The sequence below is a fragment of the Flavobacterium psychroterrae genome, from assembly GCF_018380615.1.
Classification (GTDB): domain Bacteria; phylum Bacteroidota; class Bacteroidia; order Flavobacteriales; family Flavobacteriaceae; genus Flavobacterium; species Flavobacterium psychroterrae.
In genome coordinates this window covers 57,672-115,342 of record NZ_JAGYVZ010000006.1, presented here as the reverse complement: position 1 = coordinate 115,342, position 57,671 = coordinate 57,672, and the positions used below count along the sequence as shown (strand labels likewise).

General features: G+C 33.0%; 49 protein-coding genes (2 of these 49 cut by a window edge). 19 read left to right on the top strand and 30 right to left on the bottom strand.

What is annotated here, in order from left to right; genetic code table 11:
- Together azu and KHA90_RS08605 are read right to left on the bottom strand one after the other, a co-directional pair.
- Positions 1-140, bottom strand: partial view of an azurin gene (azu, locus tag KHA90_RS08610; protein WP_213297894.1) — the 5' end (the start) only. The gene continues 379 nt to the left of window position 1, outside the view; only the first 140 of its 519 coding nucleotides appear in the window; its start codon is at positions 138-140; the stop codon falls past the left edge of the window.
- Between the two features lie 21 nt (positions 141-161).
- On the bottom strand, positions 162-611 hold the full coding sequence (locus KHA90_RS08605; RefSeq protein ID WP_213297891.1) for an RrF2 family transcriptional regulator: 450 nt from the start codon (positions 609-611) through the stop codon (positions 162-164).
- A 200-nt stretch (positions 612-811) separates the two neighbouring features.
- Here KHA90_RS08605 and KHA90_RS08600 point away from each other — a divergent pair, with 200 nt between their 5' ends.
- Together KHA90_RS08600 and KHA90_RS08595 are read left to right on the top strand one after the other, a co-directional pair.
- A complete protein-coding gene (locus KHA90_RS08600; protein WP_213297876.1) occupies positions 812-1,594 on the top strand; it encodes an NYN domain-containing protein in 783 nt (260 codons plus the stop codon).
- Between the two features lie 33 nt (positions 1,595-1,627).
- Positions 1,628-3,139, top strand: coding sequence for an FMN-binding glutamate synthase family protein (locus KHA90_RS08595; protein WP_213297872.1), 1,512 nt, complete (start codon positions 1,628-1,630; stop codon positions 3,137-3,139).
- 63 nt (positions 3,140-3,202) lie between these two features.
- Here KHA90_RS08595 and KHA90_RS08590 read toward each other — a convergent pair whose 3' ends face one another.
- From KHA90_RS08590 to KHA90_RS08570, 5 genes are all read right to left on the bottom strand, one after another.
- On the bottom strand, positions 3,203-3,637 hold the full coding sequence (locus KHA90_RS08590) for a hypothetical protein (RefSeq protein WP_213297869.1): 435 nt from the start codon (positions 3,635-3,637) through the stop codon (positions 3,203-3,205).
- Between the two features lie 231 nt (positions 3,638-3,868).
- Positions 3,869-4,273, bottom strand: a complete 405-nt coding sequence (locus tag KHA90_RS08585) for a hypothetical protein (RefSeq protein ID WP_213297866.1) — start codon at positions 4,271-4,273, stop codon at positions 3,869-3,871.
- Between the two features lie 19 nt (positions 4,274-4,292).
- Positions 4,293-5,474, bottom strand: coding sequence for a glycoside hydrolase family 88 protein (locus KHA90_RS08580; RefSeq protein WP_213297863.1), 1,182 nt, complete (start codon positions 5,472-5,474; stop codon positions 4,293-4,295).
- A 351-nt stretch (positions 5,475-5,825) separates the two neighbouring features.
- Positions 5,826-6,341 (bottom strand): transposase, encoded by a 516-nt coding sequence (locus tag KHA90_RS08575; protein WP_244860275.1) that lies wholly within the window; start codon positions 6,339-6,341, stop codon positions 5,826-5,828.
- 193 nt (positions 6,342-6,534) lie between these two features.
- The gene (locus tag KHA90_RS08570; RefSeq protein WP_213297860.1) at positions 6,535-8,313 is read right to left on the bottom strand and encodes an ABC transporter ATP-binding protein; all 1,779 of its coding nucleotides are present in this window, start codon (positions 8,311-8,313) and stop codon (positions 6,535-6,537) included.
- Positions 8,314-8,386: 73 nt separating this feature from the next.
- Here KHA90_RS08570 and KHA90_RS08565 point away from each other — a divergent pair, with 73 nt between their 5' ends.
- The 4 genes from KHA90_RS08565 to KHA90_RS08550 all read left to right on the top strand — a co-directional run bounded on the left by KHA90_RS08565 (position 8,387) and on the right by KHA90_RS08550 (position 12,557).
- Entirely contained in the window at positions 8,387-8,965 is a 579-nt protein-coding gene (locus KHA90_RS08565; RefSeq protein ID WP_213297857.1) for a non-canonical purine NTP diphosphatase, read from the top strand.
- Positions 8,966-9,169: 204 nt separating this feature from the next.
- Complete coding sequence (locus KHA90_RS08560) at positions 9,170-11,092, top strand: DEAD/DEAH box helicase (RefSeq protein ID WP_213297855.1); 1,923 nt, start codon at positions 9,170-9,172, stop codon at positions 11,090-11,092.
- A 253-nt stretch (positions 11,093-11,345) separates the two neighbouring features.
- Positions 11,346-12,119, top strand: coding sequence for a carboxypeptidase-like regulatory domain-containing protein (locus KHA90_RS08555; protein WP_213297851.1), 774 nt, complete (start codon positions 11,346-11,348; stop codon positions 12,117-12,119).
- A 99-nt stretch (positions 12,120-12,218) separates the two neighbouring features.
- Positions 12,219-12,557, top strand: coding sequence for a DHCW motif cupin fold protein (locus KHA90_RS08550; RefSeq protein WP_213297848.1), 339 nt, complete (start codon positions 12,219-12,221; stop codon positions 12,555-12,557).
- 327 nt (positions 12,558-12,884) lie between these two features.
- On the opposite strand, the gene KHA90_RS08545 is transcribed toward KHA90_RS08550, so the two are convergent.
- A complete protein-coding gene (locus KHA90_RS08545) occupies positions 12,885-14,345 on the bottom strand; it encodes an aminoacyl-histidine dipeptidase (protein WP_213297845.1) in 1,461 nt (486 codons plus the stop codon).
- Positions 14,346-14,536: 191 nt separating this feature from the next.
- On the opposite strand from KHA90_RS08545, the gene KHA90_RS08540 reads away from it, so the two are divergent.
- The 4 genes from KHA90_RS08540 to KHA90_RS08525 all read left to right on the top strand — a co-directional run bounded on the left by KHA90_RS08540 (position 14,537) and on the right by KHA90_RS08525 (position 17,677).
- Positions 14,537-15,073 (top strand): hypothetical protein, encoded by a 537-nt coding sequence (locus KHA90_RS08540; protein WP_213297838.1) that lies wholly within the window; start codon positions 14,537-14,539, stop codon positions 15,071-15,073.
- A 201-nt stretch (positions 15,074-15,274) separates the two neighbouring features.
- Positions 15,275-16,336, top strand: a complete 1,062-nt coding sequence (locus tag KHA90_RS08535; protein ID WP_213297835.1) for a DUF3810 domain-containing protein — start codon at positions 15,275-15,277, stop codon at positions 16,334-16,336.
- A gap of 205 nt (positions 16,337-16,541) precedes the next feature.
- Positions 16,542-17,036, top strand: coding sequence for an RNA polymerase sigma factor (locus tag KHA90_RS08530; protein ID WP_213297834.1), 495 nt, complete (start codon positions 16,542-16,544; stop codon positions 17,034-17,036).
- Between the two features lie 8 nt (positions 17,037-17,044).
- Positions 17,045-17,677, top strand: coding sequence for a hypothetical protein (locus KHA90_RS08525; RefSeq protein WP_213297833.1), 633 nt, complete (start codon positions 17,045-17,047; stop codon positions 17,675-17,677).
- Between the two features lie 135 nt (positions 17,678-17,812).
- Here KHA90_RS08525 and KHA90_RS08520 read toward each other — a convergent pair whose 3' ends face one another.
- Together KHA90_RS08520 and KHA90_RS08515 are read right to left on the bottom strand one after the other, a co-directional pair.
- The gene (locus KHA90_RS08520; RefSeq protein WP_213297832.1) at positions 17,813-18,622 is read right to left on the bottom strand and encodes a lysophospholipid acyltransferase family protein; all 810 of its coding nucleotides are present in this window, start codon (positions 18,620-18,622) and stop codon (positions 17,813-17,815) included.
- Positions 18,623-18,746: 124 nt separating this feature from the next.
- Positions 18,747-19,397 (bottom strand): NUDIX hydrolase, encoded by a 651-nt coding sequence (locus tag KHA90_RS08515; protein WP_213297828.1) that lies wholly within the window; start codon positions 19,395-19,397, stop codon positions 18,747-18,749.
- 103 nt (positions 19,398-19,500) lie between these two features.
- On the opposite strand from KHA90_RS08515, the gene KHA90_RS08510 reads away from it, so the two are divergent.
- Complete coding sequence (locus KHA90_RS08510) at positions 19,501-19,935, top strand: DUF4268 domain-containing protein (RefSeq protein ID WP_213297827.1); 435 nt, start codon at positions 19,501-19,503, stop codon at positions 19,933-19,935.
- 105 nt (positions 19,936-20,040) lie between these two features.
- Here the strand turns inward: KHA90_RS08510 and KHA90_RS08505 are convergent, their stop codons facing one another.
- The 13 genes from KHA90_RS08505 to KHA90_RS25720 all read right to left on the bottom strand — a co-directional run bounded on the left by KHA90_RS08505 (position 20,041) and on the right by KHA90_RS25720 (position 34,765).
- The gene (locus KHA90_RS08505; protein WP_213297816.1) at positions 20,041-20,451 is read right to left on the bottom strand and encodes a hypothetical protein; all 411 of its coding nucleotides are present in this window, start codon (positions 20,449-20,451) and stop codon (positions 20,041-20,043) included.
- Between the two features lie 20 nt (positions 20,452-20,471).
- Positions 20,472-21,416 (bottom strand): NAD(P)H-dependent flavin oxidoreductase, encoded by a 945-nt coding sequence (locus KHA90_RS08500; RefSeq protein ID WP_213297814.1) that lies wholly within the window; start codon positions 21,414-21,416, stop codon positions 20,472-20,474.
- Between the two features lie 12 nt (positions 21,417-21,428).
- Complete coding sequence (locus KHA90_RS08495; protein WP_213297812.1) at positions 21,429-23,030, bottom strand: S8 family serine peptidase; 1,602 nt, start codon at positions 23,028-23,030, stop codon at positions 21,429-21,431.
- Between the two features lie 44 nt (positions 23,031-23,074).
- Positions 23,075-24,262 (bottom strand): tRNA 2-thiouridine(34) synthase MnmA, encoded by a 1,188-nt coding sequence (mnmA, locus tag KHA90_RS08490; protein WP_213297809.1) that lies wholly within the window; start codon positions 24,260-24,262, stop codon positions 23,075-23,077.
- Positions 24,263-24,401: 139 nt separating this feature from the next.
- Positions 24,402-25,118, bottom strand: coding sequence for a toxin-antitoxin system YwqK family antitoxin (locus tag KHA90_RS08485; protein WP_213297807.1), 717 nt, complete (start codon positions 25,116-25,118; stop codon positions 24,402-24,404).
- 139 nt (positions 25,119-25,257) lie between these two features.
- Positions 25,258-27,159 carry a membrane protein insertase YidC gene (gene yidC, locus KHA90_RS08480; RefSeq protein ID WP_213297804.1) on the bottom strand — a complete coding sequence of 634 codons (1,902 nt, stop codon included), beginning with the start codon at positions 27,157-27,159 and terminating at the stop codon, positions 25,258-25,260.
- 81 nt (positions 27,160-27,240) lie between these two features.
- A complete protein-coding gene (locus KHA90_RS08475; RefSeq protein WP_213297801.1) occupies positions 27,241-28,866 on the bottom strand; it encodes a CTP synthase in 1,626 nt (541 codons plus the stop codon).
- A gap of 624 nt (positions 28,867-29,490) precedes the next feature.
- A complete protein-coding gene (locus KHA90_RS08465; RefSeq protein ID WP_213297796.1) occupies positions 29,491-29,865 on the bottom strand; it encodes a DUF4190 domain-containing protein in 375 nt (124 codons plus the stop codon).
- Between the two features lie 26 nt (positions 29,866-29,891).
- The gene (locus tag KHA90_RS08460; protein ID WP_213297793.1) at positions 29,892-30,149 is read right to left on the bottom strand and encodes a hypothetical protein; all 258 of its coding nucleotides are present in this window, start codon (positions 30,147-30,149) and stop codon (positions 29,892-29,894) included.
- A 53-nt stretch (positions 30,150-30,202) separates the two neighbouring features.
- A complete protein-coding gene (locus KHA90_RS08455; protein WP_213297790.1) occupies positions 30,203-30,439 on the bottom strand; it encodes a DUF3820 family protein in 237 nt (78 codons plus the stop codon).
- A gap of 182 nt (positions 30,440-30,621) precedes the next feature.
- Positions 30,622-32,550, bottom strand: a complete 1,929-nt coding sequence (gene nagB / locus KHA90_RS08450) for a glucosamine-6-phosphate deaminase (RefSeq protein ID WP_213297787.1) — start codon at positions 32,548-32,550, stop codon at positions 30,622-30,624.
- A 238-nt stretch (positions 32,551-32,788) separates the two neighbouring features.
- On the bottom strand, positions 32,789-33,664 hold the full coding sequence (locus tag KHA90_RS08445) for a sugar phosphate nucleotidyltransferase (RefSeq protein ID WP_213297784.1): 876 nt from the start codon (positions 33,662-33,664) through the stop codon (positions 32,789-32,791).
- Positions 33,665-33,673: 9 nt separating this feature from the next.
- Positions 33,674-34,765, bottom strand: coding sequence for a mevalonate kinase family protein (locus KHA90_RS25720; protein WP_213297781.1), 1,092 nt, complete (start codon positions 34,763-34,765; stop codon positions 33,674-33,676).
- Between the two features lie 232 nt (positions 34,766-34,997).
- Here KHA90_RS25720 and KHA90_RS08435 point away from each other — a divergent pair, with 232 nt between their 5' ends.
- The gene (locus KHA90_RS08435; protein ID WP_213297779.1) at positions 34,998-36,038 is read left to right on the top strand and encodes a LacI family DNA-binding transcriptional regulator; all 1,041 of its coding nucleotides are present in this window, start codon (positions 34,998-35,000) and stop codon (positions 36,036-36,038) included.
- Between the two features lie 534 nt (positions 36,039-36,572).
- On the opposite strand, the gene KHA90_RS08430 is transcribed toward KHA90_RS08435, so the two are convergent.
- Positions 36,573-37,190 carry a sugar-binding protein gene (locus KHA90_RS08430; RefSeq protein ID WP_317197385.1) on the bottom strand — a complete coding sequence of 206 codons (618 nt, stop codon included), beginning with the start codon at positions 37,188-37,190 and terminating at the stop codon, positions 36,573-36,575.
- Positions 37,191-37,862: 672 nt separating this feature from the next.
- Between KHA90_RS08430 and KHA90_RS08425 the strand changes: the two genes are divergently transcribed.
- The 4 genes from KHA90_RS08425 (at position 37,863) to KHA90_RS08410 (ending at position 45,499) form a co-directional block, all read left to right on the top strand.
- A complete protein-coding gene (locus KHA90_RS08425) occupies positions 37,863-40,925 on the top strand; it encodes a SusC/RagA family TonB-linked outer membrane protein (RefSeq protein ID WP_213297773.1) in 3,063 nt (1,020 codons plus the stop codon).
- Between the two features lie 10 nt (positions 40,926-40,935).
- The gene (locus KHA90_RS08420) at positions 40,936-42,633 is read left to right on the top strand and encodes a RagB/SusD family nutrient uptake outer membrane protein (protein ID WP_213297769.1); all 1,698 of its coding nucleotides are present in this window, start codon (positions 40,936-40,938) and stop codon (positions 42,631-42,633) included.
- An 82-nt stretch (positions 42,634-42,715) separates the two neighbouring features.
- Positions 42,716-44,026 (top strand): DUF3472 domain-containing protein, encoded by a 1,311-nt coding sequence (locus tag KHA90_RS08415; protein ID WP_213297766.1) that lies wholly within the window; start codon positions 42,716-42,718, stop codon positions 44,024-44,026.
- Positions 44,027-44,119: 93 nt separating this feature from the next.
- Positions 44,120-45,499, top strand: a complete 1,380-nt coding sequence (locus KHA90_RS08410; RefSeq protein ID WP_213297763.1) for a Gfo/Idh/MocA family protein — start codon at positions 44,120-44,122, stop codon at positions 45,497-45,499.
- Positions 45,500-45,772: 273 nt separating this feature from the next.
- Here KHA90_RS08410 and KHA90_RS08405 read toward each other — a convergent pair whose 3' ends face one another.
- The 4 genes from KHA90_RS08405 to guaA all read right to left on the bottom strand — a co-directional run bounded on the left by KHA90_RS08405 (position 45,773) and on the right by guaA (position 51,997).
- Positions 45,773-46,174, bottom strand: a complete 402-nt coding sequence (locus KHA90_RS08405; protein WP_213297760.1) for an OsmC family protein — start codon at positions 46,172-46,174, stop codon at positions 45,773-45,775.
- Positions 46,174-48,276 carry a LysM peptidoglycan-binding domain-containing protein gene (locus KHA90_RS08400; RefSeq protein WP_213297757.1) on the bottom strand — a complete coding sequence of 701 codons (2,103 nt, stop codon included), beginning with the start codon at positions 48,274-48,276 and terminating at the stop codon, positions 46,174-46,176. The genes KHA90_RS08405 and KHA90_RS08400 overlap by 1 nt, the downstream gene beginning before the upstream one ends.
- Before the next feature lie 97 nt (positions 48,277-48,373).
- Positions 48,374-50,287, bottom strand: a complete 1,914-nt coding sequence (locus KHA90_RS08395; protein ID WP_213297754.1) for a lytic transglycosylase — start codon at positions 50,285-50,287, stop codon at positions 48,374-48,376.
- Between the two features lie 180 nt (positions 50,288-50,467).
- Positions 50,468-51,997, bottom strand: coding sequence for a glutamine-hydrolyzing GMP synthase (gene guaA, locus KHA90_RS08390; RefSeq protein ID WP_213297751.1), 1,530 nt, complete (start codon positions 51,995-51,997; stop codon positions 50,468-50,470).
- 342 nt (positions 51,998-52,339) lie between these two features.
- Here guaA and KHA90_RS08385 point away from each other — a divergent pair, with 342 nt between their 5' ends.
- The 3 genes from KHA90_RS08385 to KHA90_RS08375 all read left to right on the top strand — a co-directional run bounded on the left by KHA90_RS08385 (position 52,340) and on the right by KHA90_RS08375 (position 56,341).
- Positions 52,340-52,867 carry a hypothetical protein gene (locus tag KHA90_RS08385; RefSeq protein WP_213297748.1) on the top strand — a complete coding sequence of 176 codons (528 nt, stop codon included), beginning with the start codon at positions 52,340-52,342 and terminating at the stop codon, positions 52,865-52,867.
- A gap of 328 nt (positions 52,868-53,195) precedes the next feature.
- Positions 53,196-54,932: a thiamine pyrophosphate-dependent enzyme gene (locus KHA90_RS08380; protein ID WP_213297746.1), complete on the top strand. Its 1,737-nt coding sequence runs from the start codon at positions 53,196-53,198 to the stop codon at positions 54,930-54,932.
- Positions 54,933-55,066: 134 nt separating this feature from the next.
- Positions 55,067-56,341, top strand: coding sequence for an MFS transporter (locus KHA90_RS08375; RefSeq protein ID WP_244860274.1), 1,275 nt, complete (start codon positions 55,067-55,069; stop codon positions 56,339-56,341).
- 73 nt (positions 56,342-56,414) lie between these two features.
- On the opposite strand, the gene KHA90_RS08370 is transcribed toward KHA90_RS08375, so the two are convergent.
- Together KHA90_RS08370 and KHA90_RS08365 are read right to left on the bottom strand one after the other, a co-directional pair.
- A complete protein-coding gene (locus KHA90_RS08370; protein ID WP_213297743.1) occupies positions 56,415-57,128 on the bottom strand; it encodes a hypothetical protein in 714 nt (237 codons plus the stop codon).
- Positions 57,129-57,405: 277 nt separating this feature from the next.
- Positions 57,406-57,671, bottom strand: partial view of a hypothetical protein gene (locus KHA90_RS08365; protein WP_213297741.1) — the 3' portion only. 151 nt of this gene lie beyond the right edge of the window; 266 of the gene's 417 nt are visible here — the last part of the coding sequence; its start codon lies beyond the right edge, outside the window — the gene reads right to left on this strand; the stop codon is at positions 57,406-57,408.

Below are 57,671 nucleotides of genomic sequence, written 5' to 3'. Positions count from 1 at the left end.
GCCGGTTTTACTCCTTCATCAGATGTTGTTTCATTTACTTCAGTTGGTTGCTCTGTTGCTGAAACTTCTTTTTTTCCACAAGATGTAATTGCTAAAAATCCCATTAGCATCACAATCGAAATCTTGACTTTTTTATTCATTTCTATGTATTTAAAATTATATTATATTTTGCTGTCATTAATTTTAAGAAAAAAATCACCGGTTGAAACTCCGGATGCTAATTGTTCTAATGTGGTATTTGTAAGCATTTCTAAAAGTAGTTGTCGCACTTTTTTAAACTCATTATGTACAGGGCATGGTTTTAATTCTGAACATTCTTTCAACCCAATTCCACATCCTTTATATATAGTGTCTCCATCAATAGCATCAACAATCTGAATGAGTTTTATTGATTTTACAGCATTTGCAGAAACTTCAAATCCTCCTCCTACTCCTTTTGCCGATTCTATAATTCCGCTTTTAGTTAGAATCTGCATTATTTTGGCTGTGAAAGGTTCGGGCGAATCAATTTCTTTCGCGACATCTTTTATTCCTACCCTGATTCCTTCAGATGATTTAGTCGCAATAAATATTGATGCCCTAATGCCGTATTCACAAGCTTTTGAAAACATAGATAAATTTGTTGATTTAATACAAAGATATTTAAATCTATATTAAAAGACAAACTTATCTTTAATTGATTTTATAAAAAAACTCTTATTTATAACCAGAATAATTTATAATATACAAAACACTTATTCAGTATCAAATTCTAATAAAAACCAATTTTAGTTTTACCTTTGGAAGTACTAATTTTTCTAACACTTAAATAATGGCTTTAAGCAACTCAAAAGATCTCAAATTAGCCGTTCTTATTGATGCCGATAACGTGCCTTATAGTAATGTAAAAGGCATGATGGAAGAAATAACAAAATTTGGCACACCTACCACAAAACGTATTTATGCTGACTGGACCAAACCTAATTCTAATGGATGGAAAGCAGTTTTATTAGAACACGCAATTACTCCAATTCAGCAATATAGTTATACCGTTGGCAAAAACTCCTCAGATTCTGCTTTGATTATCGATGCAATGGATTTACTTTATTCAGGAAAACTGGACGGATTTTGTATTGTTTCCAGTGATAGCGATTTTACTCGTCTGGCGATTAGATTAAGAGAATCCGGCATGAAAGTAATTGGTATTGGCGAAAAGAAAACACCAAATTCATTTATCGTTGCCTGTGACCGATTTATTTATATTGAGGTTCTCGACGGAGCCATCCAAAAGAAAAAACCTAAAACTGCCGCTACTGCCGATGCTAAAAAACCTGTTGAAAAACCAGCCGAAAAAGCACTACATAAAATAGACAAACAAACAATTGAACTTATAGAAGCTACCATTGAAGACATTGAAGATGATGATGGTTGGGCGTTTTTAGGAGATGTTGGGAACTTAATCGTAAAGAAAAAACCCGAATTTGATCCTAGAAATTATGGTTTTTCTAAGCTTACGCCAATGCTAAAATCGCTGACTGATATTCTGGAAATTGACGAAAGGGAATCAGATAAGAAAGGCATCAAACATGTTTATGTTCGCCTGCGATTCAACTAATTATTAAACATTATTATTAAATTTTTTAAAAACATGAGAAAAAAATTCTTTATCTATGGATTCTTATTGTTGATAATTGTTGTTACAATTTATTTTTATACCAAGCGTGGTTTTCTACTCGTTATTATTATTCCTATCTTATTAGTTGTTGGCGTTTATAATATACTTCAAAGAAAGCATGCCATTTTAAGAAATTTCCCAGTTTTAGGTTATTTCAGATATTTGTTTGAAATGATTGCACCTGAAATTCAGCAATATTTTATCGAAAGATCGACTGATGGAAAACCATTTTCAAGAAATCAGCGTTCTTTAGTGTACCAAAGAGCAAAAAATATCGATTCAAGTACACCTTTCGGAACTCAGCTAAACCTTAACCATGACAGTTACGAAGGGATAAAACATTCTATTTTTCCGGCAAAAGTCAACGAAGAATTGCCTCGCGTGTTAGTTGGAGGAAAAGATTGTAAGCAGCCTTATTCAGCTTCTTTATTCAACGTTTCTGCAATGAGTTTTGGTTCGTTAAGTGAAAATGCAGTTCGCGCGATCAATATTGGTGCTAAAAAAGGAAACTTTTATCAAAATACGGGAGAAGGTGGTTTAACCGAATTTCATCTTGCTGGTGGTGGCGATATTACGTGGCAAATTGGTACAGGATATTTTGGATGCCGAGATAACGACGGAAATTTCAGCCCTGAAAAATTCTCGGAAAAAGCGAATCTTCCTAACGTAAAAATGATCGAAATTAAGCTTTCGCAAGGTGCAAAGCCAGGACATGGCGGAGTACTTCCTGCTGCTAAAAACACCAAACAAATTGCTAAAATCAGAGGCGTTGAACCTCATACTATGATTCTTTCTCCTCCCGGGCATCATGCATTTTCAGACAGTAAAGGACTAATTCATTTTATAGCACAATTGCGTCAGTTATCTAATGGAAAACCTATTGGGTTTAAATTGTGTATTGGTAATACTGCCGAATTTGAAGCTATTTGTCACGAAATGATTGCCGAAGATACGTATCCTGATTTTATCACTATTGATGGTGCCGAAGGTGGAACCGGAGCCGCTCCGTTAGAATTTGCCGATGGCGTTGGAATGCCATTTGAGCCTGCATTGATATTTGTAAACAAAACATTGATTGGTTTAAATATTCGTGATAAAATGCGCGTTATTGGAAGCGGAAAAATTATTTCCGGTTATTCTATTTTGCATGCAATAGCATTAGGTGCAGATATGTGTAATAGTGCTCGTGGTTTCATGTTTTCTCTGGGATGTATTCAGGCATTGCGTTGTCATAATAACGAATGTCCTACCGGAGTTGCTACTCAAAATAAAATGCTAATGAAAGGTTTAGTTGTCACCGATAAATCAGATCGTGTATATCACTTTCATAAAAATACATTACACGCCGCAAATGAGCTTTTAGCAGCAGCAGGTAAAAAGAGTTTTGCAGAAGTTGATGGAAATATTTTCATGCGTGGTGATGAATTTGGTCATTTATCAGATTCTTACTTCCCTGATATTTTAACAAATGTTACAAAACGATAAAAAATCAAAGCCTTCTTGAAAATTCAAAAAGGCTTTTTTTTATTTTATTCTGCTTTATTAAAATTAAAGTTTCGAAGCCACTTCGCCTTTAGAATCACCTGTGTTTTCTAAAACCGCTAATTCTTCTTTATCCACTATTTGCTGAGCAAGAATTGCGTTATTATACGCTAAAAAATACACATCAAATTTTACTCCTTCATCAACTAATTCTTTAGAAATTTGATCGTTTTTAATCATATCTTTCAGTAAATCAGGAAATGAATTTTTATACGTTAACCTGTTGGTATCGTTTTCTTCTAAATTGGTTTCAATTCTAATTTCAATCTTATTATCATTTAAAAATGCTTTAGCCGTCGTACCTGTAATACCAGTACCTTTAATCGATGATGAATTATTGTAGGTAGTAACATGCTCCTGAATTTTTTGCTTGGTATTTTTACAACTTACCAACATTAATCCAAGAACAAGAGCAAATGCGATTTGAGTAATTTTTTTCATAATTTTTTAGGTTTTAGATTAATTTTTAACTCAAACATAATCAAATTTTTAAACAAAAGCAATTTAAGAATAGAAACACATAAACTGTAGCTATTTGACTATAAATTCATTACCTAAGATAAAACTATACATACACCTTAAATTAAAAGAAACCATTTAATAATAATCAAACAAAAAAAGCCACTTTTAAAATTGATTAAAAGTGGCTTCTACAAACAAATACATTTCAAATTATTTTAATAATTCAGATATTGATTCTTTGTTTATTATTTCCTTTACAAAAACAGTATTATCATCGGCTAAAAAATAAGCATCAAACTGAATACCTTCTTCAACAAGTTCTTTAGGAATTTGATTTTCAATAATCATTTCTTTCAAAAGTTTAGAAAACTCAGCATTTGCTTTTGAAACATTAGATGCGTTTTGTTTTAAATTTGTCTCAAATCGCAATTCAATTTTGTTGTCATTAATATAACCTCTTGCAGTTGTAAGTGTAACATCATCAGCTTTAAAACTTGCAGCCGTACTATTATATGATGTTACATATTCCTGAAGTTTTTGCTTTGTGTTTTTGCAACTTATCAACATTACCATCAAAGCGATGGCAAATGAAATCCGGATGATTTTATTAATCATAGTCTTAAATTTAAAATATTTATTTTTTTATTTTCTGAATCCTTAAAAGTGCTTCAAGATAATAATAATCTGCATAATTTATCGAACAATCTATTTCGCTTCCTGCTGGTTTATGTCCTGTTGAATGCAACAAAAAAGCCGAATTTACATCGTGACTTTGATAATGATCTGAAAGTGAAACAATCATCTTTTCTGACTTCGTTAAATATTCTTTTTTAAGAGTTGCATCTTTTGTATAAGAACTTAATTCAATAAGTGCGGAAGATACGATCGCTGCCGCCGATGCATCTCTTGGTTCATTCGGGATTCCCGGCGCGTTAAAATCCCAATACGGAATTAAATCTTCGGTTGCTAATCTGTCCAGATAAACTCGTGCCAGTTTATGAGCAAAGTCTAAAAATTTCTGGTCTTTTGTTTCTCTGTAAACCATTGTAAATCCATAAATAGCCCACGCCTGACCTCTCGCCCACATACTATTATCACTATAACCCTGCGCGGTGATTCCTTTTATTTTTTTACCGGTTTCATAATCGTAAATAATTACGTGATATGAACTATTATCTAGTCTAAAATGATTCTGCATCGTAGTTTCGGCATGTCTTACCGCAATGTCATATAGTTTTTTATTTCCTCCATTTTTAGAAGCCCAAAAAAGCAGTTCTAAATTCATCATATTATCGATGATCGTGTTATGTCCGCCATATTTATTATGAGGCCACGATAAAATAGTGCCTACTTTTGGATTAAAAAGTGTTGCCAGAGTATCCGCTGTTTTTAAGATAATATCTTTGTATTCAGGATTTTTTGTTAACCGATATCCGTTGCCAAAACTATTGAAAATCTGAAAACCTAAATCGTGATCATTTGCTTTACTAACAGATAAAGGTTTTAGAAACTGACTGAATTTATCCGCTTCTTTTTCCCATTTTTTATCTCGAGTTGCTTCGTATAAATACCATAATTCACCAGGCCAGAAACCACTTGTCCAATCTTTATAGTTGACAAATTCCCAATCCTTACTTCTATTAGCCACAGTTCTAGGTGATGTTCCGTCATTTGGAATCACCTCTAAGGTTTTCGAAGCTTGTTCGGCACAATAATCGAGTTGCTTTTTAATATTAAAAGAATTGTCTTTTTGAGAATAACCAATATTCCCAATTAGGAATAAAGTTAAAATCAACCTTGTAAATTTTGCATTCATGTGGTTATTGATTTAGATAGAAAGTTTATTATAATTTTACGGAATTGATAAATTTATAAAATAAAGCAGACGTAACCGAATGTTTGTATTTTTGTTTACCTAAAAAAGTACTAATGATTCTTGCCCGAATTTAATTTGAAAAAATACAGACTTCATTATTTCATTATTCTCTTACTGATTATTTTTCTTGAAATCATACTCTAATTTAGATCGGCATCTTTGTCAAAGTTTTAAACTTTGACAAAGATTTTTTACTGTGCTACTTCAATTAAATTTTAAAATCAGTCATTTTCTCATGGCAATAAATAAAATTTTCTAAATCATGAAATAATTCAATCACTTCTTTTCTCATTAAATTCGTTTTGATAAAGATAAAATTGTTGTATATGAATAAAATTTATAAATCTTAAAATCTAAGTTTATATCAGTTGGATTTTGATTTACATAAATAATAACATTTCTCAAATACTCAATACTGTCAATTTTCTTTCTTTTAAAAGGTGATTCAAACAAAGCTCCATGTCTTTTGTGTACTTTATTATATGATTGTGTATACGAGCTGATAAATCTGCTAATTTGTTTGCTTACCAAATTTTGAACTGAATGTAACCCATGTTTCTTATATTCATTTTTATCACTTAAAGATAACAACAACTCTTTTTCTGATTTGACTTTTATAACGAAATGAAAATGATTTGGCATCAGACAATAACTATATACCTCACAAACATCAATCATATATTTAATAAACTGTTTTATAAAAAACATGAAATTTTCTTGATCTTTAAAAATTTCATTTCCGTTGATTCCACGATTATAAATATGATAAAAGCAATCGGGTTCTAAGTTTTGTAATCTAATATCCATTTATATTTTTAAAAAGGCTTGCTCAAAAGTGAATAAAAATATAAGAATTTTCTTTATTTTATTTGTAAGCGTAGAAATCTTTGTCAAAGTTTAAAACTTTGACAAAGAGAACTGCGAAAAAGTGCAATAGAGTAATCTTAAAAATAAACATCCTTTAAAATTTGAAACTTTACTAAAAAATGAGCAGATAAACTTAATCCAGCGTTTGCGCAATCTTATCAAGATTTAAACTATTTGCCATTGCTGTAAATATTCTGTAATACACAGATCTATTATCGTATAAATCATCGTGAGTTCCTTTTTCGACACATTTTCCCTGTTCTAAAACAATTATATTAGAAGCATCAATAATTTGTGAAATACTGTGAGAAATAATAATTACTGTTCTGTCTTTTTTAATTGCGTCAAGTGATTTTTTTATCTGTTCTGTAGCTATTGCATCTAAACTTGCCGTTGGTTCATCCAGAAAAATAATTGGCGGATTTTTCAGGAACAATCTCGCAATGGCAATTCGTTGTTGTTGTCCTCCGGAAAGTAAATGCGCATCAGAATCATAACCTTTAGGCAATTGCATGACTTGTTCGTGAATATAAGCTTGTTTGGCGGCATCCATAATTTCAGATTGCGTTGCTTCAGGTTTTCCGTAGAGAATATTCTCTGCAATTGTACCTTTAAAAATGTGATTCTTTTGTAAAACCAATCCAATGTTTTTACGAAGAAAATCAGTATTGTAATCGTTTAAATCTACTCCGTCCAGATATATTTTTCCTGATGAAGGCAGATAAAATTTATCCAATAAATTAATGATAGTACTTTTTCCGGCACCGCTTAATCCAACTAAAGCGGTATTTTCGTTTGGCTTTATCGTAAAACTAACATCAAAAAGTGCTTTTGTTCCGTTAGGATAAACAAAATCGACATTTTTCACTTCGATAAGTCCCACAATTTTTTCCGGAATATAATCGCCGCTTGTTTCTTTTTCATTATCAGATTCTAAAATATCAAAGAATCCTTCGGAATATATTAAAGCATCATTTACTTCATCATAAATACGATGCAATTGTCTAATTGGCGATGACACATTATTAAACAACATAATATGAAACATGATTGCTCCAATTGTCATGGTATTATTCAAAACAAAATATGCGGTTAGAATAATGATAATCACAACTCCTATTTGCTCGATAAAACCTTTAATACTTTCAAAAATAAAACTGGTTTTTCGTGTGTCGAGCTGATTTTCGGTCATTTCAAACTGAATCTTCTGATGTCTTTCTGCTTCCATAGGTTCCCGAACAAAAGACTTAATTACCGTTATGGATTCTATCAGGCTTATGATTCCGTTATTTTTTGTTTCGCGATAATTACGCATTCTTCTTCTAAAACCACTTAATTTAGTTGCTTGAAGCTGACTCACATAAAAATAAATAGGAATGATACATAAACTTACTAATCCAACATACACATTGGCATAAAACATTAATATCAGCGCCACAAAAGCATTAGCAAACAAAGGCATAATATCAATAAAAAAGTTTTGAACCAATCTTGTTAAACTGCTAATTCCGAGATCAATCCTGGTTTGCAGTTTTCCGCTTTCATTTTCGCCAGAGGTGTAAAACTCCATTCTATAACTTAATATTTTTGCTACAATAGCCTGAGAAATATCGCGCGTTATAAAAATACGAAGCTTTTCGCCATAAAATTTCTGACCAAATTGCACGATAGAATATATCAATTCTTTAGAAAGTAAAACAATACTAATTATACCTAATAAATGAAATCCTTTTGATAATGGTTCATGTGCCACCATTAAATTATTAATTGTATCTACAGTGTATTTTAATATTAAGGCATTGACCTGTGCGGCAAACGAACCCAAAAAAGTTAGCAATAAAGTAGCAATAACCATTTTTTTATATGGCTTAACAAAAGGTGTTATTTTTTTATAGAGTAAAGAGATCTTCATTTATTTTTATTTTTCGTCACATATCAAATATAAGAATTCTAAATTTGTGTTTTAAACATCTAAACACATTCTCATGCAACTGGTTTTCGCTTCAAATAATCTTAATAAAATCAAAGAAATTCAAAGTATCTTAAAAGGATCTATTCAATTATTAAGTCTGGAAGAAATTGGCTGCCATGAAGAAATTCCTGAAACTGCTGATACTATTGAAGGAAATGCTATTTTGAAAGCGAATTATGTAACCCAAAAATACGGTTACGATTGTTTTGCTGATGATACGGGTCTAGAAGTTACAGCGTTAAATGGTGAACCTGGTGTATATTCCGCAAGATATGCAGGAGAACAACGAAATGCCGATGATAACATGGATAAACTTTTAAAAGGTTTATCAGGTAAAGAAGATCGCAGTGCTAAGTTCAAAACTGTTATTGCACTCAATATAAAAGGAGAACAGCATTTATTTACCGGAATTGCTAAAGGAACTATTGTTTTAGAGAAAACTGGAAATCACGGTTTTGGTTATGATCCAATTTTTAAGCCGGAAAATTATGACGAAACTTTTGCAGAATTATCTTCGGATATTAAAAATAAAATCAGTCATCGTGCAAAAGCAACAGAGCAACTAATTGATTTCCTGAATACAACCAAATAATTGTTTTAAATACAACATTTTATAGCCTTAAATTTATATTTCATGACGTGTTTTTGTAGTAAAATCTTCGTTTTATCATTAAAAACATTTTACAATAAACATAACTTTTTGATAATCAAATCATAACAAATACATAATTCTTAAAATAGCATTAGTTTATCTGAATAATTAACAGTAATTTTGCACCCTATTTTAAAAATACATATGAACAAATTTGAACAATTAGGATTGAGTGAATCGTTACTGAAGGCGATTTTAGATCTAGGATTTGAAAATCCGACTGAAGTACAGGAGAAAGCGATTCCCCTATTATTGGAAAAAGACACAGATATGGTTGCGTTGGCTCAGACAGGGACAGGGAAAACGGCAGCATTTGGTTTTCCGCTAATTCAAAAAATTGATGCCAACAACAGAAATACACAAGCATTAATTTTATCTCCAACACGCGAACTATGTTTGCAGATTACCAACGAAATTAAAAACTACTCTAAATACGAAAAAGGTATTAATGTGGTAGCAATTTACGGTGGAGCTAGCATTACAGAGCAAGCAAGAGACATTAAAAGAGGTGCACAGATTATTGTTGCAACTCCGGGTAGAATGCAAGATATGATTAACAGAGGATTGGTAAACATTTCTCAAATCAACTATTGTATTCTTGATGAGGCTGATGAAATGTTGAACATGGGATTCTACGAAGATATCGTAAACATCCTTTCAACTTCTCCAGACGAAAAAAGCACATGGTTATTCTCTGCAACTATGCCACAAGAGGTTGCTAGAATTGCAAAACAATTCATGCACGAGCCTTTAGAAATTACAGTAGGTGCTAAAAACTCAGGTTCAGCTACCGTTTCTCACGAATTTTACTTAGTGAATGCACGTGATCGTTACGAAGCTTTAAAACGTTTAGCCGATGCAAATCCAGACATTTTCTCTGTGGTTTTCTGTCGTACTAAAAGAGATACACAAGCTGTTGCCGAAAAATTAATTGAAGATGGATACAGCGCTGCTGCATTGCACGGAGATTTATCTCAGGCGCAACGTGACGGTGTAATGAAATCTTTCCGTGGAAGACAAATTCAGATGCTTGTTGCTACTGACGTTGCTGCACGTGGTATTGACGTAGACAACATTACTCACGTAGTGAACTACCAATTACCTGACGAAATCGAAACTTACAATCACCGTTCAGGACGTACTGGTAGAGCTGGAAAATTAGGAACTTCTATTGTAATTGTTACAAAAAGTGAGTTGCGTAAAATTTCATCTATCGAAAGAATCATCAAACAAAAATTTGAAGAAAAAACGATCCCGTCAGGAATCGAAATTTGTGAGATTCAATTATTGCACTTAGCAAACAAAATTAAAGATACTGAAGTTGATCACGAAATTGACAACTATTTACCAGCAATCAACAATGTTCTTGAAGGTTTATCTAAAGAAGAGTTGATTAAGAAAATGGTTTCAGTAGAATTTAACCGTTTTATTGCTTACTACAAGAAAAACAGAGACATCTCTAACCAGTCTTCAGGTTCTGAAAGACGTGAAAGAGGAGATTCTGAGCCAAGAGAATTCAATAATAATGGAGCAGTTCGTTATTTTGTAAACATCGGTTCAAGAGACAATTTCGATTGGATGTCACTTAAAGATTATTTGAAAGAAACATTAGACTTAGGTCGTGATGACGTTTTCAAAGTGGATGTAAAAGAAGGTTTCTCTTTCTTTAACACTGATCCTGAGCATACTGATAAAGTTATGGAAGTATTAAACAACGTACAATTAGAAGGACGTCGTATTAATGTTGAAATTTCTAAAAATGATGGTGGCGGAAGACGTGACCATAACGGACGTAGCGGTGGAGGTGCCGGACGTAGTTCTGCTCCAAGACGTGAAGGAAGTTTTGCTCCAAGACGTGAAGGTTCTGGCGGAGGTGTTGGAGGATTTAGAAGCGATAGAAACTCTGCTCCTAGAGAAGGTGGTTTCAGAAGCGACAGAAACTCTGCTCCAAGAGAAGGTGGTTTTAGAAGTTCTACTCCAAGAACAGAAGGTGGTTCTGATAGAGCTCCAAGACGTTCTGAAAGCTTTGGTGACTCACCAAGACCAAGAAGACCAAGAAGAGATTAATAATTTAATTATCTTAAAATATAAAATCCCGAATTCCAGACATAATTGGAATTTGGGATTTTTTTATTCAAAGAATCTTCTTTTTAATAGATAGGTTTTGTAATTCAAAACAATGTAATTTAAATCTCCTTACCCCTTTTAGTTAAATACAAGAAGCAACAGTTCTTTCCTTTGTTAATTTTCTGATAATTATATTCGAAGACTGCGAAATATTTAATCCCTATTTAGTACTTTTAGTGCTTTAAATCAGGATATGAAATATTTCGCAGTTTTCTTTTTTACACTACTTTCTACAATCGGTTTTGCACAAGACGCTGAGTCTACAGTACCTCAAAGAGTATCAGGTTACATTATCAATGATAATAGTAAACAGCCTCTTGCTAATGTAAATATCATCAACACCAACAAAGTTCGTGGTGCAAAGTCTGATGCAAAAGGATATTTTGAAATAGATGTTCAGCTAAACGATACCATTCACTTTTCTATTCTGGGATTCCAATCTTTGCGAATCAGGGTAACAAATGACTGGATAAAAAATAAAGTAACACGAATTCAGCTTACTGAAAAAGCAATTGCTCTTGAAGAAGTAATTATTGCCCCTTTTAGCTTAACAGGATATCTTGAAGTCGATTCGAAATTAATTCCAACAAAAGAAAACTATCGTTACAGTATTTCAGGCCTTACGCAAGGTTATGAAGCGGGTGAATATTCGCCAAATGCTTTCGGGAAAGTATTAGGATCTATTTTTAATCCTGCCGATGTTCTTTATGGTTTCTTCGGAAAAAACGCCAAGGAACTTAAAAAATTAAAGGAAATGAGGAAGGATGATACCGTTAGAAACCTTCTTGAATCTAAATATGATCGTGAAACAGTTTCTGTACTTTTAGGTGTTAGTAAAGATGAAATTCCTGAAATTTTACAACGTTGCAATTATTCTGATGCCTTTATACAATCAGCAAATGATTTACAAATTATGGATGCTATTAGCGGTTGTTACGAACAATATAAAGTATTAAAACGAAATTAGATTTAACTTCAACATATAACAAAATCCTCATTTACAGTAGTAATTGAGGATTTTTTGTTTTTAATAAATTTGATTAATTAACCAAATAAAAAATAAACCATGTCTTTAATCCCATTTCAAAGCATTGACTGGAATTTAATTCCCATGACAGAACACGCCGGAGAAACCGGAATTGCATATTGGCAAACGTTACAATTAGAAGGTTTACGAATTCGTAAAGTCACTTATTCTAAAAATTACTTTGCTGATCATTGGTGTCAAAAAGGACATATTGTTCATTGTCTGGAAGGGGAATTTATTAGCGAGTTAGAAACTGGGGAAAATTTTATACTTACTAAAGGAATGACTTATGTAGTCTCTGATAATGCAAGCTCTCATCGCTCTATAACTGCCACGGGAGTGGAGTTATTAATTATAGATGGGGATTTTTTAAAATAATATTCTAAACAAATCAGAATATTTTAGCTACATTTACTTATATTCAAAAAAAGAAATAACTAAATTTAAATATTATGGCAAAGAGTCAGGATACTAAAAAAACAGCAAAAAAAGAACCATTAAAAACGGCTAAAGAAAAGAAAGAAGAAAAGAGAGAAAAGAAAAATTCTCCTAAAAGAGATTAGTTTTCAGTCTCAGTTTACAGTCTCAGTTTGCAGTTGTTTGAAACTGAATATTGAGACTGTAAACTTACACCGATTTTAGTATTCAGTCACAGTTTTCAGTACTCAACTAAATTGCTTACCGAAAACTGCGACTGTCAACTTACTACTTAACTGGAATATTTGAAAGAATTTCTAATACAAATTTCCAATATTTTTGAGCTGAAGAAATACTTGCTCTTTCATCAGGCGAATGCGCACCATGAATAGTTGGTCCAAAAGAAATCATATCCATCTCAGGATAATTTGTTCCTAAAATTCCACATTCTAAACCAGCGTGACAAGCTACAACTTTTGGCTTTTCGTTATTTTGCTTTTCATAGATTCCTACCAAAGTATCTAATATTTCAGAATTTACATTTGGTGTCCAGCCTGGATAAGATCCTGAAAGTTCTACTTCGCAACCTACTAATTCAAAAGCAGAACGCAATGCATTAGCCAAATCAAATTTTGAAGTTTCTACAGAAGAACGTGTTAAACATCCTATTGAAATTTCACCGTCTTTTACAATAACACGAGCAATATTATTTGATGTTTCAACTAAATCATCCATATCAGCGCTCATTCTGTAAACACCATTATGCGCTGCATAAATTGCTCTGATGATTCCTTCCTGAACTCCTAAATCCATTACTTTTTCAGGTAAATCGCATTTTACGATTTCAATAGATAAGTTTGGTTCAGTCGTTTTGTATTCGGTTTTTATATCGTTTATAATTTCCTGCATATCAAAAATATACGCTTCGTCAAACATCTCAGAAATAATTACTTTAGCAACACTTTCTCTCGGAATTGCATTTCTTAAACTTCCACCGTTAATCTCCACTACTTGCAAACCAAAGTTTTCAAATGCATCAAATAACAAACGATTCATTATTTTATTAGCATTCCCTAAACCTTTGTTGATATCCATTCCTGAATGACCTCCATTTAAACCTTTTACGGTAATAATATGTCCAACTGAACCTTCCGGAACTTCTTCTTCGTTATAGGTTCTTGTAGCCGTTACATCAATTCCTCCGGCACAGCCAATATCTATTTCATCATCTTCTTCAGTATCTAAATTCAAAAGAATCTGCCCTTGAAGTATTCCTCCTTTTAAATTTAAAGCTCCAGTCATTCCGGTTTCTTCATCAATTGTGAACAAAGCTTCGATTGCAGGATGCGGAATGTCTTTGCTTTCTAAAATAGCCATAATTGTTGCTACGCCAAGTCCATTATCAGCGCCAAGTGTTGTACCACGGGCACGAACCCAGTCACCATCTACATACATGTCAATTCCTTGTGTATCGAAATCAAAAACTGTGTCGGCATTTTTTTGGTGTACCATATCAAGATGCCCCTGCATAACAATTGCTTTACGGTTTTCCATTCCCGGAGTTGCCGGTTTTCTGATAATTACATTTCGGATATCGTCTTCAAAAGTTTCTAAACCTAAGCTGTTTCCAAAGTTTTTCATGAACTCAATCACACGTTCTTCTTTCTTTGACGGACGCGGAACTGCGTTTAAATCGGCAAATTTATTCCAAAGTGCTTTTGGTTCCAGATTTCTAATTTCCTGACTCATTATATTTTGTTTGATGTTTAACAATTATGAGTTTCAAAGTTACATAACTATTAAGTATTAAAAAAATAGACGATAATGTTTATGCATGTACAAATAAATGAATTCATATCTATATTTTAAGATCAAAACATACGATTTTAAAAGTTATTTCTTACAATATTCGTATATTTGGCAAAAATAATTTCTCCTTTATGATTTCTGAATTTATATTTAATATTACATGCAACATAATTGCATCTTTTATTTTCATATTTACATTATTAATTTTCTTTAAACCAAAATTTGACATTGTACATTTTATAGCCAAAAATGATAGCCCGTTTGATAACGTTACAGACATTTGCTATTCTTTTAAAATAATTAATAAATCCTTTTTTGGTGCTTATGATATTGAAGCGAGGTCTAATTATTATTACATTCGACAAGGTGAAAATGGAATTATTAATAAAGTCTTCTCTAAAATTGAACTTAAAACAAATAAGGTTAATTTTATATTTGGTTTCAAACCTTTAAAAAAAAATTACGGAGATAATTGTGTTCAATTTTTCACGTACGAGGACTTATCCGCTAAAATGGAAAGCTCTTCAACTTATATACAATTTCAAATCACTGCTCGTCATAGTTTGACAGGTTTAAATAATATTTTTACTTATAACTTTGTGAATAAAAGCAAAATTGTTGAAGGAAAATTCAAGGAAGGAAATTTTAAAGAAATTATAAAATGTTAGTTTGTTTTATTTAATGGGAAGAATACTTTATTTTTAACATGTAAAACTTTTAAAGTTAAAACCAAATATTATGAAAAACGATATCATTGCAATGTAAGCTAAAATTAGCAAAAAATAAAAATACAACCTGTACTAAAACCGAATCAACTTCGGTTTTTTTTATGCATTTTGATTTATATTTACGTATCCAAAATTAAAACCGTGAAGTCAAAATATATTCTACCTTTATTCCTTCTTCTGCAAATCATTATTTTAAAAATCCTTCCGTATTTCCCAGAATTTATAGAAAGCTTTTATAGCAACGGATTATATATAAAAACCTCTCACTTTTCAAGAATCATTTTAGGCAAAATTCCTTTTTCGGTTGGAGATTGTATTTATTCTGTTTTGATTTTATTTATGATTCGGTGGATTTGGAAAACCCGAAAAACCTGGAAATTACAATGGAAAGATAATCTCCTCACAGTTTTAAGCTGCCTTTCCATATTTTACTTTTTCTTTCATTTGCTTTGGGCATTCAATTATTACAGAGAACCTCTTTTCGAAAAAATGAAAATCGAAAGAGAATATTCTGATGCTGAATTATTGAGTTTCACTAAAAAACTAATTGTGAAAACGAACGAAATTCAGTTTCAAATCACTAAAAAAGACAGTTCTAAAGTTGTTTTTCCATATTCACAAAATCAGGCTTTTCAGATGAATTTAAGTGGTTATGAAAATCTGGCAAATCAGTATCCGTATTTTAAATATGAAGTTTTAAGCGTTAAAAAGTCGCTCTTTAGTTTACCTCTTACTTATATGGGTTTTGGCGGTTATCTCAATCCGTTTACAAATGAAGCTCAGGTAAATGATCTATTGCCAATGTACAATTTTCCCGTTACAACTTGTCACGAAATGGCGCACCAAATGGGTTATGCAAGTGAAAGTGAATGCAATTTTATTGGAGTGCTGGCTTCTGTAAAAAATGAAAATTTATATTATCAGTATTCAGGATATAGTTTTGCTTTGCGTTATTGTTTAGGAATGTGGCAGGCAAAGGATGAAAAAATATTTAAGCAATTAAAGAAAACAGTTCACGTGGGGATTTTAAAAAACTATCAGGAAAGCCAGGATTTCTGGAAACAATATGATACTTTTATAGATAAAGGTTTTCATGTTTTTTATGACAATTTCTTGAAAACCAATAACCAAAAAGATGGTATGGAAGGTTATAGTAAATTTGTAGATTTAATGGTGAATTATTATAAAACTCGAGAATTATAAATGTTCGCCACGAATTCTACCAATGTCACGAATTTTCACAAACGAAAATGACTTTATTTTTTTAATATTGATGTAATAAATTAACGCTAAAATGGTAATTCTAAAAATTTGTGAAATTCGTGGTAAAAAAAAACCATTGTTAACCTGTGACAAAAAAAATAATCATTCACTGTAACAAAATTGATTGCAGTACTACTAATAGATTATGAGCGAGAATCTAGAACAGTCATTTGTTGCGCAATTGCAGGCAAATCAGAATATAATCCACAAGATTTGTAGATTATATACTGCTGGCGTAGATGCTCACAAAGACTTGTTTCAGGAAATCACTATTCAGTTATGGAAAGCTTATCCAAAATTTAGAGGTGATAGTAAATTTTCGACCTGGACGTATCGCGTTGCCTTAAATACTGCCATAACATTATATAGAAAAACTAAACGGACCATATCGACAGTAGAGTACGAAAGTCATCAGCATTTTATAAAAGATGTTGATTACAATTATGAAGAAGAAGAACAGATTAAATTGATGTACAAAGCCGTTTATCAGCTTAATGACATCGAAAAAGCATTGGTTTTTATGTATTTAGAAGACAAGGATTATCAAGAAATAGCGGAGACCTTAGGAATCAGCGAAGTGAATGCACGTGTGAAAATGAACAGAATCAAGGGGAAACTTAAAAAAATACTAAATCCTTAAAAATTATTATGAAAGAACTGGATTTACTAAAAAAAGACTGGAAAAAGAACGCCGATTCTTTTCAACAAATTTCTGAAAAAGAAATCTATAAAATGATTCATAAAAAATCATCTTCAATCGTGAAGTGGATTTTCATTATTAGTGTTTTAGAGGTTTTATTCTGGACTGTGTCTAATTATTTTTCAAATGTTGATGATGCTTTAAGAAAAATGAATCATCCGGAAATCATACTCTTTATGGAGATTTTATTGTACTTTAACTATGCCGTGATTTTAGTTTTTATTTACTTTTTCTATAAAAACTATAAAACAATTACAACTACAGTTTCTACAAAAACATTGATGAGCAGTATTTTAAAAACCCGTAAAACGGTACAATATTATGTTTGGTATAATTTAGGAATGCTAGTCGTTTCGTCAATTCTTAGCTTCTTTATAGGATATGTTTACAATCCTGACATGGCTTTTATCAGAGAAAAACTGGCGTTAAACGGAAAAGCAATGTTGTTTTCTGTGGGAGTATTACTATTGCTTACAATAGTCCTTTTTGGAACTTTCTGGTGTATTTACAGATTACTATATGGAAGATTATTACGTAGATTATATTCTAATTATAAAGAGTTGAAGAAAATTGATTTCTAAAAAAGGTTCAGAGGTTTTTTTTCTAAGTTGCTAAGTTTCTAAGATGCTGAGCTTCTAAGTCATTTCATTGCAACAGGAAAAAACCTGAAACTTAAAACCTGAAACTCTTTTAATCAGAACTCTAAAATCTACAATCTAATACTCCCATCTTCTTAGTTTATTAAGTTCTTCCTCTGCTTTGATTTCTTCGGCTGGAATAACTTTTAAAAATGATGGATGTTGTTCTATTGCAAACTCTACTTTTGCTACAATTTCATCAATTGTATCGTTTTCATAATCAATATCAAGTGGTTCTTTGATAATGAATGACTGCAGAATTCCTTTTTTCTTCATTCGTAATCCTTTTTTATCAAATGAACGACGGAAACCGTCAATAACAATCGGGATCACAATAGGTTTATGCTGTTTGATGATATGCGCAGTACCTTTACGAACTGGTTTAAACGATTTTGTAGTTCCTTGCGGAAATGTAATTACCCAGCCATCTTCAAGCGCAATTCTGATATTTTCAGTATCATTTGGGTTAACATCACGTTTTTTAGTAACATCCACACCTTTTGCACGCCAGGTTCTTTCTACTGTAATGGCACCAACATAAGCTAAGATTCTTGGCAATAAACCAGCCTGCATTGTTTCTTTTGCAGCAACATAGTAAATATTCATTTTGGGTTGCCAGAGATAGCCAATATTCTTAATAGTATCTTGACGTCCGCTTAAACTTGCGTTAAACACATGAAACATAGCAACAACATCAGCAAAATAAGTCTGATGATTTGATATAAACAAAACATTTGTATCCGGAAGTGTCTTAATGATTTCAGACCCTTCAATCTGCAATTCATTAAAACCTCTATATCTCCTGTGAGTCATGGCACCCAAAATTCGGATTAACCATTTCTTGATGAATAATATGTGTCCAAAAGGATTTCGTTTAAACAATCCCATAGCCTTGTATTGTATTTTTTGTTAGAACGCAAACATACAAAATTTATTCTTTTGGCAATACTATAAAGCAATTTCGGAAAGAAATCACTATTATAATGAATATCAAATTGTTAATTCTTAGTATTTACAAATTTCCTTCAAAAGTTATTTTCAAAACATCTCTCAGTTCACTTAAAATCATAGCCGTTGCTCCCCAGACCATATGCTTTTGAATATTAAATGCGGGAACTACAATATTATCGCCGTAAGAAGTTGACAATTTGGCTTCTGTAATTATTTCATCGTCTAAAAAAACAGACAATGGTAATTCTATAATAGCAGCAACTTCTCTGGCATCTGGATAAAATAAAAGTTCATCCCTTGAAATTCCTAAAAAAGGATGCACTAAAAAATTACTTGGCGGAATATACATTGGCGTAAATTGTTTTATTACTTCAATATTTTCAGGTGCGACCCCTACTTCTTCATGAGTTTCTCGTAAAGCAGTTTCCTGATAATCTGCATCTGTAATTTCATATTTACCTCCAGGAAAGGCAATTTGAGAAGAATGAACTCCCTTATAAGCATTTCTGACAATTAAAACCAAATGCGTTTTCCCTCCTTTTGGATAAAACAACATCATAACGGCGGCAATTCTGGGATTCTCTATTTTTAGATCAGTATTTTTTAAGGCTTGTATCCTTTCTTTTGGAGCCATTTTTATATGTGAAGCAACTGCCGGTAATTCAACTGGAATTAAATTGGGAACATATTGCAAAAAATCTTGAAAATCCATAATCAAAGTTTATTTTTGTACTTTCAAATAAAAAAGAAATAAAATATAAATATAGTTTAGAAAACGCGGTTCTACAAGTTTTCTAAAATCAAAGCCATAAAAAATGTACAGCAGAGAAGAATCACAGAAAATAAAAAGAGAGTTTTGGGTAGCTTTCGCCGAAAAATATCCGCGTAAATGGGTTCTTTATGACACAAAGATTAAAGATTTCTCTTTTAAATTTTATGTTGACAATAAAAAAGCACAGGTTTTTATCGATATCGAACAGAGAAGCGACGAGAAACGAAATGCTTATTTTGAAAAACTCGAAGCTTTAAAAAATATTCTGGAAGAGGAATTCATTAAAGATCTGGTTTTCGAAAAAAACTATACTCTTGAAAGTGGTAAAACGATTAGCCGAATCTGGACTGAAATACAAGGTGTAGGTTTTAGCAACCGTAATAATTGGGATACAATTTTTGATTTCTTTTTCGAAAAAATGAATGCTTTAGAGATGTTTTACTTAGAATATGATGAGTTTATAAAAGATGTTTCTTAAAAGAGGGTCTAAGTTGCTGAGTCGCTAAGTTTCTAAGTTTTTTATATAGCAAACCCGACAGGTGTTGAAATCTGTCGGGTTTTATTATTTTGATTTGAAGTAGTTTTAAACGCTAAAAATATTGTACAATATAATATGATCGTCGTAATTAATATAAAGCTGTTTGCGATAATCCTGTTTTTTTCTGGTAATAATTGAAAGCTTACATTCGCGACCTTCATTATCTTTACACATGAAAGAATACACGATATCAGTATCATTTTCTTCGCGTTCTATATAATCTAAAATACTAAAAAGTTGTATTTCCTGTGAATACACTACGATTCTATGTTTATTGGTATCCAGAATAACAGATAAATTGACCAAATCAAGGTTTGACCATTCTCCCCATTTGCCTCTTTCATTTTTCTCTAAAACACTAAATCCAGATGTTTTAAAACTATACGACTGGCTTTGAACTTGTTGAAAACCAAATCCTAAAAAAAGTAAAAGTATATATGTGCGTATAGTATTCATAATGTATTTCTTGCAGGTAATTAAAACTCAAATTTAGCTTTTTCTTGGCACGCAGCTTCAAAATCGGCTAGCATTTCTTGAACAATTTGATTAACTGGCAGTATTTCATGAATTAATCCGGCGATTTGTCCAATTTCAAGTTCCCCTTCATCAAGATCGCCTTCAAACATTCCTTTCTTGGCTCTTGCTCTGCCCAAAAGCTGCACTAAATCTTCTTTTGAGGGTGCTTTTTCATATAATTCCTGAATATCATTATAAAACTTATTTTTAATCAATCGAACAGGTGCTAATTCTTTTAAAGTCAATTGCGTGTCACCTTCTTTAACTTCAACTATTTTTTGCTTGAAATTATCGTGAGATGATGATTCTAAAGATGCTGCAAAACGACTTCCAACCTGAACGCCATCTGCGCCTAAAACCATCGCGGCAAGCATTCCGCGTCCTGTTGCAATTCCGCCCGCAGCGATAATCGGGATTTGGATCTTCTCCTTCACCATCGGGATTAAAGTCAACGTTGTCGTTTCGTCGCGTCCGTTATGACCGCCTGCTTCAAAACCTTCAGCCACTATAGCATCGACTCCGGCATCTTGTGCTTTTAAAGCAAAAACACTACTGCTTACTACATGCACAACAGTAATTCCTTTTTCCTTTAAAAAAGAAGTCCATGTTTTGGGGTTTCCTGCCGAAGTAAAAACGATTTTCACGCCTTCCTCAATCACGATATTCATGATTTCTTCAATATTAGGATACAACATCGGAATATTAACCCCAAAAGGTTTATCGGTTGCTTTTTTACATTTTTGAATGTGTTCACGTAAAACTTCCGGATACATAGATCCGGCACCAATTAATCCTAAACCTCCCGCATTACTTACAGCCGAAGCTAATTTACATCCACTATTCCAAATCATTCCGCCTTGAATAATTGGATATTTTATATTAAAAAGTTGTGTTATTTTATTCATTCAAAAATGCAATTATTGTTTGATTATCTTTCCTGTTTTATGAAGTCCATCAGCGTCAAAAGTATAAAAATACAGTCCACTTTTTAAAGCTTCAATAGAAAGAATTGGGTTTTGATTTGTTATTTGTTTCTCAATAACCTTTTGTCCTAAAACAGAATAAATTGAAATTGAAGCAGTACTATCTTCAAACAAAAATGAAACTGTAGTTTTCGCCGGATTAGGAAAAACAGAAAAAATTGAAGAAAAAGTTTGAAAGTCTTCGACACCTAAAGCAGATCCAAAATTCGGAATTCCGTAACCGTAATTATTATTTGGAGCAGCATATCGATCAGAAGACTGAAGAACCATTTGCCTGATTTCCTTATTGTTTTTAGTTGGAAAAGCCTGCCATAAACACGCAATCATTCCCGCCATAATTGGGCAAGAAAATGAAGTTCCGTTCACGGTAACAATATTTCCTGCTGTATCTGATACTACCGAGGCTGTACCTTGCGCCATGACATCAGGCTTAATTCTTCCGTCAAAACTTGGTCCAACAGAACTAAAACCGGATTTTGTTTTTGAAGCCGTAACTGAACCTACCGTAATCACAGAAACTGCATCTGCAGGTGCACCAATATGAGGTTCTGCAGTACTTCCTTCATTTCCTGCCGAGGAAACCACAATTATACCTTTACTAAAAGCAATTTCGGCACCACGGGAAATAAAATTTGTTGAGCCATTCATATCACTGTAAGTATGACTATAATTAGGATTATCAAAACCAAAATAACCTAACGAAGTCGTAATAATATCTACTCCTAAACTATCTGCTTTTTCGGCAGCTTCTACCCAATATGATTCTTCTACTGGATTTTCTGTGGGAGCATATTCTGTTATAAACAAGTAAAAAGAAGCGTGTGGAGCTGTGCCCACAAGAGCATTTTCTTTGTAACCACCTATTGTAGAAAGTACCATTGTTCCGTGACTATCACCGGTATAGAAATCATCGCTTCTGTTGACAAAATCATAACCTCCTAAAATTTGATTATTATCTATAAGTCTTTTAAAAGGCTGAGCCGTATTTACACCTGGAAAACCGGCATCAATAACAGCAATTATTTTACCTAAACCTGTTTTATTTTGCTGATGCAAAACTTGCCCATTCAACATTTGAATTTGATTTGCAGAAGTTCCATACGCATAATCAACTGTTGTTTTCAGTTTATCATTTGGTTGAGAAACTTTATTTTCTGAAACTTTTTTTAAAGTTGTACTTAAGGTTTTATTCGCAAAAGCTACTTTATCAACAAATGACAATGATTTAAGCGATAAAATATCAGCCTGAGTTCCTCGAATATGAAGCGCATTTAGCCATTTAGATTTTGCCTTGATGCTGATTCCTGAACCTGATTTTATCTGATTTATATAAGATTCTTCTAATGGAATATCAGTAAGATCTAAGGCAATATTTTGATTTGTCCTGCGATCTAAAGCACGCTGAGTAAGCATCAATAATGGATTATCAAACGAAACTTGTGCATTTGGTTTATCTTTAAAATATACCCACGCATCCTCCTGCGAATAGATCGCCGAAGAAAATAGCATCAAAAAAAATATGAAATAGTACTTCATGATTACTTTTTTAAAGGGTTAAACCTCTGTAAAAAAGTATAAAGCTAAGAAATTACTCCCGAACCAACTAATTCATTATAGAAATACCAGGCTGCAAACTGACCTTCTGTTATTGCAGATTGCGGCTCATCAAAATAAGCATACATTCCGTCTTCGAATTGGTGTAAAGTTGCTTTTTGCAAAGGCTGACGGTAACGAATTCTCGCCATTACTTCCATCGTTTCTCCCACTTTTAATGCCAAATCAGTACGAATCCAGTGTACTTCTGACTTTTCGATAAATAATGCTTTTTTGAATAAACCAGGATGCTGACTTGTTAAACCGGTATAAATAGTATTGGTTTCAACGTTTGTAGCAATGATAAATAACGGATCTGTTGTTCCGCCTACATTTAATCCTTTTCGTTGTCCTATCGTAAAATAATGAGCACCCTGATGTTTCCCCACTACTTTTCCCATTGTTGGAAGATAGGCAGGTTTTTGTGCTTCAAATTTCAATTCTTCTTCTACTGATAAACCTGTTGGTTTTTCGATAGTATAAATAGGATCGTTTTTATCTATCTGAACAATTTTACCATCTTTAGGCTGTAATTTTTGTTGCAGAAATTCCGGTAAACGTACTTTACCAATAAAACACAATCCTTGTGAATCTTTCTTTTCAGCGGTTACCAAATCCATTTCAGCAGCGATTTCGCGCACTTCAGGTTTGGTTAAGGCTCCAATTGGGAATAATGATTTTGACAATTGATCCTGAGATAACTGACATAAAAAATACGATTGATCTTTATTATTATCTGCGCCGGCAATCAATTGATAAACTGGTTTTCCATCAACTTCAATTTCATTTTTTTGACAATAATGTCCTGTTGCCACATAATCAGCACCAAGACTTAAGGCAATTTTCATGAAAACATCAAATTTGATTTCGCGATTACAAAGTACGTCAGGATTTGGAGTTCTCCCTTTTTCGTATTCGTTGAACATATAGTCAACGATTTTTTCTTTGTATTCTTCGCTTAAATCGACAGTTTGAAACGGTATTCCGAGTTTTTCAGCTACTAATAAAGCATCATTACTATCTTCTAACCAAGGACATTCATTAGAAATAGTAACTGAATCATCGTGCCAATTTTTCATAAAAAGCCCAATAACTTCGTACCCTTGTTGTTGCAATAAATAAGCAGCAACACTCGAATCTACTCCACCGGAAAGTCCAACAACTACACGTTTCATTCTAAATCGTTTATATTTTTACAAGGGTGCAAAGATAAGCCCTATTTTTGATAATCGTGGTAGTTTTGATTAGTTTATGTAATGTTGCGGTAGAGAAAACTTATTGCATTTAAAAACAGATTTAGATTTCAAGAAAAATCTAATTCATTTTAGGTTTTGAATCTGCCTGATAACTGCTTTTTGGGTCGCTCATATTTACTTCTTTGGTTAATTTCCCTTTTAAGTAAAACTGCCACATATTCGCTTTTTTCCCGTTTACAAATTTCCCTTTTGAAGCTACAGCTCCATCAGCATCATAAAAAACAGCATCACCATTGTATTCATTATTTTTATAAGTAGTTTGTTCTAAAAGAGTTCCGTTTTGTCCGTATTTTTTATAGATCCCTTCTTTTGAGCCGTTTATGTATGTCATTTCTTCGGCAAGTTTAGAATCCGGATAATAAACAGTTCTCGGTCCTTCTAATTTTCCATTTTTATAATTCTCCAGTGTCATCACTACTTTTGAAGCTTTGTGATAATACTTCCACTCGCCTTCACGCGCTTTACCAACTTCTTTTCCTTCGCTTACTTTGTTTTTATTCTGATCATAAAAAATCGTGTACGAACTTCCGTTATTAGCTGTAAAATCACGAGTTGCTATAACATCTCCTTTTTTGGTATCATCAAAAAATTTAAAGATGCCTGTTTCTTTTCCGTGATCAAAAGTTCCTTCATAACGAGGACGTTTAGATACTTCATACGTTCCTTTCCAGACTCCGTCTTTTTTTCCGCTGGCATCGACTTTGTTTAAATCTTGTGCTGAAACCAAAACTGCATTTAAGAAAAGTAATCCGATTATTATTTTTTTATAAATCATTGTAATTTAATTTTAAGCTTTAACGAAAAGGACTTTGATAAAGTATGTTGTGATCTTTTTTAATTTAGAATTTACTCCAAATTTAAAGAATATTGGATAAAAAAAAATCCCGATAAATCGAGATTTTTTAATATTGTAATTATTTTTTATTCTGTTTTTTTGCTGCCTCTTGTTGTTCCATTACATCTTGTAAACGTTGCTGAAACTTACTTTGTTTTTTAGGCTCTTTTAATTTATTCTCCTGAATCTGACCGTGAATTTTATCTGTATCAACAATATAATTTTTAATTACAAACATAATTCCTATTGTAATTAAGTTGGATATAAAGTTATACAAACTCAAACCTGCACCGTAACTATTAAAGAAAATTAACATCATTAATGGCGAAACATAAATCATGATTTTCATCATTTTTGCCATATCGGGCATACCTTCTTGTTGAGGCGCTGCCATTTGTTGATCTCCTGAAGTCATTTTCATATAGAAGAAAATAGCAATTGCTGCCAAAATTGGGAACAAACTGATATGACTTCCGTATAACGGAATGGTGAATGGTAATTTTACAACTGCATCAAATGAAGATAAATCGTCTGCCCAAAGGAAACTTTTTTGTCTTAACTCAAAAGCAGATGGAAAGAACTGGAATGATGCATACATAAACGGAAGCTGAATCAATGCCGGAATACATCCTGCCATTGGGTTTACTCCTGCTTTGTTGTACAATTTCATTGTTTCCTGTTGTTTCTTCATTGGGTCTTTTTTGAATTTTTCTCCCAACTCTGTAATCTCAGGACGTAAAACTTTCATTTTAGCCTGTGACAAGAATGACTTATAAGTAATTGGCGACATTGCCAATTTGATGATAATCGTGAAAATGATAATCGCAATTCCGTAAGCAATATATGAACTTAGAAATCCAAATAATGGTATAAAAATCCATTGATTAATCCATCCAAAAATCCCCCATCCTAACGGAATAATTTTTTGGAAATTTTTATCGTATGATTTTAATATTTTATAATCTGACGGTCCAAAATACCAATTCATTTTATAATCAACTTCTCCATTTGAAAAAGCCAATGGAACTGTTGCTTTAAATTGTTTGATATAAGTAGTATCGATTTTTTCATCTTTAACTAACTCATCAGATTGTAATTTTGATTTTTCGAATGGTTTATCAGTAGATAAAATTGCACTAAAAAAGTGTTGTTTAAAAGCAATAAACTTCACTTTTTCAGGATTATCTTCTTTTCCTTCCCCACCATTTACTGAACTGAATTTTTCATCTCCATATTCATATTCCAGTTGAGCAAAACGTTTTTCGATAGAAATACTTTTCTCATTTCTGTAGGATTTTAAATCCCAAACTAAATCTAATGGTTTAGATGAATTTAAAACTTTATTCAATCCTTGAGTACGAATATCAAAACCAACTAAATAATCGTTTGCTTTCAATACGTATTTATATTCTAAAAACTCATTTGCTCCTGCTTTCAAACGCATTGTCAATATTTGATCAGCACCGTTTTTAGTCAATGTTGGTTCAAAATATAAATCTTTAGAATTTAAAGTTCTGTTATCAGTTGTTTGTAGCTGAATATTTAAATTAGAATTATTGTCTTTGATTAATTCTACTAATTGTCCGGAATTTTTTTCAAACTTTTTGAATTCTTTCAATGTAGCTTCTACTATATAACCACCTTTATTGGCGATTTTTAGTATCATCTTTTCGTTTTCGATAGTTGTAAAACCTTCTTTAGCAGAAGGAAGTGTAGCTGAATAAGCAAAACCACCTAATGTTTTTTGTAATTGCGCTAATTGAACTGTATCGCCGGGAGTTGCAGCAGTAACCGGTAAAACAGCTGTTTTAGTTTTATCCGTTTTAGCTTGTGCTTCTTGTTTAGCAACTAATTCTTTCTTGGCTTTTTCAGCAGCAATTTCTTTATCAGAAGGTTGATTTTGGTACATAATCCACACCAAAATTCCAAATATCAATACAAAACCAATGATTGAATTAAGATCAAATTTTTTTTCTTCCATTATTTATTTAAAAAAAGTTATTCGTTTAAGGATATTAGTAATGAGTTGACCTCAAAAGTTACATCTTTTTAGAATTAATTATTATTTTTTATGCGCAATTAAATGCTTAGTTACTGCAGCAGCCACAAAATTCACAAAAATTGGATGTGGGTTTGCAACTGTACTTTTGTATTCAGGATGATACTGTACTCCAATAAAAAACGGATGATTTTCAAGTTCAACAATTTCTACCAAACCTGTATCCGGATTTACTCCTGACGCTTTTAAACCTGCTTTTTGCAGTTCATCAGCATATTTATTATTGTATTCATAACGGTGACGGTGACGCTCAGAAATGGTCTTTTGTCCGTATATTTTATGCGCTAAGGTATTTGGTTTGATATCACATTTCCAAGCTCCAAGACGCATTGTCCCACCTTTATCAGTTATGGTTTTTTGCTCTTCCATTAAATCCACAACCGGATGAGGAGTTTTCTCGTTCATCTCTGTAGAATTCGCATCAGCATAACCTAAAATATTTCTCGAATATTCAATAACAGACATTTGCATTCCTAAACAAATTCCGAAAAACGGAATATCATTTTCACGTGCAAAACGAACTGCTTCAATTTTTCCTTCAATACCTCTTTCTCCAAAACCCGGTGCTACTAAAACTCCGTCAAGTGGTCCCAATTTTTCTTCAACATTATCACTATTGATGTGTTCTGAATGTATCGAAATTACGTTTACTTTAGTTTCATTTGAAGCTCCTGCATGAATAAATGCCTCTAAGATAGATTTGTAACAATCCTGCATTTCTACATATTTACCAATCAAACCAATATTTACGGTATGTTTTGGATTTTTTAATCTGCGTAAAAAAGTATTCCAGTTTTTTAAATCCGGAGCTGCTTTTTTAGGTAAATCTAATTTCTTTAAAGCCACCACATCTAATCCTTCTTCAAGCATTAAATTAGGAACTTCATATATTGTCGAAGCATCAATAGACTGAATTACTGCTTCTCTTTTTACGTTACAAAACAATGCTAATTTATTGCGCAATTCATCAGAAAGCTCATGCTCAGTTCTACAAACTAAGATATCAGCTTTGATTCCGCTTTCCATTAATGTTTTTACAGAGTGTTGCGTAGGTTTTGTCTTCAACTCACCCGCAGCAGCCAAATAAGGAACTAAAGTTAAATGAATAACAATTCCATTATTTTCACCTAATTCCCAAACTAATTGACGAACAGATTCTATATAAGGTAATGATTCAATATCACCAACAGTTCCGCCAATTTCAGTAATTACAATATCATAATCGCCTGATTTCCCAAGCAATTGCATTCTGTCTTTAATTTCATTTGTAATATGAGGAACAACCTGAACTGTTTTTCCTAAAAATTCTCCTCTTCTTTCTTTTTCAATTACCGAAAGATAAACTCTTCCTGTTGTAACGTTATTTGCCTGAGAAGTAGGAACGTTCAGAAAACGTTCGTAATGTCCCAAATCTAAATCTGTTTCAGCACCATCATCAGTTACATAACATTCTCCGTGTTCGTATGGATTCAACGTACCCGGATCCACATTAATATATGGATCGAATTTTTGAATAGTGGTACGATATCCTCTTCCTTGTAACAATTTTGCTAAAGATGCTGCGATAATTCCTTTTCCTAATGAAGAAGTCACACCGCCTGTAACAAAAATATATTTTGTTTGATTCATTCTGTTGTTGTTTGTATGTAGTTGTGTAAAAAACTTGGCAAAAGTACAAATTTAATTAGATAATTTATCAATTAGAGAATGAGATAATTTGCAAATTTTTAAATAGATCGATTAGATGTTTCCGTTATCGATAATTTTAACTTTTAATTAGACCTTTTTTTGAATATTACCTTTATCCAGTTCAAATTAAAACCAAATTATAAAATGAAAAAATAAAAATTATAACACTAAACAATACGTCTGAAATCAACACAATTTTAAAATTAGACAAGTGTATTATTTTATTGATAATGAAACGCACTATCAACTGAATGAGAAAAAAAGAAAAAATTTTTATACTATATGAATTATAGAGAATTGCTTCATTGAAATTAAGTCGCAATATTTGAGAAAAAGCTCTCGTAAGACCACGGCTTTTGCAATAACTCAAAGGCATTCCTGCGCACGAAGATGGAATTCCAAAATTTAAATACGGAAGTAGAAAACAATAAAAAAAGATGAGCATAATGATTACAATAAAAATCACGTTTATCTTTTTGTACGCATCAATTTCGTAAGAAGTTTTTATTTCCACAAAGGCGATTATTTTGTTTTTTTGACCTTTATTGTGTCTGATGTTATTTCTCAAGTATTTAAAGAATCTTGTACTTTTACCGAATCTGTATTTTGTGAATCAAAATCTTCTGTAAATTCGTCCTCATTATTCTCTTTATCCTTTATATTAGAACTGACTTTTACTACAAAAAACACCATAACAATAATAACAATAGCAATAGATAAAACTCCTAAAAAAAAACCAGCTTGTGGCAAAGCTGCAGAAACATTATTATTTCGTGCCTGTGAAACACCAATTGCGCCAAAAACAATAGCAAGCAGACCAAAAACTATTGCAATTATACCAACGCATGGTATGAATGAAACCAGAATAGCTACAATGCCTAATACTAAAGCTGCAATACCCATTCCCTGACCTGCGTTTTGTTGCGAGTTATTATCCATCAATATTTATATTTTATTATCCATTATTAATTCCACATTAACAGTAATGCCATTAAAAGACCACCAACAAATAAGAAAAGAATTGAAATTACAACTGCAATAATTCCTACAAACAAACTTATCACAGCTAATGAGGTGGGCGCATTTTCAGTTTTTGCCTGAGATAAACCAACTGATGCAAAAATTATTGCAATAATTCCACCTAACAAAGCAAAAATATTAAAGCAAGGTAAAAATGATATTATAATAGATAGTACTCCCAATATTAATGCTGCAATACTCATGTTTTGGCCCGCATTTGACCGTTGAAAATTATTCTCCATAGATTGTAGTTATCTTATTTTACAGGTTTCGGATATTGCTTTTTAATGTTTCGAATTAATTCTTCTAATCCGTTTAATTTCAGTTCATAAACAAGTGCTAATTGCTGACCCAATTCTCCGTTAGGAAAACCTTTATTATGGTACCAAACTACATAATATTCCGGTAAATCAATTAAAAATTTTCCTTCGTATTTCCCGAAAGGCATTTTTGTATGGGCTAATTTTATGAGAAGTTTTTTGTCTGGTTCCATTTTTTTAAAGAAAAAAGAAGCAAGAGAAAAGAATATAGACTCATTCTTCTTTCTTGCTTCTTATTGGTACAAAGCTATTCTATTTTTTTATTTTTCTTGCAAAAGATTTTAAAATAGTTTTACAGTCGCGGTCCCAGTTTTCAGGTTACAACTGACTGTTTACTGGCACTAAAAACTGAGACTTAGTAATGCCATCTCACAAAGGCTTCCATTGCTGCGTATGTTGCTAAACCTAATTCCTGGTACAAACTAGCTGTTTCTGCATTTCTGTCTTCGGCTCTTTGCCAAAATTCCCTTGCATCAGTTCCCTGAAAAACAACCCCATCTTTTTGCGATTGATGTTTGAAAATTCCGTGACGTTTTGCCAAAACCTGATCAGGGCTCATTGGTACAGCCATTTCGACTTCGTCAATTCCCCATTCCTGCCAAGCTCCGCGGTACAACCATAACCAGCAATCATTCATAAATGGCTTTGATTTTAAAGCTTTTACAGCTTCAAAAATTGCATCAAGACATACTTTATGAGTTCCGTGTGGATCTGCTAAGTCTCCCGCTGCGTATATTTGATGTGGTTTAATTTTTTCGATTAAATCCATCGTTAATTGAATGTCTTCTTTGCCAATTGGTTTTTTCTCGATAGTTCCGGTTTCATAGAATGGCAATTCCATAAAATGAATCTGATCATCAGTCAAACCTACAAAATGACTTGTTGCTCTTGCTTCTCCTTTTCTAATTAAACCTTTAATGTAACGAACTTCCGGAATGTCGATTTCGCTATTTTTTTTATTGGTTAAAAAGTCAAGTGCTTTTTGATAAATATTTTCTGCTTCGGCACTTTTGATTCCAAATTTATCATTGTAATCTGTTACGAATCTCGCAAAACGCAATGCTTCATCATCGGCAACAGCAATATTTCCAGAGGTTTGATACGCCACATGCACTTCATGACCTTGCTCCTGTAAACGCATAAATGTTCCTCCCATACTAATAATATCATCATCAGGATGCGGACTAAAAATTAATACACGTTTTTTTGCAGGTTCAGCTCTTTCCGGACGATTTGAATCCTCAGCATTTGGTTTCCCTCCTGGCCAGCCTGTAATTGTATTTTGTAATTTATTGAATATTTTAATATTGATGTCATAGGCAGGACCAGAATCTGCTAATAAATCGCTCATTCCGTGCTCGATATAATCAGCATCTGTAAGCATTAAAATTGGTTTTTTAAGCTGTAGCGCCAATCCTAAAACTGCCTTACGAGTCAATTTATCTGTCCAGATTACTTTTTCAACCAACCACGGTTTATTAATTCTGGTCAATTTTGAAGAAGCTTCTTTATCTAAAATAAAAATAGCATTATTATGTTCCTGCAAAAACGAAGCGGGAACACGATTCGTAACTTCATCTTCAACTGATCTTTTTACAACATTTGCTTTTCCTTCTCCCCAAGCTAATAAGATTACTCTTTTAGCTTCCATGATTTTTTTAACTCCAAGCGTGATTGCTGTTCTTGGCGTATTACTTAATCCGAAGAAATCTTTACTTGCCGCAACTCTTGTGATATGATCTAAAGCGACTAAACGTGTTTTAGAGTTTTGCAATGAACCGGATTCATTAAAACCAATATGCCCGTTACCGCCAATTCCAAGAATCTGCAAATCAATACCTCCTAAAGCTTCGATTTTGGCTTCATAATTATGGCAATAATCGGCAATTTGTTCTTTTGTTAAAAGTCCGTCCGGAACATGAGCATTTTCAGGTAAAATATCAACGTGATCAAACAACAATTCCTTCATGAAACGAACGTAGCTGTTAATTGAATTTGGTTCCATTGGATAATATTCATCCAGATTAAAACTAATTACGTTTTTAAAACTCAACCCTTCTTCTTTGTGCAAACGCACTAATTCAGCATATAAACCTTTTGGTGAAGATCCTGTTGCAAGACCTAAAATACAAGGTTTATTTTCTTTTTGTTTGGTTTGAATTAAAGCTGCAATTTCCTGAGCTACTGCTTTTGAAGCATCACCGGAATTTTCAAAAACAACCGTATTGATGTTTTCAAATCGTTTCTCGAAACCTGTTGCTTTGTCTACTTTACTTTTTAACATGATATAGTTTTTTTTATTCTATTCTAAGTTTAAATCAATAATAATCAATACTTTATAAATATAATAAGTTTTGAATCGCAATACAAGGATATAAAACACATTTAGACAACTTAAAAGAAGCAAAATGCTATTTTGCGATTTTTACGCAAATTAATGCGTATTTTTTGCAAATTAAAACAAAAGTACTCTAATTAGTTGTACTTCGCAGCAAATTAGATATCAATTTTTTGTTAATTCTTTAAGCTTCCCAGTCTAATACGGGGTAATATTGCTGCAAATATTTCTTTACATCAGCGATATCTTCTTTGGCGGTTAAATCAGGTACATGCTCTGAAAACGGAATTCCTAAAGTTGTATCAGGATTTTCATTTACGGCATTTAAAAGTACCGTTGGCAATTCTTTTTCGTCTCTTTCAGGATGAACAGGACAATTTTTAAGATGTGGATATAATGCGCTTCCTTTAAACTTAAAAGCATTCATGCTTACTCTTATTTTGCCTTCAACATCTTTATAATCAGACAAAATATCTGCCGAAGGTTTTTCTAATATATCTAATAATTGATTGTTTTTATCTAATTTGGCAATGGCAAAACGCGAAATTCTTTCAGACGGAAATTCCAAAGCATCGCGATCATAAGCAATAAAAGCATTTGGACTATTGGTTTCTCTTAAAGCTAATAAGGCTTTCGCCGAATATAAATTGTCACTGTTACAAACTGAATATTCTTGCGAATTTAATTCCGGAAATTGTTCTACAGCGTGGAACAATGCGTCCGCCGTACCAAAAGGTTTTACCCGTCCTTCAGGAATATATTGCACGGCAAATGAAATATTGAGTCCGTTAAAATTATTATTCACATTTTGAGTTCCGTAAAACTCCTTAAACAACTCACCTTGTTCACCTATAATAATGTAAATATTTTTGTATCCTGCTTTTTTAGCATTTAATAAGAGATAATCTAATAAAGGTCTTCCGCTAGATCCTACGCTTATCAAACCTTTACTTCTTTCATTTGCCTGAGCAATTTCTTCCTGTGATAAATTATCAAGAACGGCTTCTTTTTTCATGCGTGAAGATGCTCCGCCCGCAAGAATAATTAAATTGTTATGCATATTTATTTTTTAAATTTCAATATTTTCAATGATTCTTACACCTGGATCTACAGCAACCACATAAGCTTCCTGAGCTCCGGCTTTTAAAATTGCTTCGATTACTACATTTTCATTTTCAGGATTTGCAATAACAACAATGCTGCCGCCACCGCCAGAGCCAACAATTTTAGCTCCATAAGCTCCTGCCCGCAAAGCAGCATTAATCATATCATCAATTCTTGGAACTGTAATTTTTAATAAATCACGCAAAACTTCATGATGCTGATTCATTAATTTTCCAATTTTCTGAAGATCTAAAATTGGTTTTTCAAACTCCTTTAATGCTTCTTTTGTGTAATGATAATTTTTTAAGGCGGCTTCAAAAAACGGAATTAATCTGTCTGGCAAACAATTTCTATAGCGATCTAAATCTTCTATTTGAGAAGTATTAAGATCAAAATCAGGAAAATTTTGCTTTACAATCCCAATAGACATTAAGGCATTTCCTTTTATTTCACCAATTAGACCTATAGTTTCTTTAGGAACTCCTGAAACCCCGGTAATTAATCCTTTTAAATCGGTTCTGATTATTTTATACGAAAAAGGATCTTTAGTATTAATATATACCACATTCCCTACCCCTATGCTAAAATGATCCATCATTCCTCCTGGTTCCCCATGTTCTAAAACTTCAGATTCATAGCCTACTTTTGCTATAAATTCTGCTGTAATTTCATGGTTGATTCCAAAAGCTGAAATCAAAAACCGAATCCATGCCATTAATAAAGCTGACGAACTTGATGTTCCTGAATTTATGGGAATATCTCCTGTAATGGTGATCGTATACCCTACATTTGGAACACAACCATACCGGCGCAATACCCGCAATGAGGAAGCAAAATAATCCCGAGATTCTAATTTGTCAAAAGTAGCATCGATATTAATGACACGAATTTCATCAATGTCGATCATATTTAAAACAAACGTATTGCTGTCATTTTGTTCAGCAGTAAGTTTTATATTTCGATCAATTGCACAGGCTATAACCGGCAATCCTAAGTAATCCTGATGATCTCCAAAGAGGCATGTTCGGCCGGGAGCTAATGAAGTAATTTTTTTCACTTAAAATATTATAATAAATCATTATAAAACAGCAATTTATAATAATTTTTGGTTAAGAAATTTTATCTTTTTTTGATTTTGATTCTACGAAACTATATATTATATTTTTATAAAACAAGAAAAAAAATAAAAATGTGCTCGAACACACTATTTAAAATGTTCTCGAGCACACTAAATAATCAGCACAGGATTTTTTTTAAATAATTAATCCAAAGTTTCTATATTTGCTTATATGGATAAAAAGTACACAATTAAGGATATAGCAAAAATGGCTGGAGTTTCTAAAGGAACTGTAGACAGGGTTTTGCATAACAGAGGAAAAGTTTCTCCAGCTGCGTTAGATAAAATAAATGAAGTTTTAAACGTCATTGATTATGAGCCGAACTTAATTGCCAGAAATTTAAAAAACACTAAAATTTACCGTATTTGTGTTTTACTTCCGGATCCTGAAATTGACTCTTATTGGCTTCCCTGCATCAACGGAATCCAGGAAGCAATAACAGAGTTTAAAGCGTATGGTGTTGTAATTGAAACTCATTATTTTAATCCTGAAAGTAAAAAATCGTTTTTAAGTACAAACCAAACCATTATTAAGCAATCTCCGGATGCTGTTTTAATTGCTCCGTTATTTCATAAAGAAACGCTGGAAATTGTAAAACAATATGATGAACTGGAGATTATTGTAAATACTTTTAATAACCAAATTGAAAGCGAATCTATTAAAAGTTTTGTTGGACAGGATTTGTATAAAAGCGGTCGCGTAGCCGCCAGTTTAATGAGCCTTATTTTAACCGAAGGTCAAATTGCAATTATCCACATTGATGAAAGCCTTAAAAATGCGGTTCACATGCAGGAAAAAGAGAAAGGTTTTAGAAATTATTTTGATGAGAAGAAAATTGCTGATTTCTCCTTAACCACTTTAAAATTAAAACATCCAAATGTTGAAACTAAATTTTCTGCTTTTTTAGAAGAAAACTCAAACTTAAAAGGAATTTTCATTACAACTTCTAAAGCCTATCAGATTGCTGCTATTTTATCTTCTTTAAAAGATAAAAAAATAGCACTTATTGGTTATGATTTGGTGGAGAAAAATGTAAACTTCCTGAATCAGGGATTAGTTCATTTTTTAATTCATCAAAATCAAACAAGACAAGCTTATTTAGGAGTTAGTACTTTAGCAGAGCATTTTTTATTCCGCAAAGATATCCCGGAAACTATATTATTGCCTATTGATATTATTAATGTTGAGAATGCTTCGTTTTACGTATCATAGGTTTGTTTGCCCACAGATTGAACAGATTTAAACAGGTTTACACTGATTATTTTTTTAAATGTGAAATAAAAACCCGTGAGAATCCATTTAAATTCGATCGATTCGTGGGCTAAAAATCTCTCGCAGATTTGGCAGATTAAGCAGATTTACATCAATTCTTTTATCAAACTTTGGAAATAAAAACCCGCGAAAACCTGTTTAAATCCGTTCAATCTGTGGGCTAAAAATCTCTCGCAGATTTGGCAGATTAAGCAGATTTACATCAATTCTTTTATCAAACTTTGGAAATAAAAACCCGCGAAAACCTGTTTAAATCCGTTCAATCCGTGGGCTAAAATTACTTCGCAGATTGAGCAGATTTGCATCAATTTTTATCAAACTTGCAAATAAAAACATGCGAAAACCCGTTTAAATCCGTTCAATCTGTGGGCTAAAAATATCTCGCAGATTTGGCAGATTGAGCAGATTTACATTGATCTTTAAACTTTGCACCTTTGAACCTTTGAGACTTTGCACCTCTGAACCTTTAAGTCTTTACAAAATAAACTTACCAAACGAAGAAGCGATATGAAAATTAGGCGTTTCGGTATTTGGGTCTACCCATGAAATCCAGGTTGGTTCGTACTGTAGATTTTCTGCCAGGGAAAATTTTGCACTAAAAACCCCAGCTTCAAGAGCATTGTTCTTAATTAAATTTAAATCTTTTAAGGATTGAATGCTAATTCTGCCTTCAACAATAAAAGAAATTTCATCTTTTGAAGTTTTTACTTCGATCTCATTTTTGGGCCAATTCCAGTTAAAATCAAAATCTTTATCAGGATGTGCCTTGAAATCCATTATTCTCCCTGATGTATCAATTTCTAAACAATAATAAGGATTTAGAGATTCATTAGTTCTAAAAAATAATTCTACACGATCTGAGTTCCCAATACTATCAAAACTATTATCTTTTTTATCGATAAAAACATCAGTATCAAAAACCCTGAAATTAAAATAGAAATTTTCAAGATCATGAAGTGCTCTGAATTCAATTTTTGAAATAGGATTTTTATCCCACGGTGATGAAAAATCGGTTAAACAATTTGCATTTTCCCAAAAAGATAAATTAGAAAAATCAACGTTTTTTACTTCATTATTATTAATGGAATTCACTTGGTACTTTTTCAAAATTTGGCTCATAATTCGGAGGAAATTAATTCATATAATAGTAACTGAAATTGAATTTTTATAAATTGTAAAAACCTGAAAAATCAACTTCAATTTGTATTCTTTTTTAAAGTGCTAATATAGGCCAAAACTTTATTTAAATTTTGTCTTCTTCAAAATTTCATTTTAAATCAAATAGGCAATAATAAGAAAAAACGTATCAATTAAAAACTTGCAGAATATTATTTTATCAGTAAACAATTTTAAGACCTATTGCGATATTCTTATAAATAAAAACAACTACTTATTATTCTCTAAAAAATAAATATTATATATGTGAATAAGCACAAAATAAAGGAGTGTGCTTTTTGTGTCTTATTTTAGAAAAATCTCATCTATTCAAATCAAAAAAAACGTTTAGCATAATTTTATGTGCTCGAGAACACTAATATTGTGTGTTCGAGCACATTTTTCGTGTTTTTTCTTGTTTAATAAAAATATAATCAATAGTTTCGTCGAACAATAAAAAATTAGAACGTCTTAATTTTCTCTTTTTTATTATTCTAAATCTCTTTTTCAGACCATCAAAAAGGCGAAAAATGATGCGTTAATTTTAAAAAATATTCAAATAAATAACCAGGCAAAAAACACATTAATTAACCAAAACCAAACCAGAGTATGAAAAAAGTATTCTCCAAAAAACCTGATAATTCAAGGTTGTATACTGTACTTGAAAAAAGCTTAAAAGCGACATTACTTTCATTATTGTCTTTAAGTTTTCAAATTACAGCTGCTGCACCCTTAAAAGAAATTCCGGTTAACGAAACCAATTTACCGGCATTTCAAAAAATAACAAAAGGAAAGGTTGTAGACGAAAAAGGAATTCCTGTTCCCGGAGTAAATGTTATTATAAAAGGCACAACAAACGGAGTTCAGACGGATATGGATGGAAGTTTTGCTATTGAAGTTTCTAATCCCAATGCGATATTAGTTTTTACCTTTTTAGGAATGCAGGATCAGGAAGTTCCGGTAGGAAACGGCATTATTAAAGTCATAATGAAGGAAGCCGGTGAACAAATGGACGAAGTTGTAGTTGTAGGATACAGTAAGGTTAAAAAAGAGAGTCTAACCGGATCATTACAAACTTTAGACAATAAAAAAATCGTTGATGTAACAACTTCTTCGGTTGAAAATATGTTAGCAGGAAAAGCTACGGGAGTATATGTAAATACGGGTGGCGGACAACCCGGAGCGGTAGGAAAAATAATTATTCGCGGAAGAACAACCGTTAACGGAAGTACAGATCCTTTATGGGTAATTGACGGAGTTATTGTGGGGAATACTTCTGCAAACATGAATCCATCTGATATTGAAACGTTAACGGTTCTTAAAGATGCGGCTTCGACTGCTGTGTATGGTTCACAAGGTGCAAATGGTGTTATTGTAGTAACAACAAAAAGCGGAAAAGCAGGTAAATCTAAAATTAGTTTTTCGGCTAAAACGGCATTAACGACCATCAATAACGGAAATTTTAAAATCATGAATGGATCGCAATTGTATAATTTGTACGATTCGTTTGAAAATAAACAAGATTTTGAAAATGTCTGGTGGTGGAATCCTGAATTAAAAAACAAAAATTTTGACTGGTGGGATAATGCTACACAAACCGGAATTGCTGAAGATTATAATTTATCAATCAGCGGTGGCGGAGAAAATTTCAAAAGCTACGTTTCTCTTGGTATTTATAATGAAGAGGGTGCCATAAAAGGTTATGAATATAAAAAATACAATGGTTTAATAAAATTTGAGTACAAACCAATTAGTTGGTTTACACTAAAACCTCAGGTAAATTTAACACGGGAAACAACATATGACCAGCAACATTCTGTGGGTGCACTTTATGGCAATATGCCTTGGGACAGCCCGTATCTGGAAGATGGAACTTTGGTAGGAAATGCCCCAAACCCAACTTGGGTAAATACAACGGGATCGAACTATTTATATGATTTAAAATGGAATTATGGTGAATCTGAAGTTTATACTGTTAGAACAAATCTTGATTTTGATATCAAATTAACAAGTTCGCTTACATTTGCTTCTGTTAACAATTACATTTTTGGTAATTCTAATTCAACTTATTATTCAGATCCGCGTTCTTCTGCCGGAGAAGCAGTAAAAGGGAGAATTGAAGATAATTTTGCCACATATAACAGAATCTACACTAACCAATTAGTAAAATTTAATAAATCATTTGGCAAACATGACTTTAATGCTCTTGCAGGTTATGAGTGGAACGAATACAATTCAAAATTCAGTAATAGTGTCGCCACTGGAATTCCTCCCGGAATTGTAGTTCCGGATGCTGCTGCTGTTCCTGAAAAAGTGGCGGGTAACAGATCACAATGGGCGGTACAATCCTTGTTATCGAATGTGAATTATTCGTATGACAATCGTTATTTGGCGCAAGTTTCTTTCCGTCGTGATGGGGCTTCAAACTTTGGGAAAAATGCTCAATATGGTAACTTTTTCTCTGTAAGTGGCGGTTGGAATATTCACAATGAATCTTTTTTTCATGCCTCTTATATCAATAATTTAAAGCTTAGAGCCAGTTATGGTTCAGTAGGAAATCGTCCTAACAGCCTTTATCCTCACCTTCCTTTATATTCTTTTTCGCAAAGTTATAATGAAAATCCGGGAGCGCTACTTTCACAATTGGCAAATCCTGATTTAAGCTGGGAAAAAACTTTTACAGGTGGCGTAGGTATCGATGTAAGTTTTTTTAACCGCGTAAATATTACGCTGGATTATTACAATAAAAACACATCAGATTTATTATATCGGGTTCCACTTCCGGGAGTTATTGGTGTGACAAGTATCTGGAAAAATGTTGGCGCTGTAAACAACAGAGGTTTTGAAGCGTCTGTTAATGTTGAAATAATCAAAAATGAAAATTTACATTGGTCTGTAGATGCAAATATTGGCACTAATAAAAATAAAGTTACAAGTCTTTATGGTGATAAACAGGAAATTATTGTGGGAGATGGAACTGGTATTTCAGGATCAGCATCAAAACTGCTAACTCCGGGAAAAGATGTTGACAGCTGGTATTTGACAGAATGGGCTGGCGTTGATCCTGAAAACGGAAAACCATTATGGTTTACTACAAATGCTGCAGGTGAACGTGTAAAAACATCCAATTATGGTGATGCTTCTAAAAACCAAAAAGTAATTGGAACGTATACGCCGGACTTTTTTGGAGGATTTTCTACTAATGTAAATTACAAAAAATTTGATTTTGCTGCTATTTTCAGTTATTCAGTAGGCGGTGAAATTTACAATTATGCCAGAGCCGAATTCGATTCTGATGGCGCTTATACAGACAGAAACCAAATGAATCTTCAAAGCGGATGGAGCCGTTGGGAAAAACCGGGTGATATTGCCACGCATCCGCAAGCACTTTATAACAATTCAAGTAACTCTAATAAAGCATCATCACGATTTTTAGAAACCGGAACTTACTTAAAAATGAGAAGTATCACTCTAGGATATAACCTGCCTCTGGAGCATCTTCATATTACGAATTTAAGATTGTATGTCGCCGGTGAAAATTTATTTACAATCACTCATTATTCCGGAGTTGATCCAGAAATACCTCCTGCAAATGGTCTTATAACTGGTGTTGCGACACAAGTATATCCTCAAACACGCAAAATTGTATTAGGACTTAACTTAACTCTTTAAAAACAAAATCATGAAAAAGATATTTATAATATGTTTGGCAATTAGTTTCCTGTCCTCATGTGATTTAGACAGAGAGCCATTTGATTCCTACACACAAGATAAAATTCAACAAGATAAAGAAGCTTCTATCGAGGTTTTATTAAACGGATGTTATGCACAATTAAAAGGATGGTCTGATGTTATGCACAGAGTTGGAGAATATCCCGGCGATAATATTATGATTAGAGGAACCTCTACAGATTCATTTTATTCTTTTATATCCTATCAGCACATTCCTGATAACGGCCGTTTATCTGTTTTCTGGAATAACAGCTACAAGATTATCTCGCAATCAAGTGATTTGATTAAAATCATTGACGAAGGAGAAAGTGCTACGATAGATCAGCAATTAGGTGAAGCTTATTATTTAAGAGGTATGATTTATTTTTATTTGTGCCGTACTTATGGAAGACCATATTCACAATCTCCTGAAACTAATTTAGGAGTGCCAATTGTAAATGGTTTACCTCCGGATTTAAATAATCTTAACCTTCCGGACAGATCAACAGTAAAAGATACCTACGCTCAGGCAATTAGCGATTTGAAAAAAGCCGAATCTTTAATGACCACCGACAGACCAGCAGCTTATGCAACCAAAGAAGCCGCGCAGGCAATGCTTTCAAGAGTATATTTATACATGAGCGGAACGTATGAAACTCCTAATCAGGAATATGCAGCATTATCAATAGAATATGCAAATAAGGTAATTACAAGCGGAAAATATACTTTACTGAGCAGAGAAAGTTTTATGAAATACAACACTTATGCACCAGATTCTGATGAACAAACCGAAACTATTTTTGCAGTAAAACAAGTAGCATCTGAGTTTTCCGGTTTTGATCATTTTTACGGAATTGGCGGAATGTATGCCAATATTCAGGGACAAGGCTGGGGCGAAATGTATGCGAGTGCGAAATATCTTGATTTGCTAAGAAAATCCGGATTCAAAAAAGATGCTCGTTGGGCTTTTATCGATCCTCAATATACAACAGATGATGCAGGAAATAAAACCGAAGCTTTCCGTTTTGTAACCGATGTTTATAACACAGGCGGCACCCAAACCGGTTACAACTATATTCAGCAACCCATTAAGCAAAATACCGATGGTTCATTTTATATCACAATAGGCACCACAAATTACAACCTGACCACAATTAACGCAGCCGATAATCAATATTCAATTGTATATGAAGGAAAAACGTATACAGGTGAAAAAGATTATATGATGCTATTAAACAGGGTTTATCCAATGTATTACATCACAAAATGTTCCCTTCAAAATAATGATTCACACTTGCACTCTCCTATTATTTCAAGATTAGCCGAAATGTATCTGAATATGGCAGAAGCATATGCAAAAAAAGGAGATTACAATAACGCTTTAACCAACCTGAATATTATTCGCGAAAGATCGATTATTGGCGGAGGATATACTTCATTAAATACTGCAAATGCTGTTCAGCGTATTGACGAAGAACGCCAGTTAGAATTAGCTTTTGAGGCACATCGCGGTTATGATGTTTACAGAAACGGACAAACCATGACACGTCATTATCCTGGTCCGCATTTGCCAATGACGGACTGGCCGGCTTCAAGTTTAAGAGTGGTTCAATATATTCCGCAATCAGAAATTAATGCTTATCCCGGAACTTTAACCCAAAATCCTTAATTATTTAGAATTGTTTTGTTTTAAAACCTCTTTGATTTTAATTGGTCAGAGAGGTAATTTTAAAAAAATAACCTCATTATCAATGAAAAACTTATTTTACTTAATTCTGACCTCATTATTAGTATCTTTTTCTAGTATCGGAAAAAGCGAAACAGATCCTGTAATAAATCCGAAAACCAAAATTTCAATACCATTGGCAGGAAACGCTTACAGCTCTAAACATTTAGAAGAAAACAACACAATTACTGATAATGGTATCGAAAACTGGACAAATTCTGAGGAATATTTTACAGTTTATTTCAGAATTTCCAAAGCAGGAACTTTTCAATTAACAGTCGAAGAATCGGTGGAAGTATATGGAAAATCAGAATTGGAGTTTTCGATTAATAACGAAGCTAAAAAAGTAAAATTTGATACTTCAAAAAAAGCAATAACAATAGGAACCTGGAAAATCAATCAGCAAGGTTATGTTGCTTTGAAAATAAAAGGAATAAGTAAAACAAATGATCGCTTTCCCAATATAAACCGATTGACTATTTCAAGCGAAGATTATGAAGGAAAAATATCGTATGTCCCCAATAACGAAGGCAATTTTTATCATTGGGGACGTCGTGGGCCATCAGTTCATTTGAACTATAAGGTTCCTGAAAATGTAAACGCAAAGTGGTATTATAATGAACTTACAATTCCTGAAAACGAGGATAAAATTGGTTCGTATTTTATGGCAAATGGTTTTGGAGAAGGTTATTTTGGTATTCAGGTAAATTCGGCATCAGAAAGAAGAGTTTTATTTTCGGTTTGGAGTCCGTTTAAAACAGATGATCCGGCAAGTATTCCAGAATCCCATAAAATCAAAATGCTAAAAAAAGGCGAAAACGTGCATACAGGCGAATTTGGTAATGAAGGTTCCGGTGGTCAAAGCTATCTGAAATACAATTGGAAAGCAGGTACAACTTACAAATTTCTATTACAGGGATTTCCGTTAAACAATAATACCACAACTTATACCGCCTATTTTTATGCACCTGAATTGGATAAATGGCTTTTAATCGCTAGTTTTAATCGTCCTGAAACCAATACTTATTTAAAAAGGTTTCACTCGTTTTTAGAAAATTTTATTCCGGAACAAGGAGATTTATCGCGCAAAGTACTCTTTAATAATCAATGGGTTTGTGACGAAAAAGGAATTTGGTCAGAAATAAATTCGGCACGATTTACAACTGACAATACAGGAGCAAAAGAATACCGAATGGATTTTGCAGGCGGAATTGACAATACTTCTTTTTATCTAAAAAACGGAGGCTTTTTCAATGATTATACAATGCCTCAAACAACATTTACAAGACCTTTAAATAATAAAAAACCTGATATAAATTTTGACACATTACCTTAAAAGTCTTTTTAAAAACAAACAAATTACATAAAACAATAATTCCTAATAATTAGTATTTCGATTATCATCATTTCAAATCAAATTAATTCAATTATGAAAACTAGTATTTTAAAATTCATGTTAGTAGCCTGTCTTTTGTTTGAAGCAACAATCGCATCGGCACAAATGATTAAAACAAAAGCTCCGGCTCGTTCAAAAGGTCAGCAAGATGTTTTGCGTTTAGCAACAGCACCGATTCCTACTGTTCGCGTGGCTTTTATAGGACTTGGAATGCGTGGTCCAGGAGCAGTTGAACGCATGACACATATTCCAGGTGTCGAAATTGTGGCACTTTGTGATATGTTAGAAAAAAACACACAATCAGCAAATGAAATTTTAACCAAACAAGGACTTCCTAAAGCACAAGAATTTTTTGGTGATGAAAATGCATGGAAAAAAGTCACAGCTTTGCCAAATGTTGATTTAGTTTATATTGCCACAGATTGGAAACATCATGCATTAATAGGCGTTCAGGCAATGAAAGACGGGAAACATGTAGCTATCGAAGTTCCGGGCGCGTTGACTATGAAGGAAATCTGGGATCTTATTGATACTTCTGAAAAAACCCGTAAACATTGTATGCAACTTGAAAATTGCGTTTATGATTTCTTCGAATTAACGACATTAAATATGGCACAACATGGTTTGTTTGGAGAAATCCTTCATGCCGAAGGTTCGTATATTCACGGACTTCAGCCATTTTGGGGAGAATACTGGAACAACTGGAGAATGGATTACAACATTAAACATCGTGGGGATGTATATGCCACGCACGGAATGGGTCCAGCGTGTCAGGCATTGAATATTCACCGTGGAGATAAAATGAATTTCTTAGTTTCTATGGATACAAAAGCAGTTGGAAATCCTGCTTATATCAAAGAAAAATCAGGGCAGGAAATTAAAGATTTCAGAAACGGAGATCATACTATGACCATGATTCGTACTGAAAACGGAAAAACAATCCAGATTCAGCATGACGTTACTTCTCCTCGCCCATACAGCAGAATGTACCAATTAAGCGGAACTAAAGGTTTTGCAAACAAATATCCGTTAGAAGGTTATGCTTTAGATGGCAAAGAATTAGGCGACGATGTAAAACCAAATCACGAAAAATTAAGCGCGCATTCTTTTGTTCCTGAAGAGGTTAAAAAAGCATTGATGGAAAAATACAAACATCCAATTGTAAAAAATATTGAAGAACAAGCTAAAAAAGTGGGTGGCCATGGCGGAATGGATTTCGTAATGGATTATCGTTTAATTCACTGTCTGCAAAAAGGGCTTCCGCTTGATATGGACGTTTACGATTTAGCCGAATGGTCTTGTTTGGGTCCTTTAACTGAAATCTCTCTTGACAATAATTCTTCTCCTGTAGAAATTCCTGATTTCACGCGTGGCGGATGGAACAAATTACAAAAATTAGAATTTTCAGAATAATATAACCCGTTGGTTGTAAATATTTAACACATAGAAACATAGAATTACTGAACTCAAGAAAGGCATTTCACTTGCATTAACAAACATAGCTATGTGGGAGAAACAAGTTTCTTTTTAATTTACTTTTTCAAAACATAAAATCTATGTTTCTATGTGTTTAATTATTTTACTTATGCATTACCCCCAACGCGTTAATATTTTTTATTGGTTAGTTATTAAAACGAGAAAAGGGCACTTTAAAGTGCCCTTTTCTTATTTCATATTGCAAATAAATTACTTCCAGTTAAAAGTAATTACTTTTTCGATTTCACTTGATAAACTCAAAAATACCGGACAAGTCATTGCGGCACGTTCCAGAATAATTCTATTTTTTTCATCGGCGTCGCTTTTCATTTCAAAAGCAATTTCGATTGCTCCAATTCTTCTTGGTTCAGCATTCATTATTTTAGTTACATCAGCTGTAGAACCAATAAAATCTACGTTTAAATCACGGGCTTTGATTCCCATAATAGTCATCATGCAGCTTGCTAAAGCATTTGCAACTGTATCAGTTGGAGAAAACGCTTCTCCTTTTCCGTTATTATCTAAAGGTGCGTCAGATATGATTTCACTTCCTGATTGCACGTGAATTGATTTTGTTCTTAAATCTCCTAAATAGGTTACTTTTGATGTCATTAATTTGCTACTTTTAAAGTTAAGTCAGTATCGTAATATAAAATATAAACACCTTTGTTAGCGTGTCCTCCATCTTCTTTTTTATAAAATTGAAATTTATTGTCAACTTGTTCCGTTGTCATTAAATCTGCCGTTTCCTGATATGTTTTTCCCTGAACCAAACGCATCATTGTATCAAAAGTTACATCAAATCCGCGTGTTGCATATGTATTAGGATTCACTTTATTTTTCAATCTGTATTCTTTGTCAAAGATTGTAACAGCTGCTTCGTCACTTTCGCGGGTTACAGACGGATACATCAATTTTAATTTAACCAGATTATCAAAACTAATTTCATCTGTGTCAAGCGTACTGTTTGGTTCTAAAATTACCAATTGTACCTGACATGTTCTTTGCGAATCAATTAAGGCTTTGATAGTTGTTTTAATCATAGCGGTATTTCCCGTTTCCATTACTACATAATTCATTCGGTTAGGCAATAACAAACTTTTTAAATTTGCTACATCCAGACCGCCCGTTTCTGAAAGTGCTGCAAAAACAACACCTTTTTGATTTTGTTTGATATAATTAATAACCGATTCTTTCTTTTTATCTACAACCGCAACTATGTTTCCGTTTTTAGAACGCATATAATCAAAAACTGCATTTCGAACAACATCATTTGTTGGAATCGTTTGATACAAATTATCAATTGGATTCGCTGAATCTTTAGATAATGGAGAAATCACAGGAACGTTGTACATGCGCAAAGTATTTGCAGTTGCTTCGGCATTGTTTTGATAGAATGGTCCGATAACCGCATTTGCATCTTGTAATTTATTCTGAGCAATTAAAGACGAAACATTTGAATTCGTTTTGGTTTCCTGCGAATCATAAATAGCAACATCAATTGGTAATTTCAACGTTTTAGCCGAATCAATTGCCATCATTGCTCCTGAATAAAAGTCAAGAGTCATGTTCAAAAATTTATCATTTTTAATACGATTGGCAGTGCTCATCGTATCGTTTTGCATTTTATTCAAATTAAAAGGCAACAATAAAACCACTTTTTTACGCTCGTTTTGTCCTCTCTTTTTATTCAGTTCAACTACTTCCGGATTAACGGTAACTGTTTCAGACTTTACTTTATCAATAATCTGAATTGAACCTCCTGTATTGGTGTTTTCTATAGGTTTTTCAACAGGTTGCTGTTGTTGTTGCGGAATAATTGGAGCAGGTGCTAAATATCCTGTTGGAACTTTTAAAACCATTCCTTCTTTTACTCCTTCAGAAAGTGCAGGATTTAATTGAGTCAATTCTTCCTGAGTCAAATGAAAAATTCTTGACAAACTATATAATGTCTCTTTCGGTTTCACCTGATAGTCCATGTAAGTAGTCGCTTTTTTAGAAGTTTCTGCTGCTTTTTTAGTTTCAGTCGGTTTTGCAGTATTTGCAGTAACGGCTGGAGTTGAAGCTTCCGTTTTAGGCGCTTTTCCTTTTATGGTTAATCTAAAACCAACTGGCAAATTTGAAACAATTTCAGGATTGCGTTTCTCTAATTCTTCAATTGAAATCCCGTATTGTTTAGCAATTGAAAACTTAGTTTCTTTTGCCACAACATCATGATAAACGTATTTATTATCCTGAGCTTTTTCTTTAGCAGGTTTTTCTGCCGTTACAGAGGATTTTGCTTTTGAACCTTTTGCAGGAATAACCAATTTCTGTCCTATTTGGACACCGCTTTTTTCCAGACCTGGATTTGCCGCTTTCAAAGCTTCATCAGAGATATTGTATTTTTTTTCAATACTATAAAAAGTCTCTTTTGGTTGTACTTCGTGAATTACTTCTTTTGTATTTGCGCTCGTTTTTGCTGCAACAGCTTCAGATTTAACCGCAGATGATTTCGCATTATTGGTTGGAATCAGCAAAACTGTATTAGGAGAAATTCCTCTTCTTGCATCTGGATTCAATGCATAAATATCATAAGGCGTAACCTTAAATTTAACAGCAATCTGGTTAACCGTTTCCCCACTTGTAACAGTATATTTAATGACTTTTTCTTGTGAAAAAGCAGAAAACGTTATAAAAAAAACAAGAAACAATAATGTTGAATAATATTTCATAAATAAGACTTAAAACAATTTAATTTTTAATTCAAAACAAGATACTCAATTCTCTTCAAAGCAAGATTCTTGCCACTTGTTATTTTATCGCTAATAATTATCTAAGATCAATTTCTGCCTTAGCAATTATAATCTCTTTATATAACTCATCTTCTTCATTTTTCTTGCATTTATACAAGACTTCTTCCATATTTTGATACTTATCTGCATAAACATAGTACGAAAGACTATTAATATTAAAGAAGAAACTAGCGTTAAAATCGCCAGAATCAATGAGTTTCATAATGAGCTTATCTCTTAGCGAGGAGTCTGTAAATATACCTAAAACTAAGTAATAGCCGTTTGAAACTTCTTTAAGATTATCATAAACTTCAATCTTTACTTTTATATCTGTTTTAAGAGGGTTTTCCTTTAGTTCACGCTTCATTTCTTCCAGCGAAACTGTTTTTGAAGATTCAGATGAATTTGTTTTATTTTGATTTTTAATGGCGTCGTCCTGATATTTTTTCAATTTTATCAAAGCCAGTTTATCATCAAATTTTCTGGCTTCCATACTATAATAAGTAGCTTTACTAATATGTCGTTTTACTTCGATTTTTTTCTGAGTATCAAGCGAATCTATTTTGGCAATCAAAAGCTGGTTTTGTGCATCACCTTGTTCCTGATTTATTTTATAGCGTTTTATTTCTTCTAAAGAAAGTCGTTGTTGTAAAGAAGTTACGTTATTATTTTTTTCGCCTTCGCGGATTTTCTTCTTGTATTCCTGATTTTCTTCAACAGCAATTTTCTCCACTTTATTCATTAAACCAGCATATGCTTTTCGGTTTTCAGCCAGTTCTTTTTTTAATTGAGATGATAATTCACTGGTTTGTCCAATGCTTGCATACGATTGTTTTTCTAAACGTTTTGATTCGTCAACATTTAAAATATCCATTCTTTTTAAATCAACTAAATCATTATTCATCGTGTTTACCAATGAATCTAATTTTGCCATTAAAATATCCTGAACATTTTTATTCGCTTCAAGAACTAATCGCAGTTTTTCAACCGAATTTTCCTTAGAACCGTTCATATTATTCAGATTGACTTTTAAATCATTGATCTTGATAATTTTCTGATTCATTTCTTTCTGAACAACCAATCTGTCTTTTAAATCTTCTAATTCAACCGTTTTGGCTTTTCCTTTTTCAACTACAACTTGTTTTTCGGCTAAAGCCAACATCAATTCTTCACCTTCAGTCGTTGCTTTTACTTCCTTTGTATTAATGGCTAATTTATTGCCAACAATTAATCCGTTTACGATTTCAGGGTTTTGGGATTCCAACTGATCAATTGAGATTCCGTATTTTTTTGAAATCGAAAATTTGGTTTCCTTTGGTTCAACCACATGAAAAATAGTTTCCTGATTTATTACACGAACTCTTCCATCTAAGGTTTTTCTTTTGTTCGGAATTGAAATTGTCTGACCAATTTGCAATCCGTTTTGAAGAACTTCCTTGTTTAGATTTTCTAAATCATTAACCGAAACATTATATTGTCTGGCAATACTAAACAAAGATTCCTTTGCAACAACCTGATGGGTTACTTTTGAAGAAGTTGTTATTTCTGTTTTAGAAAGATTTGCAATATTCTGAGGAATAATTAATTCCTGACCAATCTGAAGTCCGTTGGCAAGAATTGGGTTTGCATTTTGAAGCGCTTCTACAGAAACATTGTATTGTTTTGATAAACCAAAAAGGGTTTCTTTTGCACCAACAATATGAGTTATTTGCTGATCGTGATTTTGTTTTTCTGCGGGGTGAACGGGAATCTTAATAATTTGATTGTCTTTGATTCCGCTTTCCGACTCGGGGTTGAGTTTGTAAATTTCTTCGACAGAAACCTTGTATTTCTGGGCAATAAAATAGGCAGTTTCTCCTTTTTGAATTTTGTGTTCAATAATTGAATCTTGCGCAGTTATTTTGTTAAAAGACAAAATAAAGACAAGAGAAATCGTTAAAAGTTCTCTCATAAATAGTAGGTTTAAAAAATTAGGGCTTTACAAATGTAACTTAATTTTAAAAATAGCACTATTATCACCTGCATCTTTGTTACAACTTAGAACATTAAATATTTTTGCCTAATTAATAAAACAAAAAAATGCCCATAAAATATGGACATTTTTTTAATCTATTATAATGATAATCAAGCTTTATTCCCACTCAATTGTTGCCGGTGGTTTTGAGCTGATATCGTAAACTACACGATTCACGCCTTTTACTTTATTTATAATGTCATTAGACACTTTCATTAAAAAATCATACGGTAAATGAACCCAGTCAGCAGTCATACCATCAGTAGATTCAACGGCTCTAAGCGCTACTACTTTTTCGTAAGTACGCTCATCGCCCATCACACCAACACTATTTACAGGAAGCAAAATTGCTCCGGCCTGCCAAACTTTGTCATACAATCCCCAAGATTTTAATCCGTCGATAAAAACGGCATCAACATCTTGTAAAATCTGAACTTTCTCCGGGGTAATATCTCCTAAAATTCTAATTGATAATCCTGGTCCCGGGAAAGGGTGTCTTCCTAATAATTCAGGATCTATTCCTAAAGTAGCTCCAACTCTTCGAACTTCGTCTTTAAACAACATTCTAAGTGGTTCTACAATTTTTAATTTCATATAATCCGGCAATCCACCTACATTATGGTGTGATTTAATGGTTGCCGATGGTCCTTTTACAGAAACCGATTCGATTACGTCAGGATAAATAGTTCCCTGCGCCAGCCATTTTACGTCTTCGATTAAGTGTGATTCATCATCAAAAACTTCGATAAATACACGACCAATTGTTTTACGTTTGGTTTCAGGATCACTAATTCCGGCTAATTCGCCTAAGAAACGATCTCCGGCATCTACGCCTTTTACGTTCAATCCCATTCCTTTATATTGATCTAATACATTTTGGAATTCGTTTTTACGTAATAAACCGTTATTTACAAAAATACAGTATAAGTTTTTTCCAATTGCCTGATGTAATAAAACTGCCGCAACAGTAGAATCTACTCCGCCGGAAAGTCCTAAAACAACTTTATCGTTTCCTAATTTCTCTTTTAATTCTCCCACCATTTCTTCTACGAAAGCACCTGGTGTGAAGTTTTGAGGAACTTCGGCAATATTTACTAAAAAGTTCTCCAGCATTTTTGATCCATCTGTAGAATGGAAAACTTCCGGATGATATTGAATAGCATAAGTAGTTTCGCCTTCAATTTTGTAAGCAGCAAATTCTACATCATGAGTACTTGCTAATTTCACCGCATTTGTTGGTAAAGCCTTGATACTGTCGCTATGACTCATCCAAACCTGGCTGTTTTCTGAAACGCCATTAAAAAAAGTTTCACCTTCTTTAATATAAGATAAATTGGCTCTACCATATTCTCTGGTGTTCGAAGATGCTACTTCACCTCCACTAAAATGGGCTAAGTATTGTGCTCCGTAACAAACTGCCAACATAGGTAGCTTGCCTCGAATTTGAGATAAATCAGGATGTGGAGCATCTTCTCCGCGAACAGAAAATGGGCTTCCTCCTAAAATTACGGCTTTATAAGGTGATAAATCACTAGGAAAGTGATTGTAAGGGAAAATTTCGCAGAATATATTTAATTCGCGAACTCTACGCGCAATAAGCTGTGTATATTGCGATCCGAAATCTAAAATAAGTACGTTGTGTTGCATGCGCAAAAATACTTTTTATATTTCAATCTTAAAAATCGGAACAATGAAAAATTTTATTTTTTTTTCATTGTTCCGATTTTAGGTTCAAAGGTTCAGAGATGCAAAGGTTCAGAGGTTTAAAATCTATGATTTTATTAAGTCTTTTCTTTATTACTCTTTGAACTTGAAAAGAAAAAACATAGTCACTTAGCATCTTAGAAACTTAGCGCCTTCAAAAAAACCTTTGTACCTATGAACCTTTGCCGCTTTGAACCTTTGCAACTCTGAGCCTTTGCTCCTTTGAACCTCAAAAAAGAAAAATCCAATCTTCAAGAAAAACCGTATTTAAGAAAAAACCCTTTTATGAAATCTAAATTAATTGCTCTTTCACTTTTCTTATCTTTATTTTTAAACTCTTGTAGTGCTGTCGATGATTTATTGAGCTTTACTATTTCGAATGAAACTTCGATTATAATTAAAAGTACTTCACCTATTAATTTACCATCAGAAATCATTACTCCGGATGTAACAACCAATTCTTCGACTGAATTTAACAACAACAAAACCAAAGCAAGTTTGGTGAAAGATGTAAAAATAAGATCTCTAAAATTATCGATTTCAGATCCGTCAGATAAAACATTTACATTTTTGAAATCAGTTCACTTGTACATTTCCACAACAGATTCTGATGAAATTGAACTGGCTTATCAGGATAATATCAATTCCTCAAGCAATACAATCGATTTAATTTGTACCGATGCAAGACTTGATAAATACATTAAAGCCGATAAATACAAAATAAGGACACAAGTTACCTTAAAAGAAACCCTTACTAAAGATGTAACCGTAAAAGCAGATATGAAGTTTAGGGTGACTGCGGATCCTTTTTAAGAGAGGTACAAAGGTTCAAAGTAACAAAGGTTCAGAGGTAAACGAAGTGTAAAAAACTTTGTCCCTTTGAACCTTTGTTACTTTGAACCTCAAAAAAAAACCTTTGTCCCTTTGAACCTTTCTTGCTTTGAACCTCAAAAGAAAACCTTTGTTACTTTGAACCTTTCTTGCTTTGTACCTTCCTCAAACCAATTCTTTTTCCTAAATTTATAAAACCTTTCCAAACCTCTTTTACATCATAACCAGATGTTTCTTAAAATATAATCATTAGAAAGTAAACCATAACCAATGTTTATTACGATCTGAATATTAATTTTAAAAATAAATCATGAGTAAAATAGTTGCAGAACAATTAGTCGACATGTTAGTTGAGGCTGGAGTAAAACGTGTTTATGCCGTTACCGGTGATAGTTTAAATCATTTTAATGATGCGATACGCAGAAACGGAAAAATAAAATGGATTCATGTTCGACATGAAGAAGTTGGTGCTTATGCAGCTGCTGCCGAAGCCGAACTAGATGGTTTTGCAGTCTGCGCCGGAAGCTGCGGTCCCGGACATGTACATTTAATCAATGGTTTATATGATGCACATCGTTCACATGTGCCTTTATTAGCTATTGCCTCCACAATAAATACGAGTGAAATGGGAATGGATTATTTCCAGGAAACCAATACCATTAAACTTTTTGACGATTGCAGTCACTATAATCAAATGATTATGACTGCGGAACAAGCTCCCCGAATTATACAAACCGCGATCCAGCATGCTTTAGGTAAAAAAGGTGTTGCCGTAGTTGGTTTACCGGGCGATGTGTCTGAATTAAAAGCTGTTGAAAGTAATATTTCGACTCAATATTTTCATTGTAATCCTGTTATCAGACCTTCGGATCCTGAATTGTACCAATTGGCAAAAGCTATAAATGAGAGTACAAAAATTACTTTATTTTGCGGAATTGGCGCAGAAAAAGCTCACGATCAGGTCGTACAATTATCACAACATATTAAAGCTCCCGTTGGATATTCTTTTAGAGGAAAAATGAGTATTCAGCCTAACAATCCTAACGAAATAGGAATGACGGGATTACTAGGGCAGCCTTCTGCGTATCATAGTATGCACGAATCGCATTTGGTTTTATTGTTGGGAACTGATTTTCCTTATGATAAATTCATGCCATCAGATAATAAAATTATTCAAATCGATACGAGTACAGAACGTTTAGGCCGAAGAGCCAACCTTTACATGGGATTATGCGGTGATGTTGGCGATACAATAGAAGCTTTATTACCTTTATTAGAAGCCAAAACTGATGATAGTTTTTTACAAGCGCAACTTAAATTATATGCAACTGTAAAAGAAAACATGAACACGTACATCAATGATAATGGTGGAGAAGATACAATTCAGCCAGAATATGTAGCCCATATTATTGATAAATTAGCAGATAAAGATGCCATTTTTACGGTTGATACCGGAATGACCTGTGTTTGGGGAGCTCGTTTTATTAAAGGAACGGGAGAACGAAAAATGCTTGGTTCGTTCAATCACGGATCAATGGCAAACGCAATGCCAATGGCGATTGGAGCCGCTCTCGCACATTCTGAAAGACAGGTTATTGCCATGTGTGGCGACGGCGGATTATCAATGTTATTAGGAGATTTGGCAACCATTAAACAATATAATATTCCAATTAAAATTATTGTTTTCAATAATCGCGCTTTAGGAATGGTAAAACTTGAAATGGAAGTTGGCGGTTTACCCGATAATGAAACCGATATGGTAAATCCTGACTTTGGTTTAGTGGCTCAGGCAATGGGTTTTCAGGGAATAAATGTGCATAAACCAGAAGAAGTTGAAATAGCAATTGAAAATGCATTTCGACACAATGGTCCTGTTTTATTAAATGTCTTTACGAATCCAAATGCACTTGCAATGCCTCCAAAAGTAGAATGGGAACAAGTTGTGGGTATGGCAAAATCCATGACCAGATTAATGCTGGGCGGTAAAATGGAGGAGGTTTTAGATACTATTAAATCCAATTACAAACACTTAAAAGAAGGTATTTAAAAACATAAATACTAAACACGAATTTCACGAATTTGCACGAATCTCAATGGTTAAGTTGGTTTGTGAAATCAATTACACAAACTAATTTGTGACAATTCGTGAAATTAGTGTTGATTTAGCTACAGCTCAAATAAATGAAAATAAACTTTATGGACATCAATACTCATAAATCATATACTAAATATTACATTATTGCATGGGTATTTGGTTTGGTATTCTATTTTTTAGATTACGTAATTCGTTCCGCTCCCGCAGTCATGCTTCCGGAACTTTCAAATAGTTTTTCGGTAAATGAAATCGGATTAGTATCAATTATTGGAACTTATTATTACACCTATTCCACTTGCAGTTTGATTGCAGGAATCGCTTTGGATCGTTTTGGGGCAAAATATTCCCTTTTTGCCGGAGCTCTTATTTTAGGAATTGGATGTTTGTTATTCATGATTTCCAGTCAGTTTAGCGGCACAACAGGACGATTATTTCAGGGTGCCGGATGTGCTTTTGCATTTCCAGGCTGTGTTTATCTTGCCAGTAAAGGATTTTCGGCAAAATCATTGGCAACAGCAATAGGATTTACTCAATGTTTGGGAATGTTAGGAGGTTCGGCAGGACAATTTGTTGTAGGACCTTTGATCGAAAGGGGAATGGACATTACAACATTTTGGTTATCAATTGGAATTTTCACTATAATAGTTGCTTTTGGACTTTGGTTCATCACTCCGGCAAATAGAACAGATGAAAACACAGAAGTAATCAAAAAGAAACAAGGTATATTAACTCCCTATAAAATTGTTTTCAGTAATCCGCAATCTTGGTTGTGCGGGATTGTTTCAGGATTATTATTTGCTCCAACAACAATTTTCGCAATGACTTGGGCAGTTGCCTTTTTTCAAAAAGACAGAGCTTTAGATTTTCATACTGCAACAATTTCAAGTGCAATGGTGGCTTTTGGCTGGGTATTCGGATGCCCGTTATTGGGGTATATTACTGATAAAATCAACAAACGAAAACCAGTTTTAATATTTGGCGCGTTATTTATGATTTTGAGCTTAATTCAGTTATTATATTTTCCGGATTTACTTCCCACAAAAATCAGTATGTTTTTATTAGGTATCGGTTCCGGAGCTGCAATGATTCCGTATTCTATAATTAAAGAAGCAAATCCTGATAATGTAAAAGGAAGCGCAACAGGCGCGATTAATTTTATAACCTTTGGAGTAACAACACTTTTAAGTCCGCTATTTAGTCGATTATTTGGGCAAACTCTTGAAAATACAAGTGATAAGATAGTTCATTTTCAACAAGCGGGTTTATTTTGGATTATCGGAATTTCTCTAGCGATTGTAGTGAGTTTTATGCTGAAAGAAACTGGTGAAGGAAATAGTAAAATTGTTGTTGTAAAAGAGTAAAGAAGAAAGAATAAAGATGCAAGAAGAAAGATGCAAGAGTGTAGAATAAGATATGACGTGTTTGGGTCGTATCTTATTCTTTTGTAACTATGATGGAAGCTTTAAAACCTGCGGCAAGATTGTCCCAATAATCATTGGTAACTAATTGTCCTTTATCATCAAATACCTGAATTTCGGCAGTATTACCGCCTAAAGTACCAATATTTAATGCTTCAAAATCCAGTTTATTGAATCCGTCAACAAGATCTATTTTGACATCTTTAAAATTAGAATCTAAAAACAATTGATCTCTTATTACTTTATCATTCGAAGATACTTTTACTAAATCGCCATCAATAGCTCCGAAGTCTCGAAATTTCACGATGAAATATTTAGATTTAGTTCTAAAATCTCCTAAAGAAATATTATGTTTTACTAAGGTTCCGCGTCCTTCTTTTAATCCCGCATCTCTTAAAGCCTTGTCCAGTTCTTTCTCCATTTTTGGAACATAACGATCGCCTGGATTAGCAAAATCAGTTTCCGTAGACATGGTGAATTTGCTTTTCTCTACTCCTATTTGCAATTGAGATTTTGGCGTAATACTCGTATTATCAAAAACGTTTGGTGTTTTAATACTCGGCATATCCATATTATCAGCCTGAGGATTTTTTACTTCTGGCAATGGTGTTTTTTTAGGTTTTGCGCCAAACTTTGGTGCTGCAATTGGTCTGTATTTAGTACCAAATTCAGTTTGAGCTGAGACTGTTACAGCTGAAAAAAATAATATGAAAAATAAAATGTGCTTCATTGAAAAAGTATTATCGAATCGGCTTTTATAGTTTTTATAAAATAAAGTATGCTTCACAAAAATAGCATAATTTAGTTAGGCGCTACAGCTTTAAGATTATTATAACAATATATTAGGCTAATTTTTGGAAAGCAAAAAACCTGCCAAAAAAAGATTCTTATTCGTATTTCTTAATTATAATATAAACAAAAGCAAAAATCCGACTTGTCTGGACAAGTCGGATCTGTAAAGTAATAAACGTGAATTACTTTAGAGAAAAATAGAAATTATTATAGAATTAATCCTTAACAATAACAGCTGTTAAGGTTGAAAGATCCAGCGTTTTGCCCGCAGTATAATTAAGATGTACATCATCTGTATATGTTACTCCAGCCTCAACATACTCCACATATGTAGTTCTCTGAAAAATTTCACCATCAGTAGTTTTAGCCGTAAACTTCACCGTGAAATTTCCCTGCTCATATTTAGAATATGATATTTTAGAAGTGTTTTTTACAGTAAAGTCAATTTGAAGCCAATCACCAACAAACTTTTTTGATGTAA

Bases quoted from the DNA above. Each gene is read 5' to 3' on its own strand.
- KHA90_RS08380 (WP_213297746.1), top strand. From the start codon at position 53,196: ATGAGTAAAATAGTTGCAGAACAATTAGTCGACATGTTAGTTGAGGCT.
- KHA90_RS08600 (WP_213297876.1), top strand. From the start codon at position 812: ATGGCTTTAAGCAACTCAAAAGATCTCAAATTAGCCGTTCTTATTGAT.
- yidC (WP_213297804.1), bottom strand. From the start codon at position 27,159: ATGGAAGAAAAAAAATTTGATCTTAATTCAATCATTGGTTTTGTATTG.
- KHA90_RS08565 (WP_213297857.1), top strand. From the start codon at position 8,387: ATGCAACTGGTTTTCGCTTCAAATAATCTTAATAAAATCAAAGAAATT.
- KHA90_RS08485 (WP_213297807.1), bottom strand. From the start codon at position 25,118: ATGATTTATAAAAAAATAATAATCGGATTACTTTTCTTAAATGCAGTT.
- KHA90_RS08530 (WP_213297834.1), top strand. From the start codon at position 16,542: ATGAGCGAGAATCTAGAACAGTCATTTGTTGCGCAATTGCAGGCAAAT.
- KHA90_RS08415 (WP_213297766.1), top strand. From the start codon at position 42,716: ATGAAAAACTTATTTTACTTAATTCTGACCTCATTATTAGTATCTTTT.
- KHA90_RS08520 (WP_213297832.1), bottom strand. From the start codon at position 18,622: ATGGGATTGTTTAAACGAAATCCTTTTGGACACATATTATTCATCAAG.
- KHA90_RS08560 (WP_213297855.1), top strand. From the start codon at position 9,170: ATGAACAAATTTGAACAATTAGGATTGAGTGAATCGTTACTGAAGGCG.
- KHA90_RS08435 (WP_213297779.1), top strand. From the start codon at position 34,998: ATGGATAAAAAGTACACAATTAAGGATATAGCAAAAATGGCTGGAGTT.
- KHA90_RS08570 (WP_213297860.1), bottom strand. From the start codon at position 8,313: ATGAAGATCTCTTTACTCTATAAAAAAATAACACCTTTTGTTAAGCCA.
- KHA90_RS08420 (WP_213297769.1), top strand. From the start codon at position 40,936: ATGAAAAAGATATTTATAATATGTTTGGCAATTAGTTTCCTGTCCTCA.
- nagB (WP_213297787.1), bottom strand. From the start codon at position 32,550: ATGTTAAAAAGTAAAGTAGACAAAGCAACAGGTTTCGAGAAACGATTT.
- KHA90_RS08385 (WP_213297748.1), top strand. From the start codon at position 52,340: ATGAAATCTAAATTAATTGCTCTTTCACTTTTCTTATCTTTATTTTTA.
- KHA90_RS08550 (WP_213297848.1), top strand. From the start codon at position 12,219: ATGTCTTTAATCCCATTTCAAAGCATTGACTGGAATTTAATTCCCATG.
- KHA90_RS08445 (WP_213297784.1), bottom strand. From the start codon at position 33,664: ATGCATAACAATTTAATTATTCTTGCGGGCGGAGCATCTTCACGCATG.
- KHA90_RS08540 (WP_213297838.1), top strand. From the start codon at position 14,537: ATGATTTCTGAATTTATATTTAATATTACATGCAACATAATTGCATCT.
- mnmA (WP_213297809.1), bottom strand. From the start codon at position 24,262: ATGAAACGTGTAGTTGTTGGACTTTCCGGTGGAGTAGATTCGAGTGTT.
- KHA90_RS08455 (WP_213297790.1), bottom strand. From the start codon at position 30,439: ATGGAACCAGACAAAAAACTTCTCATAAAATTAGCCCATACAAAAATG.
- KHA90_RS08510 (WP_213297827.1), top strand. From the start codon at position 19,501: ATGTACAGCAGAGAAGAATCACAGAAAATAAAAAGAGAGTTTTGGGTA.
- KHA90_RS08580 (WP_213297863.1), bottom strand. From the start codon at position 5,474: ATGAATGCAAAATTTACAAGGTTGATTTTAACTTTATTCCTAATTGGG.
- KHA90_RS08505 (WP_213297816.1), bottom strand. From the start codon at position 20,451: ATGAATACTATACGCACATATATACTTTTACTTTTTTTAGGATTTGGT.
- KHA90_RS08555 (WP_213297851.1), top strand. From the start codon at position 11,346: ATGAAATATTTCGCAGTTTTCTTTTTTACACTACTTTCTACAATCGGT.
- KHA90_RS08590 (WP_213297869.1), bottom strand. From the start codon at position 3,637: ATGAAAAAAATTACTCAAATCGCATTTGCTCTTGTTCTTGGATTAATG.
- KHA90_RS08425 (WP_213297773.1), top strand. From the start codon at position 37,863: ATGAAAAAAGTATTCTCCAAAAAACCTGATAATTCAAGGTTGTATACT.
- KHA90_RS08475 (WP_213297801.1), bottom strand. From the start codon at position 28,866: ATGAATCAAACAAAATATATTTTTGTTACAGGCGGTGTGACTTCTTCA.
- guaA (WP_213297751.1), bottom strand. From the start codon at position 51,997: ATGCAACACAACGTACTTATTTTAGATTTCGGATCGCAATATACACAG.
- KHA90_RS08525 (WP_213297833.1), top strand. From the start codon at position 17,045: ATGAAAGAACTGGATTTACTAAAAAAAGACTGGAAAAAGAACGCCGAT.
- KHA90_RS08375 (WP_244860274.1), top strand. From the start codon at position 55,067: ATGAAAATAAACTTTATGGACATCAATACTCATAAATCATATACTAAA.
- KHA90_RS08405 (WP_213297760.1), bottom strand. From the start codon at position 46,174: ATGACATCAAAAGTAACCTATTTAGGAGATTTAAGAACAAAATCAATT.
- KHA90_RS08460 (WP_213297793.1), bottom strand. From the start codon at position 30,149: ATGAGTATTGCAGCATTAATATTGGGAGTACTATCTATTATAATATCA.
- KHA90_RS08465 (WP_213297796.1), bottom strand. From the start codon at position 29,865: ATGGATAATAACTCGCAACAAAACGCAGGTCAGGGAATGGGTATTGCA.
- KHA90_RS08395 (WP_213297754.1), bottom strand. From the start codon at position 50,287: ATGAGAGAACTTTTAACGATTTCTCTTGTCTTTATTTTGTCTTTTAAC.
- KHA90_RS08500 (WP_213297814.1), bottom strand. From the start codon at position 21,416: ATGAATAAAATAACACAACTTTTTAATATAAAATATCCAATTATTCAA.
- KHA90_RS08410 (WP_213297763.1), top strand. From the start codon at position 44,120: ATGAAAACTAGTATTTTAAAATTCATGTTAGTAGCCTGTCTTTTGTTT.
- KHA90_RS08495 (WP_213297812.1), bottom strand. From the start codon at position 23,030: ATGAAGTACTATTTCATATTTTTTTTGATGCTATTTTCTTCGGCGATC.
- KHA90_RS08545 (WP_213297845.1), bottom strand. From the start codon at position 14,345: ATGAGTCAGGAAATTAGAAATCTGGAACCAAAAGCACTTTGGAATAAA.
- KHA90_RS08575 (WP_244860275.1), bottom strand. From the start codon at position 6,341: ATGGATATTAGATTACAAAACTTAGAACCCGATTGCTTTTATCATATT.
- KHA90_RS08585 (WP_213297866.1), bottom strand. From the start codon at position 4,273: ATGATTAATAAAATCATCCGGATTTCATTTGCCATCGCTTTGATGGTA.
- KHA90_RS08400 (WP_213297757.1), bottom strand. From the start codon at position 48,276: ATGAAATATTATTCAACATTATTGTTTCTTGTTTTTTTTATAACGTTT.
- KHA90_RS08370 (WP_213297743.1), bottom strand. From the start codon at position 57,128: ATGAAGCACATTTTATTTTTCATATTATTTTTTTCAGCTGTAACAGTC.
- KHA90_RS08595 (WP_213297872.1), top strand. From the start codon at position 1,628: ATGAGAAAAAAATTCTTTATCTATGGATTCTTATTGTTGATAATTGTT.
- KHA90_RS08515 (WP_213297828.1), bottom strand. From the start codon at position 19,397: ATGGATTTTCAAGATTTTTTGCAATATGTTCCCAATTTAATTCCAGTT.
- KHA90_RS08605 (WP_213297891.1), bottom strand. From the start codon at position 611: ATGTTTTCAAAAGCTTGTGAATACGGCATTAGGGCATCAATATTTATT.